At 71.4% G+C, this 56717-nt stretch carries 53 protein-coding genes and 5 tRNA genes (2 of these 58 cut by a window edge); 28 read left to right on the forward strand and 30 right to left on the reverse strand.

The features are described 5' to 3' along the window. The 4 genes from ADK66_RS09375 to ADK66_RS09390 all read left to right on the forward strand — a co-directional run. Positions 1–144, forward strand: partial view of an 8-amino-7-oxononanoate synthase gene (locus ADK66_RS09375; protein WP_053653665.1) — the final stretch only. 993 nt of this gene lie to the left of the window's left edge; the window shows 144 of its 1137 coding nt (coding positions 994–1137); the start codon falls outside the window, past its left edge; it ends in the stop codon at positions 142–144. Between the two features lie 179 nt (positions 145–323). Next, complete coding sequence (gene bioD / locus ADK66_RS09380; RefSeq protein WP_053653539.1) at positions 324–1028, forward strand: dethiobiotin synthase; 705 nt, start codon at positions 324–326, stop codon at positions 1026–1028. Between the two features lie 54 nt (positions 1029–1082). Further along, complete coding sequence (locus tag ADK66_RS09385) at positions 1083–2723, forward strand: sensor histidine kinase (protein ID WP_231639975.1); 1641 nt, start codon at positions 1083–1085, stop codon at positions 2721–2723. Positions 2724–2746: 23 nt separating this feature from the next. Continuing rightward, a complete protein-coding gene (locus tag ADK66_RS09390; protein ID WP_197281472.1) occupies positions 2747–3400 on the forward strand; it encodes a response regulator transcription factor in 654 nt (217 codons plus the stop codon). A 32-nt stretch (positions 3401–3432) separates the two neighbouring features. On the opposite strand, the gene ADK66_RS09395 is transcribed toward ADK66_RS09390, so the two are convergent. The 5 genes from ADK66_RS09395 to ADK66_RS09415 all read right to left on the reverse strand — a co-directional run bounded on the left by ADK66_RS09395 (position 3433) and on the right by ADK66_RS09415 (position 8006). Further along, on the reverse strand, positions 3433–4260 hold the full coding sequence (locus ADK66_RS09395; RefSeq protein ID WP_053653541.1) for an ABC transporter permease subunit: 828 nt from the start codon (positions 4258–4260) through the stop codon (positions 3433–3435). Then, positions 4257–5189: an ATP-binding cassette domain-containing protein gene (locus ADK66_RS09400; protein WP_053653542.1), complete on the reverse strand. Its 933-nt coding sequence runs from the start codon at positions 5187–5189 to the stop codon at positions 4257–4259. The genes ADK66_RS09395 and ADK66_RS09400 overlap by 4 nt, the downstream gene beginning before the upstream one ends. A gap of 89 nt (positions 5190–5278) precedes the next feature. Further along, entirely contained in the window at positions 5279–6115 is an 837-nt protein-coding gene (locus ADK66_RS09405) for a polysaccharide deacetylase family protein (protein ID WP_082377345.1), read from the reverse strand. Between the two features lie 22 nt (positions 6116–6137). Beyond that, positions 6138–7328: a cytochrome P450 gene (locus ADK66_RS09410; protein ID WP_053653543.1), complete on the reverse strand. Its 1191-nt coding sequence runs from the start codon at positions 7326–7328 to the stop codon at positions 6138–6140. A gap of 9 nt (positions 7329–7337) precedes the next feature. Continuing rightward, positions 7338–8006, reverse strand: coding sequence for a methyltransferase (locus tag ADK66_RS09415; protein WP_053653544.1), 669 nt, complete (start codon positions 8004–8006; stop codon positions 7338–7340). A 150-nt stretch (positions 8007–8156) separates the two neighbouring features. Between ADK66_RS09415 and ADK66_RS09420 the strand changes: the two genes are divergently transcribed. Further along, entirely contained in the window at positions 8157–9035 is an 879-nt protein-coding gene (locus tag ADK66_RS09420) for a hypothetical protein (protein ID WP_231639976.1), read from the forward strand. 80 nt (positions 9036–9115) lie between these two features. Here the strand turns inward: ADK66_RS09420 and ADK66_RS09425 are convergent, their stop codons facing one another. The 3 genes from ADK66_RS09425 to ADK66_RS09435 all read right to left on the reverse strand — a co-directional run bounded on the left by ADK66_RS09425 (position 9116) and on the right by ADK66_RS09435 (position 13518). Further along, positions 9116–12046 carry a M36 family metallopeptidase gene (locus ADK66_RS09425; protein WP_082377346.1) on the reverse strand — a complete coding sequence of 977 codons (2931 nt, stop codon included), beginning with the start codon at positions 12044–12046 and terminating at the stop codon, positions 9116–9118. 216 nt (positions 12047–12262) lie between these two features. Further along, positions 12263–12844, reverse strand: a complete 582-nt coding sequence (locus ADK66_RS09430) for a TIGR03086 family metal-binding protein (protein WP_053653546.1) — start codon at positions 12842–12844, stop codon at positions 12263–12265. A 71-nt stretch (positions 12845–12915) separates the two neighbouring features. After that, positions 12916–13518 carry a TetR/AcrR family transcriptional regulator gene (locus ADK66_RS09435; protein ID WP_053653547.1) on the reverse strand — a complete coding sequence of 201 codons (603 nt, stop codon included), beginning with the start codon at positions 13516–13518 and terminating at the stop codon, positions 12916–12918. A 388-nt stretch (positions 13519–13906) separates the two neighbouring features. Here ADK66_RS09435 and ADK66_RS09440 point away from each other — a divergent pair. The 3 genes from ADK66_RS09440 to ADK66_RS09450 all read left to right on the forward strand — a co-directional run bounded on the left by ADK66_RS09440 (position 13907) and on the right by ADK66_RS09450 (position 14169). After that, positions 13907–13979: transfer RNA gene (locus tag ADK66_RS09440), tRNA-Gly, on the forward strand. A gap of 34 nt (positions 13980–14013) precedes the next feature. Further along, positions 14014–14084 (forward strand) — tRNA-Cys (locus tag ADK66_RS09445). A gap of 13 nt (positions 14085–14097) precedes the next feature. Next, a tRNA-Val gene (locus ADK66_RS09450) sits at positions 14098–14169 on the forward strand. A gap of 79 nt (positions 14170–14248) precedes the next feature. Here ADK66_RS09450 and ADK66_RS31830 read toward each other — a convergent pair. From ADK66_RS31830 to ADK66_RS09465, 3 genes are all read right to left on the reverse strand, one after another. Further along, on the reverse strand, positions 14249–14521 hold the full coding sequence (locus tag ADK66_RS31830; RefSeq protein ID WP_053653548.1) for a GNAT family N-acetyltransferase: 273 nt from the start codon (positions 14519–14521) through the stop codon (positions 14249–14251). Further along, entirely contained in the window at positions 14518–14982 is a 465-nt protein-coding gene (locus tag ADK66_RS31835) for a hypothetical protein (protein WP_197281468.1), read from the reverse strand. Before ADK66_RS31835 ends, ADK66_RS31830 begins: the two co-directional genes overlap by 4 nt. Before the next feature lie 136 nt (positions 14983–15118). Beyond that, positions 15119–15361, reverse strand: a complete 243-nt coding sequence (locus ADK66_RS09465) for a DUF6458 family protein (RefSeq protein ID WP_053653674.1) — start codon at positions 15359–15361, stop codon at positions 15119–15121. 149 nt (positions 15362–15510) lie between these two features. Between ADK66_RS09465 and ADK66_RS09470 the strand changes: the two genes are divergently transcribed. The 4 genes from ADK66_RS09470 to ADK66_RS09485 all read left to right on the forward strand — a co-directional run bounded on the left by ADK66_RS09470 (position 15511) and on the right by ADK66_RS09485 (position 18028). Next, a tRNA-Gly gene (locus ADK66_RS09470) sits at positions 15511–15583 on the forward strand. 48 nt (positions 15584–15631) lie between these two features. Further along, positions 15632–15706, forward strand: a tRNA-Val gene (locus ADK66_RS09475). 341 nt (positions 15707–16047) lie between these two features. Beyond that, positions 16048–16896: an alpha/beta hydrolase gene (locus ADK66_RS09480; protein ID WP_053653550.1), complete on the forward strand. Its 849-nt coding sequence runs from the start codon at positions 16048–16050 to the stop codon at positions 16894–16896. A 142-nt stretch (positions 16897–17038) separates the two neighbouring features. Then, positions 17039–18028, forward strand: coding sequence for an NAD-dependent epimerase/dehydratase family protein (locus ADK66_RS09485; protein WP_053653551.1), 990 nt, complete (start codon positions 17039–17041; stop codon positions 18026–18028). Between the two features lie 24 nt (positions 18029–18052). On the opposite strand, the gene ADK66_RS09490 is transcribed toward ADK66_RS09485, so the two are convergent. After that, positions 18053–19027, reverse strand: coding sequence for a nitroreductase (locus tag ADK66_RS09490; RefSeq protein ID WP_053653552.1), 975 nt, complete (start codon positions 19025–19027; stop codon positions 18053–18055). 223 nt (positions 19028–19250) lie between these two features. Here ADK66_RS09490 and ADK66_RS09495 point away from each other — a divergent pair, with 223 nt between their 5' ends. After that, on the forward strand, positions 19251–19889 hold the full coding sequence (locus ADK66_RS09495) for a response regulator transcription factor (protein WP_053653553.1): 639 nt from the start codon (positions 19251–19253) through the stop codon (positions 19887–19889). A gap of 42 nt (positions 19890–19931) precedes the next feature. Here the strand turns inward: ADK66_RS09495 and ADK66_RS09500 are convergent, their stop codons facing one another. Further along, positions 19932–21605: a GAF domain-containing sensor histidine kinase gene (locus tag ADK66_RS09500; protein WP_053653676.1), complete on the reverse strand. Its 1674-nt coding sequence runs from the start codon at positions 21603–21605 to the stop codon at positions 19932–19934. Positions 21606–21704: 99 nt separating this feature from the next. Beyond that, positions 21705–22700: a nitroreductase gene (locus tag ADK66_RS09505; protein WP_167945270.1), complete on the reverse strand. Its 996-nt coding sequence runs from the start codon at positions 22698–22700 to the stop codon at positions 21705–21707. 218 nt (positions 22701–22918) lie between these two features. Between ADK66_RS09505 and ADK66_RS09510 the strand changes: the two genes are divergently transcribed. Beyond that, on the forward strand, positions 22919–25264 hold the full coding sequence (locus ADK66_RS09510) for a heavy metal translocating P-type ATPase (protein WP_053653678.1): 2346 nt from the start codon (positions 22919–22921) through the stop codon (positions 25262–25264). A gap of 20 nt (positions 25265–25284) precedes the next feature. Here ADK66_RS09510 and ADK66_RS09515 read toward each other — a convergent pair whose 3' ends face one another. The 3 genes from ADK66_RS09515 to ADK66_RS09525 all read right to left on the reverse strand — a co-directional run bounded on the left by ADK66_RS09515 (position 25285) and on the right by ADK66_RS09525 (position 29459). Continuing rightward, positions 25285–26130 (reverse strand): universal stress protein, encoded by an 846-nt coding sequence (locus ADK66_RS09515; RefSeq protein WP_053653555.1) that lies wholly within the window; start codon positions 26128–26130, stop codon positions 25285–25287. Between the two features lie 10 nt (positions 26131–26140). Then, positions 26141–28534 carry a phosphoketolase gene (locus tag ADK66_RS09520; RefSeq protein ID WP_053653556.1) on the reverse strand — a complete coding sequence of 798 codons (2394 nt, stop codon included), beginning with the start codon at positions 28532–28534 and terminating at the stop codon, positions 26141–26143. Between the two features lie 64 nt (positions 28535–28598). Further along, on the reverse strand, positions 28599–29459 hold the full coding sequence (locus ADK66_RS09525; RefSeq protein WP_053653557.1) for a universal stress protein: 861 nt from the start codon (positions 29457–29459) through the stop codon (positions 28599–28601). 157 nt (positions 29460–29616) lie between these two features. On the opposite strand from ADK66_RS09525, the gene ADK66_RS09530 reads away from it, so the two are divergent. The 7 genes from ADK66_RS09530 (at position 29617) to ADK66_RS09560 (ending at position 35979) form a co-directional block, all read left to right on the forward strand. After that, complete coding sequence (locus ADK66_RS09530; RefSeq protein ID WP_053653558.1) at positions 29617–29853, forward strand: HTH domain-containing protein; 237 nt, start codon at positions 29617–29619, stop codon at positions 29851–29853. Further along, positions 29853–30431, forward strand: coding sequence for a Clp protease N-terminal domain-containing protein (locus ADK66_RS32670; RefSeq protein WP_053653559.1), 579 nt, complete (start codon positions 29853–29855; stop codon positions 30429–30431). Before ADK66_RS09530 ends, ADK66_RS32670 begins: the two co-directional genes overlap by 1 nt. 95 nt (positions 30432–30526) lie before the next feature. Then, positions 30527–31531, forward strand: coding sequence for a diacylglycerol kinase family protein (locus tag ADK66_RS09540; RefSeq protein WP_053653680.1), 1005 nt, complete (start codon positions 30527–30529; stop codon positions 31529–31531). Further along, entirely contained in the window at positions 31524–32522 is a 999-nt protein-coding gene (locus tag ADK66_RS09545) for a YihY/virulence factor BrkB family protein (protein ID WP_053653560.1), read from the forward strand. Before ADK66_RS09540 ends, ADK66_RS09545 begins: the two co-directional genes overlap by 8 nt. Positions 32523–32603: 81 nt before the next feature. Then, entirely contained in the window at positions 32604–34094 is a 1491-nt protein-coding gene (locus ADK66_RS09550) for a phosphatase PAP2 family protein (protein ID WP_053653561.1), read from the forward strand. Positions 34095–34101: 7 nt separating this feature from the next. After that, on the forward strand, positions 34102–34917 hold the full coding sequence (locus tag ADK66_RS09555; RefSeq protein WP_053653562.1) for an endonuclease/exonuclease/phosphatase family protein: 816 nt from the start codon (positions 34102–34104) through the stop codon (positions 34915–34917). Positions 34918–35058: 141 nt separating this feature from the next. Then, entirely contained in the window at positions 35059–35979 is a 921-nt protein-coding gene (locus ADK66_RS09560; RefSeq protein WP_053653563.1) for a hypothetical protein, read from the forward strand. Between the two features lie 143 nt (positions 35980–36122). Here the strand turns inward: ADK66_RS09560 and ADK66_RS09565 are convergent, their stop codons facing one another. Next, the gene (locus tag ADK66_RS09565) at positions 36123–36962 is read right to left on the reverse strand and encodes an alpha/beta fold hydrolase (RefSeq protein WP_053653564.1); all 840 of its coding nucleotides are present in this window, start codon (positions 36960–36962) and stop codon (positions 36123–36125) included. Further along, complete coding sequence (locus ADK66_RS09570; protein WP_053653565.1) at positions 36959–37921, reverse strand: TIGR03557 family F420-dependent LLM class oxidoreductase; 963 nt, start codon at positions 37919–37921, stop codon at positions 36959–36961. Before ADK66_RS09570 ends, ADK66_RS09565 begins: the two co-directional genes overlap by 4 nt. A gap of 373 nt (positions 37922–38294) precedes the next feature. Here ADK66_RS09570 and ADK66_RS09575 point away from each other — a divergent pair, with 373 nt between their 5' ends. Next, positions 38295–39671: a cellulase family glycosylhydrolase gene (locus tag ADK66_RS09575; protein ID WP_053653566.1), complete on the forward strand. Its 1377-nt coding sequence runs from the start codon at positions 38295–38297 to the stop codon at positions 39669–39671. A gap of 234 nt (positions 39672–39905) precedes the next feature. Here the strand turns inward: ADK66_RS09575 and ADK66_RS09580 are convergent, their stop codons facing one another. Further along, positions 39906–40781, reverse strand: coding sequence for an endonuclease/exonuclease/phosphatase family protein (locus tag ADK66_RS09580; protein ID WP_197281469.1), 876 nt, complete (start codon positions 40779–40781; stop codon positions 39906–39908). A 223-nt stretch (positions 40782–41004) separates the two neighbouring features. Here ADK66_RS09580 and ADK66_RS09585 point away from each other — a divergent pair, with 223 nt between their 5' ends. Next, complete coding sequence (locus tag ADK66_RS09585) at positions 41005–42036, forward strand: glycoside hydrolase family 43 protein (protein ID WP_197281470.1); 1032 nt, start codon at positions 41005–41007, stop codon at positions 42034–42036. Between the two features lie 163 nt (positions 42037–42199). Here ADK66_RS09585 and ADK66_RS09590 read toward each other — a convergent pair whose 3' ends face one another. The 4 genes from ADK66_RS09590 to ADK66_RS09605 are packed head-to-tail and all read right to left on the reverse strand — an operon-like array spanning position 42200 to position 44738. Continuing rightward, positions 42200–42706, reverse strand: a complete 507-nt coding sequence (locus ADK66_RS09590; RefSeq protein WP_053653569.1) for a M23 family metallopeptidase — start codon at positions 42704–42706, stop codon at positions 42200–42202. Between the two features lie 15 nt (positions 42707–42721). Next, a complete protein-coding gene (locus ADK66_RS09595) occupies positions 42722–43042 on the reverse strand; it encodes a multidrug efflux SMR transporter (protein WP_053653570.1) in 321 nt (106 codons plus the stop codon). Positions 43043–43049: 7 nt separating this feature from the next. Beyond that, a complete protein-coding gene (locus ADK66_RS09600) occupies positions 43050–44333 on the reverse strand; it encodes an RNA polymerase sigma factor (RefSeq protein WP_053653571.1) in 1284 nt (427 codons plus the stop codon). A 3-nt stretch (positions 44334–44336) separates the two neighbouring features. After that, complete coding sequence (locus ADK66_RS09605; protein ID WP_053653572.1) at positions 44337–44738, reverse strand: YciI family protein; 402 nt, start codon at positions 44736–44738, stop codon at positions 44337–44339. Between the two features lie 275 nt (positions 44739–45013). Here ADK66_RS09605 and ADK66_RS09610 point away from each other — a divergent pair, with 275 nt between their 5' ends. Beyond that, positions 45014–45838 (forward strand): hypothetical protein, encoded by an 825-nt coding sequence (locus ADK66_RS09610; protein WP_157552355.1) that lies wholly within the window; start codon positions 45014–45016, stop codon positions 45836–45838. Between the two features lie 131 nt (positions 45839–45969). Here ADK66_RS09610 and ADK66_RS09615 read toward each other — a convergent pair whose 3' ends face one another. The 4 genes from ADK66_RS09615 to ADK66_RS09630 are packed head-to-tail and all read right to left on the reverse strand — an operon-like array spanning position 45970 to position 51327. Next, positions 45970–48108, reverse strand: coding sequence for an alpha-galactosidase (locus ADK66_RS09615; RefSeq protein WP_053653577.1), 2139 nt, complete (start codon positions 48106–48108; stop codon positions 45970–45972). Further along, positions 48105–49025, reverse strand: a complete 921-nt coding sequence (locus tag ADK66_RS09620) for a carbohydrate ABC transporter permease (protein WP_231639978.1) — start codon at positions 49023–49025, stop codon at positions 48105–48107. The genes ADK66_RS09615 and ADK66_RS09620 overlap by 4 nt, the downstream gene beginning before the upstream one ends. Next, positions 49022–49978 (reverse strand): carbohydrate ABC transporter permease, encoded by a 957-nt coding sequence (locus ADK66_RS09625; protein WP_053653579.1) that lies wholly within the window; start codon positions 49976–49978, stop codon positions 49022–49024. The genes ADK66_RS09620 and ADK66_RS09625 overlap by 4 nt, the downstream gene beginning before the upstream one ends. A gap of 20 nt (positions 49979–49998) precedes the next feature. Then, positions 49999–51327 carry an ABC transporter substrate-binding protein gene (locus ADK66_RS09630; RefSeq protein WP_053653582.1) on the reverse strand — a complete coding sequence of 443 codons (1329 nt, stop codon included), beginning with the start codon at positions 51325–51327 and terminating at the stop codon, positions 49999–50001. Positions 51328–51607: 280 nt separating this feature from the next. On the opposite strand from ADK66_RS09630, the gene ADK66_RS09635 reads away from it, so the two are divergent. The 3 genes from ADK66_RS09635 (at position 51608) to ADK66_RS09645 (ending at position 55623) form a co-directional block, all read left to right on the forward strand. Beyond that, positions 51608–53608: a beta-galactosidase gene (locus tag ADK66_RS09635; protein WP_053653584.1), complete on the forward strand. Its 2001-nt coding sequence runs from the start codon at positions 51608–51610 to the stop codon at positions 53606–53608. Positions 53609–53644: 36 nt separating this feature from the next. Continuing rightward, entirely contained in the window at positions 53645–54421 is a 777-nt protein-coding gene (locus ADK66_RS09640) for a DeoR/GlpR family DNA-binding transcription regulator (RefSeq protein ID WP_053653586.1), read from the forward strand. Positions 54422–54618: 197 nt separating this feature from the next. Further along, complete coding sequence (locus ADK66_RS09645; RefSeq protein ID WP_053653588.1) at positions 54619–55623, forward strand: sporulation protein; 1005 nt, start codon at positions 54619–54621, stop codon at positions 55621–55623. A 74-nt stretch (positions 55624–55697) separates the two neighbouring features. Here the strand turns inward: ADK66_RS09645 and ADK66_RS09650 are convergent, their stop codons facing one another. Beyond that, complete coding sequence (locus tag ADK66_RS09650) at positions 55698–56030, reverse strand: hypothetical protein (RefSeq protein WP_369814772.1); 333 nt, start codon at positions 56028–56030, stop codon at positions 55698–55700. A 217-nt stretch (positions 56031–56247) separates the two neighbouring features. Next, positions 56248–56406 (reverse strand): glycerophosphodiester phosphodiesterase family protein, encoded by a 159-nt coding sequence (locus ADK66_RS32250; protein ID WP_231639979.1) that lies wholly within the window; start codon positions 56404–56406, stop codon positions 56248–56250. 107 nt (positions 56407–56513) lie between these two features. Here ADK66_RS32250 and ADK66_RS09655 point away from each other — a divergent pair, with 107 nt between their 5' ends. Further along, positions 56514–56717, forward strand: partial view of a hypothetical protein gene (locus ADK66_RS09655; protein ID WP_053653592.1) — the start only. Its footprint extends 204 nt past the window's final position; only the first 204 of its 408 coding nucleotides appear in the window; it begins with the start codon at positions 56514–56516; its stop codon lies beyond the right edge, outside the window.

The raw sequence follows: 56717 nt of genomic DNA on the forward strand, positions 1-56717 counted from the left end.
CGCGACCGGGGTGTCGCGGTGGGCTGCTTCCGGCCGCCGTCCACTCCGGACAACCGTTCCCGGCTGCGCATCACCGTCAGCGCAGGGGTGCCGCGCGCGGATTTCGAGCGGGCGCTGGAAGCCATAGTGGACTGTGTCCCGTGAGCGCGAGGAGTGAGCCGGGTTTGCGAGCCCCGCAGTCGCGAGCCGAGGTTGTGCAGTGAGCGCGAGGAGTGAGCCGGGTTTGCGAGCCCCGCAGTTGCAGTGAGCGCGAGGAGTGAGCCGGGTTTGCGAGCCCCGCAGTCGCGAGCAGAGGCGACACAGTGAGCGCGTGGGAGGGGCCGGTGCTTGTCACAGGCACCGACACCGAGGTGGGCAAGACCGTGGTGACCGCGGCGATCACGGCTGCCGCGCAGGCCGCCGGGTTGCGGGTGGCTGTGGTCAAGCCGGGCCAGACGGGTACGGCCGGCGGGGAGCCGGGTGACGTGGACGTGGTCAACCGGTTGGCGGCTCCGCTCACCGGTCGCACTCTTGCCAGTTTTCCGGATCCGCTGGCTCCGTTGGCTGCCGCCCGGGTGGCGGATCTGCCGCCGTTGGAGTTGTACACGGCCGTGGACGCCGTCCGGGAAGAGGCGGACAAGCACGATCTGGTGCTTGTCGAGGGGGCCGGTGGTCTGCTGGTGCCGATGGGGCTGCGCCCGTCGGGGGAGCCGTGGACGATGGCGGATCTGGCGGTGTCGTTGGGTGCGCCGGCGGTGGTGGTCGCCCGTGCCGGGTTGGGCACGCTCAACCACACGGCGTTGACTCTTGAGGCGCTGGACCGGCGGGCGGTGCCGGCAGGCGTGGTGATCGGTGCCTGGCCGTCGTCTCCGGAGTTGGTGCACTGGTCGAACCTCACCGACCTGGTGCCGAACATGCTCGGTGCCGTGCCCGATGGCGCTGGCGCGATGGACCCTGGGGTGTTTCGTCGTTCCGCGCCGGGCTGGCTCACTCCGGCGCTGCACGGGGTGTTGGACGACTGGCGGGTGTGGGCCGAGGAGAGCAGCTGAACACCTGACTTTCGTCGGTGTCCGCCCAGGTCGGGCGTGGGTAGCGTGACGGCGGTGAGGCTTTCCGACTCTTCGGTGCCAGGTTCGCGGGACCGGCGGCGGCGACTGCTGCTGGACGCGTTGCTGTGGGCGGTCATCGCCGCCCCGGTCGCCTACGCCGGGATCACCCCGCCCCATCCGCGGTACGCGCTGCCGCTGCTCGTCGGGAAGATGCTGTTGCTCGGCGCGGCGGTGGTGGCGAGCCGGAGCAAGCCGTTGGTCGCCCTGGTGCTCGTGGTGCTCGGGTCGCTCGTCGACGGCAACTTCGTGTTCGCCATCCCGATCTTCAGTTACCTCGCTGGGCGGCGCAGCGCTTCGGCGGGCCCGGCTGTCGTGGTCTTCGTGCTGATCGCTGCTGCTGGTACGGCGCTCAACCTGGGCCTGCTCGGCACGGGTGCGGCCACCTGGTTCCTGCTGGCCTCGGTGCTGCTCTTCGCTGCGGTGTTTCCCTGGTTGGTCGGTCGGTACCGGCGTCAGCAGCGGGAGTTGGCCGAGGCCGGTCGCCGTCACGTCGACGCGGTGGCCCGCGAGCAGCGTGGTGCCGCCGAGCGGATCCGGCTGCGGGAGAGGGCCCGGATCGCCGGGGAGATGCATGACTCCCTCGGTCACGACCTCAGCCTGATCGCGGTGCGCGCCGCAGCTCTGGAGGTCGCCGCTGACCTCGACGAGCGGCACCGGGTCGCGGCGGGGGAGTTGCGGGCCAGTGTCTCCGCCGCGACCGAGCGGCTGCACGAGATCATCGGAGTGCTCCGCGAGGAGGGTGGGGCGTCGGTGCGTCCGAGCGGGGAAAGCGTCTCCGAGCTTGTCGAAGGTGCCCGGGAGGCTGGCATGGCGGTACGGCTGGATGCCGCCCCGGTGGGCGCGGAGTTGCCGGCGATGACCTGTCACGCGGCGCACCGGGTCGTCCGGGAGGCCCTGACCAACGCCGCCCGGTACGCGCCGGGTGCCCCGGTCGACGTACGCCTGGGTCGGGACGGTGACCGGGTGGAGGTGACTGTGGTCAACTGTGTTCCGCCAGCCGGGCCGTTGCCGGCTCCGTCGTCGCGGGGCAGCGGGTTGCTGGCGCTCGCCGAGCGGGTTCGCCTGGCCGGTGGGACCTTCGACGCCGGCCCGCAGGCCGACGGCGGATTCGCCGTACGGGCGGTGCTGCCGGCCATCGCGACGCCGGCAGAGTCGCTGCCGGCAGGGCCGTCGTCACTGGAGGCGCTACCGACGGTCGCGTCGCCACCGGAGGCGCTGGCCGCCCTGTCGCCGGTGGAGGCGGCCGGGACGGCGTCCTGGTCCGGTGACCGGCCGGGTGCCGTGGAGGGGCCGGTCGACGCGGAGCGGCGGCTGCACGACGCCCGTCGACGAGTTCGACGCAGTCTGCTCGCGGCGGTCGGGGCGCCGGCAGGTTTCGCCCTGGTGCTCTCCCTCGTCTACTACCCGGTGGCGACCGCCGGAACGGTGTTGGACCAGGCGACCTTCGACGAGCTGCGTGTCGGTACGGCCCGGTCGGAGCTGGCGGGGCTGCCCCGGCGACAGCTGGAACGTCCGTCCGCTGTCGACCGGGCCGACTGCGAGTACTACACCGACGGCAACTTCCCTCTCGCCGAGCCGACGTGGCGGCTCTGCTTCACCGACGGCCGGCTGGTCAGCAAGGAGCGGATCGCGTAGTGAACACCGACACGGCACTGACGCTGCCGATCCGGGTTGTCCTCGCCGACGACGAGGCGATGATCCGGGCCGGTGTCCGGGCGATTCTCGCCGCCGATCAGGGCATCGAGGTGGTCGCCGAGGCCGGTGACGGGCGGGCGGCGGTGGAGCTCGTCCGGGCGCACCGACCCCATGTGGCGTTGCTGGACATCCGGATGCCCCGGTTGGACGGGTTGACCGCCGCCGCCGAGATCCGCCGGGTCGCACCGGACACTTCGACGATCATGCTGACCACCTTCGGTGAGGACGACCATGTGGCCCGCGCGCTCGGGCACGGCGCGAGCGGGTTCCTGCTCAAGGCCGGCGACCCGCGGGAACTGATCGCCGGGGTGCACGCGGTCGCCGACGGCGGTGCGTACCTGTCGCCCCGGGTTGCCCGCCGGGTGATCGAGCTGGGCGCCGGCCGGCTGGCCCGCCGACCCGCCGCGCGGGACCGTACGGCCGGGCTTACCGAGCGGGAACGGGAGGTGCTGGCGCTGGTGGGGGCGGGGCTGTCCAACGCCGAGATCGCCCGCCGGCTGCACCTTGTGGAGGGCACCGTGAAGAGCTATCTGACAAGCATCTTCACCCGGTTGGACGTGCGTAACCGGGTGCAGGCGGCGATCGTGGCGTACGAGGCGGGGCTTGTCGACGGGTGAGCGGGGGCCGGGTCGGGGCCCCCGCTCACCGGTCAGGCGTCGCGGCGGCGCAGCGCGGCCCGGCCCAGCAGGAGCGCCGCGCCGGCCCACCCGGCGAGCAGCAGCAGACCGACCGCGCCCGGGTAGGGCTCGGTGTCGCCGGCCATGAAGTGCCCGCCGGCCACGCCGGGGAAGACGTCGGCGATCCGGTTCAGCACAGCGATGTCCGGCTCCATCAGCGACAGCGGCACGATCATCAGGATGGCGAACAGCACGGTGATCGTGAGGACCGCGCTGCGCAGTGCCGCGCCGAGACCCAGCGCGAGCACGCCGACAAGCGCCAGGTAGGTCGCCACCGCCACGATGTCGCCGATCGTGCCGGCGGCCGGGGCGCTGCCCCACCCGCCAAGCGTCGGTCGCGCGACCAGGGCGCCGACGCCGCCGAGCAGCAGCCCGAGAGCGAAGGTGACCGCTCCGGCGACCACGGCCTTGGCCAGCAGTACGCGACCTCGTGCCGGGGTGCACTGCAACGTGGTCCGGATGGTGCCGCTTGTGAACTCGGCGGTGATCGCCAGCAGGCCCAGCGCCAGCACCGCGTACTGGGTCAGCTCGACGGAGTCGATCACCACGCTGCCGACGGTGACGATTCCGCGGTCGTCGAGCGGGTCGTCGTTTGTGTTGTCGTTGGCCGCGTAGATGGCCAGTTGGAGTGCGCTCGCGGCCATCACCACCAGCCCGGCCAGCATCGTCCACCAGGTGCTCGGTACCGAGAACAGCTTGGTCCACTCGGCGGCCACCGCGCCGCGGAACGCGGCCGCGGCGCCCTGGGACGCGGTCGGCTCGGCGGCGGGGCGGACACCCGCGACCGTGTTCGTGCTCATCGTGCGCCACCTCCGGTTCGGCCGCCGGCGTACTCGACGCTGTCGGCGGTGAGGTCCATGAACGCCTGCTCCAGCGATGCGCCGTGCGGGCTCAGTTCGTGCAGCCGGATCCCCAGCTCGTACGCGAGGTCTCCGACCCGGTCGGCGGTCGTGCCGGTCACTGTCAGCTCGTCGTGATCGGCGGCCTCGACTGTCGCCCCGGCTGCGGTGAGGCGCGCGGCGAGAGCGGCCAGCCCGTCGGCGTGCGGGCTGCGGACCCGGACGGCGACAGTGCTGCCGGCGACCACGTCGCCGATCGGCGCGTCGGCGAGCAGTCGTCCCCGGCCGATCACCACGAGCTGGTCGGCGGTCAGCTGCATCTCGCTCATGAGATGACTGGAGACGAAGACAGTGCGCCCCTCGTCGGCCAGGGAGCGCATCAGCTGCCGGACCCAGCGCACCCCGTCCGGGTCGAGCCCGTTCACCGGCTCGTCGAACATCAGCACCGGGGGGTCGCCGAGCAGCGCGCCAGCGATGCCGAGCCGCTGGCCCATGCCGAGGGAGAGGGTCCGTCCGGCCTTACCGGCGGCGCGTCCGTCCAGCCCGACGGTGTCCAGCACCTCGTCCACGCGGCGGGCGGGGATGCCGTTGCTGCGGGCCATGGCCAACAGGTGTGCGCGGCCGGGCCGGGCCGGGTGGACGGCCCGGGCGTCGAGCAGCGCGCCGACCTCGTGCAACGGCCGGCGCAGATTCCGGTACGCGCGCCCGCCGACGAGCGCCTGCCCGGCGGTGGGTCGGTCCAGCCCGAGGACCATCCGCATGGTGGTGGACTTGCCGGCGCCGTTGGGGCCGAGGAAGCCGGTGACGCGGCCGGGCGCGATGTCGACTGTCAACGCGTCGACGGCTGTGGTCTCCCCGAACCGTTTCGTCAACCCACGTAATGTGATCATGCGCTGACGCTAGGCGTTCGGCCGGCTGCTCCACCGCGCCCGAACGGCACTACAGCACCCTGACTTTGGTCAGGTCGGCGACGGCCCGATCACTTGATGTAGTCGGTGAGCAGCGCGGGTGTGAGCCCGGCCCGGTGGATCGCCTTCAACGCCGCGAGCAGGTCGTCCATGAGCGCCGGCCGGAAGTGCATGAGCAGCACGTCGCCGGGCTGGACGACCTTCTCCGGCGTCTGGTAGCGCACCTTTCCCTCGTGAACCGTCTCGGACCAGTGCAGGACGGCCTTCGCGCCGCAGTCGTGCGCGGCCCGCAACGTGGTGGCGTCGTGGTTGCCGAACGGAGCACGGAACAGTGTGGGTCGCTTGCCGAACAGCGACTCCAGCTTGTCGGCAGCGCCACAGATCTCCTGCCGCTGGTAGGCGTACGACCGGCCGGCCAGCGAGGTGTGCGAGATGGTGTGGTTCTCGATGATCCCGCCCACCGCCTCGATCTGCCGGAAGTAGTCGGTGTGCTCCTGTGCCGCTGGTGAGTTCAGGAACATCGTGACCGGGATCCGCGCCTCCCAGATGAAGTCGATCACCGCGGGTGGCCGGGCCAGTCCACCGTCGTCGATGGTGATGAAGGCGACCTTCTGGTCGATGGGCAGGCGGTGCCAGTTCGGTGCCGGACCGTTCGGGGGGAGCTGCACCGGCTGCGGTGGTGGAGCCTCGGGAAAGATCGGCACCTGGGACACGTACCAGTTCAGGGTTCCGGGGGCGGGCGTCGCGGACGGTGAGGCCGACGGCGTGGGGATCGGAGCGGCCGACGTCGGCGTGCCGGCGGGGATCCGCCGGGCGTGCAACGCCGGGCCGACTGTGCAGGCACTCAGGGCCAGCAGGGCCAGAAGTGTTACGGCGGCGAGGATCCGGCGAGCAGGGGTCGCTGACACGCCCGGAAACCTACCGAGTTGATCAGGAGCCGGTGAGCCCGGTGCTGCCCGGAGCGCGCCGGACCACGAAGGCGTCGGGCATCCGGAAGGTCAGATTGTCTGGACACCACGGTGGGCGGACCACCGTCACCCCGTCGAGCAGTGGCGCGGCCTCCGCCACCACGACGGCCGCCTCCATCCGGGCCAGCACGTCCCCGACGCAGCGGTGCGCGCCGGCGCCGAACGCCAGGTGCCGGCGCGATCCGCGCTGACCGGGGCGGAACTCGTCGGGTGACTCGACGACCGCCGGGTCCCGGCCGGCGCGGGCCAACCACAGCACCAGGCTCGTGCCCGCCGGCACCGGCTGCCCGCCCAGCAGCCCGTCGGCGGTGGCCACCCGACGCCAGGTCACGATCGGCGGCTCCAGCCGCAGCCCTTCCTCCACCACGTCGGCCACCGCCACCTCGCCGCTACGCAGCCCGGCCCGCACGGCGGGTTCGCCGGCCAGCCGGTGCAGCAGCAGGGTGAGGAACTGCGACGTGGTCTCCTGGCCCGCGACCAGCAGGAAGAAGAGCGCGCCGACCACCACGTCCGGCGGGTGCCCGGCCGTACGCAGTTCCGCGGCCAATCCGCCGCCGGTGGTCGCGAAGTCGCGCAGCACACTGTGGAACCGGCCCACCTCGGCGGCGAGCGCCAACTGACGGTCGGCGTCCAGCGGCGCCCAGAACAGCTCCAGCGCGGCGCGGGCGAACTCCTTGACCGCGCCGACCGGCGTGTCGGGCAACTCGACAAGCCGGGCCAGCACCAGCAACGGCAGGTCGGCGGCGAGATCCGCGTACAGGTCGACGGGCTGCCCGCCGTCCAGCGCGGCGGTCAGCCGGGCGACCCGGTCGCGGACCAGCGCGGTGAGCCACTGACGCTGCGCCGCGACCCGGGTGGGGTGCAACGCGGCGGCGACGATCGCCCGGATCTGCGGATGACTGGCACCGGAGTTGTTGGCGAGCGTCGGCGGCAGCCGGAACCGGTGCCCGGCGAGCACCCGCAGCGCTGTCACAGGCATTGGGGTCACCGCGTCCAGCGCGTTGTCCGGCCGGTAGGTCGCCGGGTCGGCAAGCACCTGACGGACCAGCGCGTGCCGGGTCACCACCAGATGGCGTACGCCGACGTGGTCGACCACCGAGGCGACGTCCGGCCAGGGTGACTCGACCGCCGACGCCCAGCTGCGGAACAGCACGCCGACACGCTAGCTGGCGGCCCCCGGCAGGCCGGCCCGCAGCTGCCAGACGGTGGTGCGCTTCACCCGCACGCTCTCCAGTGCCTCCGTCACCGGCACGTCGAAGCTCGCCAGCTCGTCGAAACGGTCCCGGGGCAGGAACGCCCGCCCGGGGTCACCGACGAGCGCCGGGGCACCGGCTCGGGCGGCGCGCAGCAGGAACCGCAGCACCCGCCGGGCCATCGCCTCGCTGTAGAAGACGTCCCCGGCGAGCACCACCTCGGCGTCACCGGCGTCGCCGTCGAGGATGTCGCCGAACTCGGCGTCGACGCGTACCCCGTTGGCCTTGGCGTTGAGCGCGACCGCCGCCACCGCCAACTCGTCGACCTCGACGGCCCGCACGGACGCCGCGCCGGCCCGGGCGGCGGCGATGGCCACCAGGCCGGAGCCGGAGGCGAGGTCGAGCACACGGCGGCCGGCCACCAGCTCCGGATGGTCGGTCACGTGACGGGCGAGCGCCTGACCGCCGGCCCAGGCGAAGGCCCAGAACGGTGGCGGCCGGTCGGTGGAGAACTCACCCTCGGTCAGCTCCCACAGGCCGATCGGTTCGTCCGCCTGGTGCAGCCGCACCTCGGGAACGAACGCCACAGGGGCGAGCCGGGCGTGCAGCCGGACGAAGGTCGTGGAGAGTTCGGACACGCTGGCGATTGTCCCAGCGGCCGACCGCCGGGCGTGTCGCGGGGCCGGGTGACCGGTTCACCACGTTCGGTGATAACACGCACTGTCTCTGCCGCCCGGTGCGAACACACCCGTCTGTTCGGGTCGACCGCGCGCTCCTAGCGTTGCGTGGTGGAGACGACCGAACGGAGGGCGGCAGTGGTGACGGTGTGGCGAAAGGCGCTACAGGTCGGGGTGGTGCTGGCCTGTCTGAGCGGGGTGGAGCTGGCCATGGCCGCTCCGGCGCAGGCGGCGTTCGCCACCGAGTTGAGTGGGCTGCCGGCCCAGTTCACCGCCGGCGACCAGGTACGGACGCTCTCCGCAGTGGTCTCGCGGACCGACCGGCGCGGCGGCTGCGTCAAGGTCCGCTGGTCGATGGTGCTGAGAGTGCAGGGCATCCGGCTCGATCAGGTGAAGATGGACCGGGTGGAGGAGACCGGCGAATTCCCGCTGGAGATCCGTACCGACGGGGACGTCGCCCGGCTCACCGACCGGCAACTCGACCCGGGCACGCTCTGCCCGGGCCGTACCGTCACCGCCCGTTACCGGGTGGCCTTCGCCGAGGACGTCACCCGGGGCCGGGTCACCCTCGCCGCCGAGGCGTACGACGTGAACCTGCGCCTGTTGGCCCGGCAGACGGCCACCCGTTCCGTGGTGGGGGTGGCACCCAGCCCGTCGGCGCGTCCCACCGAGACGCCGCCGGAGCCCACCGATCCCGCGAGCGAACCCGCCGACGCCAGCACCCCTGACGACGAGCCCGTCGTGGAGCAACCGGTCGACGCCGCCCCACCGGCCGCCGGCGCGGGCCGACCTGTCGCGCAGACCGGCGGGTTCGGCGTGGTGCAGGCAGCGTTCCTGCTCGGTGCCCTGCTGCTCTCGCTCGGGTTGGGCCTGCTGCTGCGGCTGCGCCACCTCACCAGGGCCGCACCCGCCGGAGCCGGCGAGCAGCCGGCGGACCGACTCTGGGAGCGGCCGAATCCGCCCGACCGGTGGCGACCGTTACGCCGCTGACCTGCGGATCTTCGGCGGCGGCTCCCCGCCACTGAACCGAGGGCGTCGGGGCCGGCGGAGGTCCGCCGGCCCCGACGGTGTCACTTCGAGAACGCCTGGAACTCGGCGATCCGGACCTGGCCGCGGGCCGGGCTGGCGGTCGCGCAGTCCGTCGTCGTGGCCGGGTCGTCGTCCTGCTCACCCGCGTAGTGCGGGCCGCCGGTGCACTGGCTGGCCAGTACCTCCAGCCGCAGGTGCGTGGCGAGCGTGGTGGGCACGGCGAACGTCCGGAGGTTGATGTCCCGGCTGTACGCCCGGTACGCCCCACCCGGGAACGCGTCGTCAGCGCTCGTGTAGATCCGCTGCCAGCGCGCCGGATCCGCGCAGTCGGTGGTCTTCGCGTTGCACGCCGACACCGCGAACGACCGCAGCGCGCTCAGCGCGTTCTGACTCCCGGTGTCGGCGTCCCCGGCGATCGCGGGGCGCAACATCGCGCTGACGTTGACGCGCTTGACCGCCTGCGGGGCGTCCCCGGGCAGCGCCACTGTGACCTGCTTGCCGGCCACCCCGTCCAGGGAGGCCCAGTTCGTCGCCTCGGTGTCGTCGGCGATCCGGTCCAGGTTGACCCCGTCGCCGCTGATCGTGGCGCCGGACGCGGTGGACGCGAGGTTGCGGCTCATCCGCAGGTCGACGTACCCCTGCTTGCCGGCAGTGGCGACCACGCTGAGCCGCTGGTGACCGAAGCCGGGCGCGACGGCGACCAGGTCGTACGTGCCGGCCACCATCTCCACGGTGTCCGGGATGGGCGTGGCCGGGTCGGTGTCGGCGATCGGCACGGCCCGCGCCTCGTACGCCCCGACGTACACCCGGATGGGCGCGTCGGCGCTGTCGCCGCGCGGACGCAGGGTGAGTGTGGCGTTGCCGCCGCTCGGAGAGGCGAAGCTCGGCGTCGGATCGGTGTCGGCGGCGCCGTTGGTCGCGGCGTCCCGGCCCATTCCGGAGCGGGCGAACTCGGCCCAGATCAGGTCCTGGTTCGCCCCGCCGAAGCGGAGCAGGTCGGCGGTGAGCATGTTGTCCCGCATGTCGAGCATGCTGACCTGGCTGGCGGCCTGGAGCAGGAACGAGTCGAAGACCAGCTGCGACCAGCGCCGGTTGCCCGGGCACTTGTCGGCGGCGACCTTCCCCAGCGCGCACTCCAACTGTCGCTGCGGCGTGCCGAGGCCGTACCGCTTGACGAGCGCGGACCGGACCCGGAAGTTCGTGGCGCCCCAGATCTCCCCGTCGGCGTGCACGGCCGGGCCGCCGGTGTTGTAGCCGATGTCGGAGTAGTTGAGCGGGCTGCGGCTCAGGTCGTAGTTGCGGATGCCGCTGACCAGGTTGCCGGTGACGTACCCGCCGGTGACGAACGGCGACTCGCCGGGGGCGCGCAGCCCGTGCTGGAAGAGGTACTCGGCGGCGAGCAGGTCACCCCACGACTCGCCCATGGCCCCGCCCTGGTGACCGCTGATCCCGCTGTCCGGGCCGGCGATCATCCGGTTGGTGATCGCGTGGGTGTACTCGTGGCCGATCACCGTCATGTCGTAGTCGCCGTCGACGCACGGCGGGTACGGGCCGCCGGCCTGCGGCTGCCACAGATACATGTTCGTGGTCGGCGGCAGCCCGTCGCGCGGGGTGCCCTGGTTGGCGTTGTTGCGGTTGCCGGTCAGCGCGCCCTGCTGCGCGCGGCCCTGCTCGGCGTCACCGCCCAGGCCAGCGGGCGTGAGGTTGACCGCCTGGAGGTTCCACGCCGACTCGGTGAAGCCCAACTGGTACGACCAGTCGTGCATCCGGTTGTGCATGGCGAAGAGATTGGCGATGGACGCGTCCGCGTCGTTGCGCTGGGCGGAGGTGAACACCTCCGGGTTGCACTTCGCCTGGTGCCACTGGTCGGTGAACGGGTACTCGTAGCGGCGGTCCGGGCTGGTGGGTGCCGGGACGACAGGGGTGCCCGCACCCCAGGAGAGCACTGTGTTCGCCGAGTTGCCGCGCGAGGTGAAGGTGGGCGTGCCGGTGGCCGCGTCGACGTCCCACGGCTGACCGGTGGCGGGGTCGCGGAACGCCGACTGGCAGCCGGGCGCCGGGTCGCCGCACCAGCGCACCCGCGGGTCCTGCCCGGGACCGAGGTCGCGGGGCGGGGTGGCCGGGAAGACCGCCCAACTCGGGTTGTCCGAGTCGTAGTCGACGAGATCCTCGCGGACCAGCACCTGGCCGGTGATGCCGTCCACATAGCTGGTGAACGCCGCCGGGTGGTCGGCGTCCGCGCCGATAAGCGTCACCTCGTAGGCGGCTCGCGGCCCCTCAAGCGGGGTGGGCACTGCCACCTCGCGCACCGTGTGACTGGCCACCGCGTCGGCTGTCAGCTTGGCGTCGGCGAGCGCGGCGGCGTACGCCTGGTCTGCGCTGCGGGTGGCCGGCGCGGGGGCGCTCGTGTCGCGGGCCAGCGACGAACTGACCGAGAGCACCGATCCGGCGCTGACCGCGAGGGTGACAAGGCCGTCCGGCCCGGCCGGCAGGTCGCCGAAGCGCTGCCGGAGGGTCACCACGGCACCGGTGCCGATCGGCCGGACCAGTACCCGCTCCAGGTCGGCGACCGTGGCGGCGTCCATTCCGAACAGGTCGCGGTTGGCGGCCAGGTACGCGCGGGCGGCGGCCTCCGGGTCGGAGGGCAGCCCGGTGGCGAGGGGGGTGCGGCCGGGGCCGAGTGCCTGCGGGGTGCCGAGCTTGTTCCACCGCACGTCGGGGTCGGCGGCACGGGCCAGGCCGCGTTGGCGGGCGTCGGGTGCCGCCGTACCGGCGCGGTTGTCGACGTCGGCGCTCTGGTGGCCCTCGGCGAACGGCCCGGACGAACGCTGGGCGGATGGCGCCGCGCTGGTGGGGGCCGCGGTGCTCGCGCCGGTGGGCAGCAGCGCGGCGACGGTCGCCGTCGTCGCCAGGACGGCGATGAGCCGGCGTCGACGCCGGCTCATCGAGGGTGACCACTGGGATCGTGGCACGGGACCTCCTCGTGGGAGTGGAATGGCCGGCGGGCCGCCGACCGGCGTTGCGCGGTGACGCATGCGCATCTGTGGATATCAGCCGGTGAAGGGCGCGGCAAGGCCCGGCCGCCGACGCGCCGACGATTAGCGCGGGACAGGGCTCCACACGAGGGTGTTTTCGACGCGCTCGACCGCCGACGTGCTCAACAGGCTGCGTTCAGCGGGCTGCCGTGCTCAGTCGGCCGGCACCCAGTCCGGGTCGCGGCCGAAGGCGGCCAGCAGGCGGTCCTGCTCGTCGGCGTCGGCGGAGAGCCGCACCGCGTCGTGAACCAGGTTGTTGCTCCGATAGGTGTCGGCCTGGCCGGCGAACCACCTGGCGCACACGTTGACCGCGTCGGGTTCCAGGCGAGGCTCGGCGCCGATGGCCACCGCCAGGTCCCAGCCGTGCACCAGGTGCTCGGCGAGGAGTTGCTGGATGTATTCGGCGGCTGGGGTCGCACCGCTGGAGAGGTGCACGGTGCGGTCGATCGTGCCGGGGTGGGTGGCGGCGATCTCGGCCTGTGCGGTCGCCTCCCGCGCTGCCGTGGCCGGGTCGGTGCCGAGCAGGTCGCCGTCGAACCGGTCGCCGACCTCGTCGATGGTGCGGCCGGCGAGCAGCGGGACGCTCCACCGGTCCTCACTGACCACGTGGTTGACGAGAGTGCGGACGTCCCAGCCGGAGCAGGGTGTCGGGTCGGACCACTGGCCGGGCTCGACCTGGTCCACCCGGTCGACGAACTCGGCCAGGCTCCGGCGGTACGCCTCCAGCAGATCCATGGTGCCGATTGTTCCGGTCGGCGGGGCGCTCCGAGCCGTTTTGGCTGGCCCGGGTGGAGGAGTGGGCGTGTTCAGTCCAGCACGACCGGGTCCAGACCCAGCTCCCGGGCGGCGACCAGCCGGACCCACTCACCGAACTGCCGCCGGGAGATCACCCGCTCGTGCACGGCGAGCTGCACCGCCAGGCCGTCCATGACGGCGCTGATCCGCCAGGCGGCCCCGTCCGGGTCGGCGCACTCGAAGGTGCCGTCGGCCACCCCGGCTGCGATCACCGCGGCGAGGTCCTGCCGCCAGCGCAGGTCGAGTCGGCGGGAGACCTTCTCCATCTCCGGGGTACGCAGCGACTCGGACCAGCCGTCGATCCACATCGACCAGGAGGTCGCCCGCCCGGCCGGGGTGTAGAGCTTCAGGATGCGGCGGAGCTTGGTCAGCGGCGGGGCCGACGAGCGGGTCACCGCGTCCAGCCGGGCCAGATCCTGCTCGACCGCGTACGCGAATGCCTGCGCGAGCAGCCGTTCCTTGGTGGCGAAGTGGTAGAAAACCAGCGCCTGGCTCACGCCAGCGGCCTGCGCCACGTCGGCTGTCCGGGTGTTGGCCAGACCGCGCTCGACGATCACGTCGCACGCGGTGCGCAGCAGGGCATCCAGGCGGATCTCGGCCGCACGTCTCGTCACGACCGTTACCGTAGCCCATCCATCCGAACACGAACAGTGACCATCGCCGTCCCATTCGCCCAGTAACAGTCGGAAGCCGGACACTTACTGAGCGTGTCTTTTGTCGTTGTTCCGGAGGTGTTCGTCGAGGCCCCGGCGCTCATCGATGCCGTCGGGCCCGTTGCTGAGCCGCACCTCAGCGATCGCGGCCCGGCCGGCACCGGAAGGTGCGGAGGGTGACGATCGAGGACCTACCAGACCAGCCGCCTAGGAAGCCTGCCGGTAATGACCGGTTCGAGTACGTCATCGCCCGCAGGCCTGCAGGACGCGCCGAACCGACCCCGAGTTGGCAGTCGTTCGACGGCTCGGCTAAAGTTCTCATCCGTCACCCGGGAACGTCCGGGGACGTGCGGACGTAGCGCAGCTGGTAGCGCATCACCTTGCCAAGGTGAGGGTCGCGGGTTCGAATCCCGTCGTCCGCTCGGAGATGCCGCCACGCATGACGGGGGCAACCTCGGTGGGGTGGCCGAGAGGCGAGGCAACGGCCTGCAAAGCCGTGTACGCGGGTTCAAATCCCGTCCCCACCTCGGTAACAAGCACGGGCGATTGGCGCAGTGGGAGCGCGCTTCCTTGACACGGAAGAGGTCACTGGTTCAAACCCAGTATCGCCCACAGGATGGATAGGCAGTCAGAAAGCCCGTTACCGGAATTCCGGTAACGGGCTTTCTGCTGCACGGGACCTTGCACCGGGTCAGAACGTCAGCAGCCGGAACTCGCCCACCTGTCGGAAGCCGAGGCGGCGGTAGACCGGCTCGCCCATGGGTGACGAGGTGAGGCCGGCGGTGTGGGCACCCCTCTCGCGGGCGACGTCGAGAGCCGCCCGGGTCATGGCCGCGCCGATGCCCCGCCGTCGCTGCTCCGGCTGCGTACCCACGAAATAGAGCGTGACCACGCCGCGGCTCAGCCAGGCGACGGCAGTTGCGACGATCCGGTCGTCGTCGAGGCGACCGGCCAGTCTGATCACCGTGCCGTCGCCGGCGAAAGCCTTCTCCGCTCGATGGTCGCCGGCACGTCCTGCGGCGCGATTCCGGACACCCGGGCGTAGGCCGAGACGAACGCCGTCAGGTCGGTGGTCTCGGTAATGCGCAGCCCGGCCGGCGGCGCGGCATCGGTCGCCTCCGCGATCGGCGCGGTCATGATCGGCATTCGGGTGATCTCGGTGGCACCGAGGGAGATCAGGGCGTCGGCGGTGCCGGCGTCGCTGTCCGGGCCTACCCACCAGATCCGGGGTACGCCGTGCAGGCGCTGCCGGGCCTCGTCGAGCGCGTCCCGCGGGGTGCGCCCCGCGACGCGCAGCACCCCGTTGAGGGGCGCGTGCGGAACGTCGCTGCGGTAGGTCGGGAGGTCGTCGCCGCCGACCACGCCGATGTTCCATCCGAGCAGGTACGCCCGATGCGCTGCCAGCATCGTGTTGAGAGCTTCCACGACTCGCGATCGTAGCGCGCGCCGCTCGACGCGTTCACCTGCGCAAACCCGCCGCCGGGGAGGCCTGCGCGGAGCCCTGGTCACGCGCGAACGGGTCGGCCGTCTCGATCGAGGCGGCCGACCCGGAAGGGGATCCTCACAGCGGAGGGGCGACGTCCCGCCGCTCCTCGACCCGCCGGTATTCCACCGGCTGCTCCTCGGTGGTGACCACCTGACGGCGACGACCCCAGATCAGCGTGGTCATGATGAGGCCGAGCACGCCGGCGCCCATCAGGATCCAACCGACCACGTCGAGGTCGAGGCCGCCGACGCTGGCGTCGAGCGCGAAGGTGAGGATCGCGCCGAGCGCGATCAGGAAGATGCTGGTGCCGATACCCACGACAGCCTCCTTAAGGGGGTGTGGTGCGCTGTCGAGGTTCATCAGTACCCCGAGGTAGGGCAGAGCAATCGCCAATGCTTGAGGGGGCCGCGCCGGGCGATCTTGGCATCGGGTAGAGTTCGAGTGTCACCGGCGCTTGTCGGGGACGTGCGGACGTAGCGCAGCTGGTAGCGCATCACCTTGCCAAGGTGAGGGTCGCGGGTTCGAATCCCGTCGTCCGCTCGCGATTCGCCCCTCAGGGCCTGGCTCCTTGAGGCAGGCGGTCACCACGGGCGATTGGCGCAGTGGGAGCGCGCTTCCTTGACACGGAAGAGGTCACTGGTTCAAACCCAGTATCGCCCACCATATTCTTGCTGATCAAAGGGCTGGGCCTTCGGGTTCGGCCCTTGTTCGTCGGCGACACCCGCATCCGTTCGGCGTGGCCGGGATGCCATCGGTCGAATGACCTAACCTCGCCCCCTCGACGGCCCCGGCAGGTCGATCTAGCTGTCACGTCGACACCGCCCACTGTGGTGGGGGGCGCACCACCCAGGCCGATACGACGGTCACCAGCGGCGTGATCCGCAGAGATGGATGACTGATTCCCGGTCGGCTGCGCGCTGCGAAGGTCGATCCACCGCCGCAACGGTGGGGCTACCGGGCCGAACCGTACTCGCGTATTCGGTCCTTCCTGGAGGGTGTTTCCGATGATCAGTTTTCGGATGTCCAAGCTTCTGCCGGCCGCTGGGCGGAAGGCGGTCGTGGCAGCGGCCACCGCCGGTGTCGTAGCTGTCGCGTTGGTCGCCAGTTCGGCCAGCGGGGCCGGGCAGCGTCCGACGGTGAAGAAGCCGACCATCGTGCTGGTGCACGGTGCGTTCGCCGACGCCTCCAGCTGGAACGGCGTCGTCAAGCACCTCAAGCGGGACGGCTATCCGGTGATCGCCCCCGCCAACCCTCTGCGCAACCTGCAGAGCGACGCGGAGTACGTGCGCTCGGTGGTCGACAGCGTGTCTGGGCCGGTGGTGGTGGTCGGCCACTCGTACGGTGGTTCGGTGCTCAGCGAGGCGGTCGCGGGCGACCGGGACGTCAAGGCCCTGGTCTTCGTTGCCAGCTTCATGCTGAAGCCCGGCGAGAGCACGACAGACCTGTCCGGGAAGTTCCCCGGTAACGTGTTGGCGGTTTCGCTGGACGAGGTGCCCTTCCCGATGCCCGGCGGCGGCTCCGGCACCGACCTCTACGTCCAGCAGCGGAAGTTCGGCGCGGTCTTCGCCCCCGACGTTCCGCGGGACATCGCGGACGTGATGGCGGCCACCCAGAGGCCGGTCACGGCGGCGGCGCTGAACGGTCAGGCCACGAAGGCCGCCTGGACCAGCATTCCGTCGTGGAACATGATCGCCACCGACGACCTGGCTATCCCGGTGAAGGCCCAGCGCTACATGGCCGAGCGGGCGGGTGCGCACACCGTGGAGATCAAGGCTTCGCACGCCGTCACTGTCTCCCGTCCGCAGGCCGTGGCGAGCCTGATCGACAGGGCGGCGCGCTCGACGAGCCGTTGACCCTGAGAGTCGACAGTCCACACGCCGTCCGGCTGGGTGACCCCCAGCCGGGCGGCGCTGCCGCAGCGGCTGCACACCCGAGTGTTCTGCCACGGGCAGATCCGCTACCGGTTTGCCGCCCCTTGCCGCAAAGGTGGGGCGTATGAGGCTGCTGATGCTTGGCGGTACGGGTTTCGTGGGCGGGGCGACGGTCGCCGAGGCGGTCGGTCGCGGCTGGTCGGTGACGGTGTTCAACAGAGGCGTGCACGGCAGGGTTCCTCCCGGCGTACACCGGTTGCGGGGTGACCGGACCGCGCCGGACGGCCTCGCGGCGCTGGCGGACGGCGAGTGGGATCTGGTGGTCGACACCTGGGACGGCGCCCCGCGCGGGGTGCGGGACGCGGCCTGCGCGCTGGCCGGCAGGGTCGGGCAGTACACCTACATCTCCAGCGGATCGGTGTACGTCGCGTCCCCGCCCGCACAGGTAGGCGAGGGGGCACCCACAGTGGAGGCCTCGGCCGACGCCACCGACGGCGACTACGCGCAGTGCAAGGCGGGTGGGGAGTTGGCCGCAACGGAGGTCTACGGCGAGCGGGCCCTGCTGGTCCGCGCAGGTCTCATCCTCGGCCCGGGGGAGGACATCGGCAGGTTGCCGTGGTGGCTGCAACGGGTGGCCCGCGGCGGCGACGTGCTGGCACCCGGCCCGGCGGACCTGCCCGTGCAGTACATCGACGTGCGGGACCTGGCCGGTTGGACGCTCGACCGGGCAGCCGAAGGGGTTGGCGGCGCGTTCAACGTCATCAGTCGTAGCGGGCACACCACGATTGGCGAACTGCTGGCGTCGATCGTCGCGGTGACCGGCTCCGACGCCCGACTGCGCTGGACCGACCCGGAGTCGATCCTCGCCGCCGGGGTGGTCCCCTGGAACGACCTGCCGATCTGGATTCCGCCAGGTCACGAGTTCCGGTGGTTGCAGGAGCGCGGCGTGGAGAAGGCGTACGCGGCGGGGCTGACCTGCCGCCCGGTGGCCGACACGGTCGCCGACACCTGGCGGTGGTTACGTGCCGTCGGGTCGGTGCCGCCCCGCGCCGGACGTCCGGCCCGGGTGGCGGTGGGGCTGGACGCGGAGCGGGAGGCGGCGTTGCTCGCCTGACCGGGTGGGCCGGCGGCGCCGGTCTCAGGCCTGCACGACCGGCAGGTCCAGCACCTCGTCGACGCTCCGACGCGGAGTGGGTCGACCCGGCTGGCCGTAGCCGATCCGCAGCACCATCTGCGGCGTGCCGAACCGCCCCAGCGACAGCCGCAACTGCTCCCGCGCGGTGGGCACCTCGATCGGCTGGGACAGCATCGACACGCTGAGCCCGGCGTCGGTGGCGGTGAGCAGCAGCCGCTGCATGGCCTGGCCGGCGATCACCTGGTCCACAGCGGTGTTGCCGACCGAGCCGAGCACCCCCACCAGGGGTTCCGGCTCGAAGTCCCGCCCCGGTGCCCGGTCCCGGCTACCGAAACCGCGCGTCGGCAGCACGTCCTGCGGCTCGCCCTGCGGGCCGCCGGCTCGGACGGGCACGCCGTCCGGCGCGGGCTCCCGGCGCAGCCACGCCTCGCGTTCGGCAAGGTAGGCGGGGTCGCGTTCCAGCACCCGGTGCGCGCTGCGGGCGACCTCACCGAAGGCGGTCACCGCGCTCACCCCGATCACCAGCTCCAACCAGCACTGCTCGGCGCGGGCCGCCTCGCCGAGGCGCCACCGGACGTCGGCAGGCACCGGGTCCGGCCAGAACGGCAACCGGTTGCTGAAGCGGCGGGGGATGGCCGCGTGCAGGCTCTGCTCGGCGGGGGTGGGGCGGCGCGGCATGTCCGGCACCAGCCGGGCCAGCAGGTCCGGTTCGGCGGGGTCGGGGCGCAGCCGCACCTGGGCCGGCGTACCGGCGACGGCGAGCGCCATCCGCAGGTTGAACAGCGCTGCGCCGCAGGCGATCCGGACACCCCACCCGCTCGGGTCGGTAGCCGGCAGTCGGCGGGTCGGGTCGGCGAGCACCTCGATGCCGCCGTCGCGCAGCCGCAGCCGCCACGGCTGGGTGTTGTGCAACGACGGTGCCCGAACCGCGTCCACGGCGGCGGCCCGTAGCTGGTCCGCTGTGTAGCCGACGTCCATGGCGATGCTCCCTTCCCGGTGGGCCGACGGCGGGAAAACGCCGCGACCGCTGACACCCCTACGGTCCGCCCGTGGGGTGCCCGCTGAGCAGGGCCTTACGTCCCGATCCGGTGGGCCCGACCGACCCTGCCGGAGCCCCTTCGGACGCGCCGCACGGACGTGTTACGGCGGGTCGGGACCTTCGGCCCGTGCAGCCGGCCCTCGGCGCCTGTAGAAACGAGGGATGATCCGCGTGTTCCTCCTCGACGACCATGAGGTCGTCCGCCGTGGCCTGGCCGACCTGCTCCAGAGCAGCGGCGACATCGAGGTTGTCGGCGAGTCCGGCTCCGCGCAGGAGGCGGCCCGCCGCATTCCGGCGTTGCGGCCCGACGTGGCGATCCTCGACGCCCGCCTGCCCGACGGCAACGGCATCGACGTGTGCCGGGACGTCCGTGCCGTCGACTCGTCAATCAAGGGCCTCATCCTCACCTCGTACGAGGACGACGAGGCGCTGTTCGCGGCGATCATGGCGGGCGCGGCCGGATACGTGCTCAAGCAGATCCGCGGCACCGATCTTGTCGACGCCGTACGCCGGGTGGCGGCCGGGCAGTCGCTGCTCGACCCGGCGATCACGACCCGGGTCCTGGAGCGCATCCGCAACGGCGTCGAGGAGCCACGCGAGTTGAAGTCGCTCACCGAGCAGGAGCGGCGGATCCTGGAGTACGTGGCGCAAGGGCTGACCAACCGGGAGATCGCCGGAAAGATGTTCCTGGCCGAGAAGACTGTGAAAAACTACGTGTCCAGCGTATTGGCGAAGCTCGGCCTGGAGCGCCGCACCCAGGCGGCGGTGCTGGCCACCCGCCTGCTCGGCAAGACGCCCTGACCCGTCCGGTGCCGCTCAGCCGACCAGCACACCCCGTGCCGGTCAGTCGCGCAGCGGCACCGACCAGCACACCTCGGTGCCGTGCGGGTCGACCGGGCGGATGGTGAAGGTGCCGGCGAGGCGGTCGGCCCGTTCCCGCAGGTTGACGAGCCCGCCCCGGGCGGCGGCGGGGTCGCAGCCCACCCCGTTGTCGGTGACGGTGACGGAGACCTGGCCGTCGGCGACGCGGACGGCGACTGCCACCTGGGTGGCCTGCGCGTGGCGGACCGCGTTCGACAGTGCCTCGCGCAGCACGGCGATGAGGTCCGGGCGGATGGCGTCCGGGACGGCGCTGTCCACAGGTCCGGTCAGATCCAGGCGCGGTCGGTGGCCCAGTGACTCGGCGGCGGCCTCGACCGCCTCCCGGATCTCGGTGCGCAGCGCGGCGGACATCGGTGTACGCAGCTCGAAGATGGTCCGGCGGATGTCGCGGATGGTGGCGTCGAGATCGTCGACGGCCGCGTTGATCCGGTTGGCCACCTCCGGGCGGCCCATCGGCGCGGCGCTCTGCAATTGCAGGCCTGTGGCGAAGAGCCGCTGGATCACCACGTCGTGCAGGTCCCGGGCGATCCGCTCGCGGTCCTCCAGGACCACCAGCAGCTCCCGCTCCTCCTGACCGCGCGCCCGTTCCATTGCCAGTGCGGCCTGCCCGGCGAAGCTGCCCAGCAGTGCCACGTCCTCCTTGCTGGTGCCGCCGCCGCGTTCCGCCGGGTGGGCCACGATCAGCACGCCGTGCAGCGTCTCGGCGGTGGCCAGCGGCGAGATCGTCGCCGGGCCGGTGTGCAGCAGCGCCGGCCACGGCGCAGCGTGCGCCAGGTCGTCGACCTCGGCGTGTCGGCCCTCGGCCACCGCCGTGCCGAAGCTGGTGTCGGCGGCCGGCAGGACCGTGCCGACAAGCGCCCTGGCCTGCTCGTCGGCGCCGTCGACCACCTCCACTGTGAACTGGTTGGTGTCGGCGTCGTGCAGCAGCACCAGCGCCAGCTCCGCCTCGGCGACCTCCCGGGCCCGCCGGGCGACAAGCGTCAACGCGTCGGTGCGGCGGACCTCACCGAGCAGCACGGTGGTGATCTCGGCGGTGGCGGCCAGCCAGCGTTCCCGCCGGTGCGCCAGGGCGTACAGGCGGGCGTTCTCGATGGCCACGCCCGCGGCGGCGGCGAGCGCGACGACGATTTCCTCGTCGTCGTCGGTGAACTGCGCGCCGCCGTTCTTCTCGGCCAGGTAGAGGTTGCCGAACACCTGCTCCCGGATGAGCACCGGCACGCCCAGGAAGGTGTGCATGGGCGGGTGGTTGGCCGGGAAGCCGTAGGACAACGGGTGCTTGGTGATGTCCGGCATCCGCAACGGCCGGGGATCGTCGATGAGCAGACCGAGCACACCGCGCCCGTGCGGCAGGTCACCGATCTGCTCGTGCTGCTCCGGCGTGATGCCGTGCACGATGAAGTCGTGCAACATCCGGTCCGGACCCACCACGCCCAGCGCGCCGTACCGGGCGCCGACAAGCTCGCAGGCCGCCTGCACGATCCGTTGCAGGGTGCTGCGCAGGTCCAGGTTGGTGCCGATGCCGACCACCGCGTCCAGCAGCGCCCGCAGCCGTTCCCGGCTGGTCATCACCTCGCCGACGCGGTCCAGCATCTCCTGGAGCAGCTCGTCGAGGCGTACCCGCGACAGCGGGCTCAGCCCGAGCGACGGCGTCACCGGGACTTCCGGGCGATGCGGCGGATCGGTGCTGGTCACCCGACGATGATACGGCCGGAGGCGTCGCCGCTGTCGCGTGCCTCAGCCCAGCTCGTCGCGCACCGCTGAGGTGTCGACCACCTGGTCGGCGGGCAACCGCGGTGTGTGCGGCGGGCCGGCCACCGCCGGGTCCGCGATTCCCAACCGCAGCACGATGTACGGGTAACCGATCCCCGCGAGCATCTGACGCAGGGTCTGCCGGGTGGCCGGAACCTCCACCACCGCGCTGAGCGGCACGACCGACACGCCCAGCCGGGTGGCCGTCAGCCAGGCGGCGGAGAGCGCCTCACCGGCACGCAGCCAGCTGTCCGGCTCGTCCTCGTCGCCGTGCAGCAGCGCGTACGCCGCCGCCCGGTCGTGGCCGGGACCGACGGGCAGGCTGCCGGGGCGGCCGAAGTCGCGGCCCGGCACCGTGGTCTGCGGCGGCTGGTCGGGAAGTACGTCCGGCGGCAGGCCGGTGCCGCTTCCGGCCTGGCTGGTCCAGTACGCCAGCTCGGCGCGCAGCTCCTGGTCCTCGGCCTCGACCGTGTCGGCGCGCCCGGCGGTGGCCGCCAACTCCAGCACCTGGTCCTGGTTGAGGATCTGCAACCGGCATCCCTCGGCGGTGACCGCGCGGGTGATCTCCCCGATCGCGGCCGTCGGCACCGGCTCGTCGCTCACCGGTCGCCGGTCGGTGTGCCGCACCGACATGCACTGCACCATCCGCATGGCGTCGGGGTCGGCGCTGGTGCGGGTCAGGCCGGTGAGCCGGGCCAGCAGTTCGGGGTCGCCCGGGTCGGGCATCCGCTGCACCACAGCGCGCCAGCCCTCCGCGGCGAGTGCCAACCGTGCGTGTTGCAGGGCGGCGCCGCAGCTGATCGCGAGCAGCCGGCCCTCCGGGTCGGTGGCCGAGAGTCGCCGGTCCGCGACAGTACGCAGCTCCAGCGCCTCGGGCAGCACCCGCCAGCGCCACGGCTGAGTGTTGTGCACCGAGGGCGCGTGCCCAGCGGTCGCGGCGGCCTCCGCGAGTGCGGTGGTCAGCTGACGTTCCTGACTCATTCTCACGACCTTTCGTCTCCTACCATCGTGCCTCACCACCCGGTACCCGCGTGGCTCGCCGCCCCATCCTGTGACATGCGGAGGCGTCCCGCACGGGCCGCAGGTCCCGATCCTGTCGGGTCGTCAGGCGGTCCCGCCGGCACCCGGATGGTCCGCGTCGGGCTTGCGAAAAGTCCGGTGCACGGCCCGTGACGGTCCTGGCCTGCGACGATGCGAAGGTGAGCGCGGAGTCGACCGGATGCGTGCCGGAACAACCGGCACGACGCCGCATCCGCCGCTGGTGGGCGTGGGCGCCGCTGGTAGGGCTCACCGTCGCGGTGCTCGTGGGTGCCCTGTTGCGGCTCGCCGGCCGGGTCGGCGCGGCAGACCTGATCTGGGCGGCCGTCACGGTGGCCGCGCTGCTGCCCGCGCTCTGGTCGATGCTGCGCTCGCTGTGGCACCGGCACTTCGGCGTGGACGTGATCGCCGTCCTGGCCCTGGCCGGGGCTCTCGGGGTCGGCGAGTACCTGGCCGGTGCGGTGATCGCGGTGATGGTGGCGACCGGACGGTCGTTGGAGGCGTACGCGCAGCGCCGGGCCACCCGGGACCTGCGGGCACTGCTGGAACGCGCTCCGCGTACCGCGCGTCGCCGGGGGCCGGGCGGGGCTATCGAGGTGGTGCCGCTGGACCAGGTGGCGGTGCAGGACCGGTTGCTTGTCGGCCCAGGTGACGTGGTGCCCGTCGACGGGACCGTCGACGAACCGGTCACGCTCGACGAGTCGGTGGTGACCGGGGAGGCGCGGCTGGTCCAGCGGGCCGCCGGCGAACAGGTCGCAAGCGGTGTGGTCAACGCCGGCGCCGGGTTCGGCATGCGGGCCACGAAGAGCGCCGCCCAGAGCACGTACGCCGGGATCGTCCGGCTGGCCGAGGAGGCGACAGCCCGCAAGGCGCCGACGGTCCGGCTTGCCGACCGCTACGCCGCCGCGTTCGTGCCGTTCACGCTGGTGTTGGCCGGGTTGGCGTGGCTGCTCTCCGGCGACGTGGTCCGGGCGGTGGCGGTGCTTGTGGTGGCCACCCCCTGCCCGCTGCTGCTGGCCACCCCGATCGCGATCGTGTCCGGGCTGTCCCGGGTGGCCCGGCGCGGGGTGCTGGTCCGCGACGGTGGCGCGCTGGAACTGCTCGGCCGGGCACAGACCTTGCTCGTGGACAAGACCGGCACGCTGACGGCGGGGCGTCCGCGCGCCGCCGAGACGGTGGCCGCGCCGGGCGGCGACCGGGACGAGGTGCTGCGGCTGGCCGCCTCCGTCGAGCAGCTCTCCCCGCACGTGCTGGCCGCCGCGTTGGTGCGGCAGGCCCGCGAGCGGGGGCTGCCGTTGACCGAGCCGACCGAGGTGACCGAGGAGCCGGGCGTGGGGGTCAGCGGCCGGGTGGACGGGCGGCTGATCCGGGTCGGGCAGTTCACCGGCGAGCTGCCCGACTGGGCGGACCGGACGCGGGCCCGTACCGAGCTGACCGGCTGGTCCACGGTGTGGGTCAGCGACGACGACGGCCCGCTCGGCGCGATCCTGTTGGAGGACCCGGTACGCCCCGACGCCCGCCGGACCGTACGCCGGCTGCGCGCGGCGGGACTGCGGCGCATCGTGATGGTGACCGGCGACCGGCCGGCCACCGCCGCCCAGGTCGCCGCGGAGGTCGGCGTGGACGACATGCTCGCCCGCTGTACGCCGCAGGAGAAGGTGGCCCGCGTCCGCGCCGAGGCCGAACGGGCAGTCACCGTGATGGTCGGTGACGGGGTGAACGACGCGCCGGCGCTCGCCCAGGCGCACGTGGGCGTGGCGATGGGTGCGACAGGCGCGAGCGCCTCGGCGGACGTGGCCGACGCGGTGCTCACGGTGGACCGGCTGGACCGGCTCGCCGATGCGGTGGAGATCGCCCGGTACGCCCGCCGGATCGCCGTGCAGAGCGCCACCGTCGGGATGGGGCTGGCGGTGCTGGCGATGATCGCGGCGGCCATCGGCCGGCTGCCCCCGGTGGCGGGCGCGTTCCTCCAGGAGGGCATCGACGTGCTTGTCATCCTCAACGCGTTGCGGGCGCTCGGCGGCGGCCTGCGGCACCGGGACGTCCCACAGCCGACCCGGGAACTGCTCGCCCGCTTCGCCGCCGAACACAAGGGGGTCCGCGACGTGCTGGCCGGCCTGCGCGACACCGCCGACCTTGTCGCCACCGACCCGGCCTCGCCGAGGTGTCTGCCGGCGGTACGGGAGACGCACCGCCGGCTCACCGACGAGGTGCTGCCGCACGAGGCGGCCGAGGAGCGGCAGCTCTATCCGGCGTTGGCGGGTCCCCTGGGCAGCGGTACGGCGACCGCCACGATGAGCCGTGCGCATGTGGAGATCCGCCGCCAGGTCGACCTGCTGGGGGCGCAGCTCGCCCAGACCGCGGACGGTCGGCTGCGCCCGGACCAGGTGCCCGACCTGCTGGCCACCCTCTACGGGTTGGACGCGCTGTTGCGGCTGCACCTGGCCCAGGAAGAGGAGGAGTTCTTCTCGCTCGACCCGTCCGACCCGCAGCCCGAGCCCCGCTGAGCCGCCGGGCCGGGTGGGGATCAGCGTTCCCGGACCACGGCGACGGGGCACCCGGAGTGCTGGATGAGCTGTTGGCTGACCGAGCCGAGCAGCATCCCGGCCAGCCCGCCCCGACCCCGGCTGCCCACCACCACAAGCCGTGCGGTGCGGCTCGCCTCGATCATCATCGCCGCCGGGCTGCCCGGTACGAGGTCGACGGTGACGGCCAGCTCGGGAAACGTCTGCCGCCACGGCTCCACTGCCTGCTCCACGGCGGCCTGCTCGCCCGACACGCCGGCAGCCGCGCTCGGCCCTTCGGTCCAGGCGTGCAGCACCCGCAGCGGCACCCGCCGCTGCGCTGCCCGTTCGGCAGCGAAGCCGAGCGCCACGAGCGACTGCTCCGAGCCGTCCACGCCGACCGCTACCGGCCCGTCCGTTCCGCCGGCGGTCCCGTCGCGGACCACCACGACGGGGCACCGCGCGTGCGCGGCGACCGCCACCGCCGTCGACCCGGCCAGCAGCCCACCGAACCCGCCGTGGCCACGGCTGCCGAGCACCAGCAGTCCGGCGTCGGCCGAGCGTTCCTGCAACACCAGCGCGGGCGGGCCGTCGTACACCTCGCCGGTGACTGTCAACCCGGGATGCTGTGCCGTGGCGTCCGCCGCGGCCTTGCGGACCAGGTCGTCGACCTGTCGCCGGGCGGTGTCGTCCGGCCAGATACCGGGTGCCACGCCCGGACCGACCCAACTGGCCACTGTCAACCACTCGAAGACGTACGCCAGCCGCACCGGCTGGCCGCTGTGCTCGGCCTCCTCAAGCGCCCAGTTCACTGCCACCGAGGCGTCGGTGGAGCCGTCGTAGCCGACCAGGATCTCGGCGTCACGCACGTCGTCCTCCTCAACGATTCGTCGGGTCGGTTTCGCGGACCCAGCGCCACTCCGCCACCTGCGGATCGTCCTCGCCGTGCTCGCGGGTGTAGTCCCGGGCCGCGTGCCGGGCGTCGACCATCCGCTGGCGCAGGTGCGCGGCACGGGCGGCCAGCCCCGGCACCCGGTCGATGACGTCGATGACCAGGTGGAACCGGTCCAGGTCGTTGAGCATCACCATGTCGAACGGTGTGGTGGTGGTGCCCTCCTCCTTGTAACCGCGCACGTGCAGATTCTCGTGGTTGGTACGCCGGTAGGTGAGCCGGTGGATCAGCCACGGATAGCCGTGGTACGCGAAGATGACCGGCCGGTCCGCTGTGAAGATGGTGTCGAACTCGTTGTCCGGCAGGCCGTGCGGGTGCGCGGTGTCCGGTTGCAGGCGCATGAGGTCGACGACGTTCACCAGCCGTACCTTCAGCTCCGGCAGGTGCTTTCGCAGCAACTCGGCGGCGGCAAGCGTCTCCAGCGTGGGGACGTCGCCGCAGCAGGCGAGCACGACGTCCGGCTCGGTGCCGCTGTCGCTGCTGGCCCACTCCCAGATGCCCAGGCCACGGCGGGTGTGCTGGACGGCCTCGTCCACTGTGAGCCAGTTCGGTGCCTGCTGTTTGCCGGCCACCACCACGTTTATGTAGTGCCTGCTGCGCAGGCAGTGGTCCATCGTGGCGAGCAGTGTGTTGGCGTCCGGTGGCAGGTACACCCGCACCACCTCGGCCTTCTTGTTGACGACGTGGTCGATGAAGCCCGGGTCCTGGTGGGAGAAGCCGTTGTGGTCCTGCCGCCACACATGGCTGGAGAGCAGGTAGTTGAGCGAGGCGATCGGCTGCCGCCACGGGATCGCCCTTGTCACCTTCAGCCACTTGGCGTGCTGGTTGACCATCGAGTCGACGATGTGGATGAACGCCTCGTAGCTGGTGAACACGCCGTGCCGGCCGGTCAGCAGGTAACCCTCCAGCCAGCCCTGGCACAGATGCTCGGAGAGCACCTCCATGACCCGGCCGTCGGGCGAGAGGTGGTCGTCGCCGGGCACCGTGCCGGCCATCCACACACGGTCGGTCACCTCGAAGGCGGCGCCCAGCCGGTTGGAGGCCACCTCGTCCGGGCCGAACAGCCGGAACGTCTGCGGGTTGGCGGCGATGACGTCGCGGATCCACGGGCCGAGCACGCCGGCCGCACCGGCCATCGGCGTGCCCGGTTCCGGGACGTCCACGCCGTACGTCCGGAAGTCGGGCAGGTCGAGGTCGCGCAGCACCAGGCCGCCGTTGGTGACCGGGTTGGCGCTCATCCGCCTGTCGCCGCGCGGCGGCAGCGTCCGCAGCTCCTCCACCGGGGCGCCGGTGGCGTCGAACAGTTCCTCGGGCCGGTAGCTGCGTAGCCACTGCTCCAGCTCGGCGAGGTGCTGCGGGTTGTCGCGGACCTTCGACAGCGGCACCTGGTGGGCGCGGTAGGTGCCCTCGACCTGGGTGCCGTCGACCTCCGCCGGGCCGGTCCAGCCCTTCGGCGTACGCAGAATGATCATCGGCCAGCGGGGGCGTTCGACGGCGCCGCCCGAGCGGGCCTGACGCTGGATCGCGGCTATCGCGTCCAGCGCCTCGTCAAGCGTGGCCGCCAACATCTGGTGCACCAGGGCCGGCTCGTCGCCTGCCACCACGTACGGCTCGTAGCCCGAGCCCCGCATGAGGTCGAGCAGGTCCTCCTCGGGGATCCGGGACAGCACTGTCGGGTTGGCGATCTTGTAGCCGTTGAGGTGCAGGATGGGCAGCACCGCGCCGTCGCGCGCCGGGTTGAGGAAAACGTTGGACAGCCAGCTGCCGGCCAGCGGCCCGGTCTCCGCCTCGCCGTCACCGACCACGCAGGCCACCACGAGGTCCGGATTGTCGAACGCGGCGCCGTAGGCGTGGCTCACTGCGTACCCCAGCTCGCCGCCCTCGTGGATCGAACCCGGCACGTCCGCCGCGACATGGCTCGGGATGCCGCCGGGGAAGGAGAACTGCCGGAACAGCTGGGCCATCCCCGCCTCGTCGTACGCCACGTCGTGGTAGCGCTCGGACCAGGTGCCCTCCAGCCACGTGTTGGCCACGATCGCCGGGCCGCCGTGCCCGGGGCCGGTGATCAGCATGGCGTTGAGGTCACGTGCCACGATCACCCGGTTGAGGTGCGCGTAGATCAGGTTGAGCCCGGGGCTGGTGCCCCAGTGGCCGAGCAGCCGTGGCTTGATGTCCTCGGGGGTCAGCGGCTCGCGCAGCAGCGGGTTGCCCAGCAGGTAGATCTGCCCCACCGTGAGGTAGTTCGCGGCACGCCAGTAGGCGTCCAGCCGACGGAGTTCGTCGTCGGTGAGAGGGCGCTGCGCGTCGAGAACGGTGTCCATGATGCTGCCTCTCGGGTAGGGGCGGGCCTCCGGCTTTCAGCCTCGTCGCTGTCGATGCCTTACGTCAGGGCCGTCGGTCCCGGTTCGGGCGGGTACCCGGCCCGGCGAGCGGCACCTCGGCCAGGCCGCGTACGACGACCACGGGGGCGGGGGAGTGGTAGAGCAGGGACTGGGCCACGGCGCCCAGAATGGCTCGTCCGGGTTCGTCGCCACGGGCGGCGACAAGCACCACCTGCGCCGACCGGGACGTGTCGACAAGGACCTTCCCTGGGTCACCGCGCACGACGCGGCACTCGGTGGACACCTCCGGGTGGTGGTGGGCGTGGCGGTCCATGGCCTCGCCGAGTTGCTCGGCGACCGCGTCGGTGTCCTCGTCGGTCTCCGCCACCCGCATCGCCAGCAGGGGGGTGTCGCGTCTCGCGGCGCAGGCCAGCGCCCAGCGCAGGGCAAGGTGGGAGCTGGGTGAACCGTCCACGCCGACCAGCACCGGGCCCTGTGGCGGAGGTTCGCGGCGAACCACGAGCAGCGGGCAGCCGGCTCGCGCGGCCAACTGCACGGCAGATGTCTCGGCGGGAACGCCCTGGCCGCTGCCTGCCATCCCGCTGTCGCCGACCGCGAGCAGGAAGGCCGTCTCGGACCGGCGGATGAGGGTGGGCAGCATGGCGCCCTCGACGATCTCGGCGTTCACTGTCAGATCGGGCTCGATCCGGTGGGCGAGCTGGGCGGCCTGGGTGATCAGCTCCTCGGCCTGCTGTCGGGGTGCGGCGACGGTGTCCGCCGAGAAGGCCGCCTGCCAGTTGAAGACGTGCAGCAGGTGCAGTGCTCGGCCGTGCCCGGCGGCCTCCCGCGTGGCCTGCTCGACGACCGCGAGGTCGTGCTCCGAGCCGAGGCCGACGAGCACCTCCGCGTCGGCGGGTGCCGCCATCCGATATCACCTCCCGGGCGTCGCGCCCGGTACGACCGCGCTGTCCCTCACCGAGGGTAGTCGGGTGGCAGGGGGTGGCGGGGCGGATCGCCGTCGTTGTCCGGCGCGTCGTCAACTGAGGTTGACAACGGTGGTGGTGTCAACGTATGTTGACGGCATGAGTCAGGCGACAGAACTCGCGGCGGCGGCCGGCAGCACCGACCCACGGGTCGGCCTGCGTGCCGTCCGCGCGCTGCGCCGGCTGCTCGAGCGGCTCGAGGTGGTCCAGGTGGACAACGCCCGTCGACAGGGCTGGTCCTGGCAGGAGATCGCCGACGCGCTCGAGGTCAGCCGGCAGGCGGTGCACAAGAAGCACGCCGGGCGGCCGGCGGTCAACAAATCCTGGGAGGCGTGATGTTCGAACGGTTCACCGACCGGGCTCGCAGCGTGGTGCGGCGGGCGCTGGAGGAGGCACGGGACGAGGGCCAGCGGCCGGTCGGCACCGAGCACCTGTTGCTCGCACTGCTCGCCGACGACGCCGGTCTGGCCAGCCGGGTGCTCGCCGACGCGGGCGTACGCGCCGACGACCTCCGCGCCCGGATCAGGCAGCACACCGCTACGGGGGGCGCCGGCCTCGGCGACGCGGACGCCGCCGCCCTGCGGGAGATCGGCATCGACCTGGCGGCGATCGTCGCCCGGATCGAGCAGTCCTTCGGCCCGGACGCGCTGCGCGAGGCAGTACCGGCGCCCCGTCGTCGCTGGGGGCGCAAGCGGTACCTCGGCGGGCCGTTCTCGTCCCGGTCCAAGAAGGCGCTGGAGTTGTCACTACGTGAGGCGCTGCGGCTGCGTCACCGGCACATCGGCACCGAGCACATCCTGCTCGGGGTGCTCCGCGAGGGCGGTGGGCTGGGCGCCCTCGTGCTCACCGAGTCCGGGGTGGGCCTCGACGACCTGCGCGCCCGGGTGGAGACCGCGCTGCGGACGGCAGCCTGACCAGGTCCGGCGGCGTTTGAAACCTGTCTGTGGCACTCCCGACGCCGCCGGCTCGCCGGGTCGCTGAAGCCGCCACAGTGCTGCACACTGGCGCCGTGGATGCTGGACAGGACAGGCGGCCCTCGGGCGGCGACGGCGGGCTGCGCTCCGCCGTGGTGGTCAACCCGGTGAAGGTCGACGATCTCGACGAGCTGCGCCGCACTGTGAACGACGCCCTGGCCACCGCAGGCTGGCCCGAACCACAGTGGTTCGAGACCACCGTCGACGACCCGGGCCGGGGGCAGACCGAGCAGGCAGTCAAGGCCGGCGTCGATCTCGTCTTCGCCTGCGGCGGCGACGGCACAGTGATGTCCTGCGTCAGCGGGCTGGTCGGCACCGATGTGGCCCTCGCGGTGCTGCCGCAGGGCACCGGCAACCTGCTCGCCGCCAACCTCGGCCTCTCCACCGACCTCGCCGCCGGGATCGAGGTGGCCATCGAGCGGGGTCGGCGGCTGCTCGACGTCGGCGCCGTCGAGGACAACTACTTCACAGTGATGGCCGGCATGGGCTTCGACGCCCAGATGCTCGCCGCCACCAACGAGACCACAAAGGCCCGCATCGGCTGGCCCGCGTACGTGGTGGGCGCCGCCCGGCACCTGCGCGACCGGCCGATGCGGGTGCAGATCCGCATCGACGACCGACCGCCGGTACGCCGCCGCGCCCGCTCGGTCCTCATCGCCAACGTGGGCCGCCTACAGGGCGGCGTACACCTGCTCACCGAGGCCGAGCCCGACGACGGCTGGCTCGACGTCGCCGTCCTCACCCCGCGCAACCTGCGGCACTGGCTCGCGCTCGGCTGGGCGGTGATCCGCCGCAGTGGGCAGGTGCCACGGATGGAGGTGTTCCGCGGCCGGAAAATCGAGGTCACCAGCAACCGGGCGCAGCCCCGGGAACTGGACGGCGACCTCATCGCGCCGGGGCGGCAGCTGCGGGCCGAGGTCCGACCCCAGGCGCTGTGGCTCTGCGTTCCGCAACCCGAGGACAGCCCCGACCTGGCCGTGGACGCGCAGGGCGCCGGGGAGCGGGGCGAGCAGCTGATCGAAGAAGCGCGCCGTGAGTAGCACCCGGATCGTGCCGGAGACCCGGCTGATGGCCGACGCCGAACTGTCGGCCGACGATGCCTGGCACACGCTGCGCCGCGAGGGCGGCTGGCACCTGCTGCGCGACGCCTTCGTACGGTTCCGCTACGGCGACGGGTTCAGTCACGCCCGGGCCTTCGCGTTGCAGCTCTGTCTCGCCGTCGTGCCGTTCATGATCGCCCTCACCGGCCTGATCAGCGAGCTGGGCGGCGAGGCCAGCCGGGTCGTCGCCGACACCGTTCTGGCGCTCAGCCCCGGGCAGAGCGATCAGGTGGTCGCCGAACTGCTCGGCGAGGGCGAACGCGTCGAGGACGCCGGGGAGTTGGCCCTCACCCTCGGTCTGCTCACCGGGCTGGTCACGTTGACCACCACGATGGCCCAGATCGAACGGGGCGCCAACCGCATCTACGGCGTGGAACGGGACCGCCCGGCGCTGCGCAAGTACGTCCGCGCCTCCGTCCTGGCCGTCACCGCCGGCCTGCCCGCGCTTGCGGGTTTCCTCATCCTGGTCGCCGGTGGCGCCGTCGGCGACTCGGTACGGAAGCACTACGAGTGGGGTGCGGTCGCCAACGGCATCTGGGACGTGGTCCGCTTCCCGCTGAGCCTCGGGCTGACCGTGCTCGCCGTGGCCGTGCTGTTCCGGCATGCGCCGCGTCGACGGCAGCCCGGCCTGTCCTGGCTGTTCTTCGGCGCCGGCATCGCCACCGCCCTCTGGTGGCTGGCCAGCCTGCTGCTCGCCGCGTACGTGCGGTTCAGCGACGACTTCGGCCAGACCTACGGCGCGCTGACCGGCATGATGGCGCTGCTGCTCTGGGCCAACCTCACAGGCATGGCGCTCTTCGGTGGGCTGTCCTTCGCCGCCCAACTGGAGGCGCTGCGGATCGGCGTGCAGGAGCCCGCCCAACCCGACCTGTGGGAGCCCGAGGCGGACCGCTCCGAGCTCCTCGACACAGGCGACATGTCCGCCCTCTGACCAGCCCTCCGACCCGCCCCACGTGTACGCGCGACGCGGATCGGGTAAAGCGCCTCGCCAGGTAGACAAGGGAGGTGCGGGGTGACCGCGGTCAAAGAGGTGGCGCGGCGTCCGATCGGTCATTTCGCCGAACGGAGCATCGCGGGTCTGGTCGCCGTCACAGGCGCCGGGGTGGCCTTCGGGCTGCTGCTGTTGCTCGTACGGGCGCGGTGGAGCCCGTTGCAGGACGCCGACCACGCGGTGGCCGAGTGGTTCAACTCGCTCGTGGCGCCGCACCATCCGCTCGTCACAGTGCTCCAGGCGGTGACCGACCTGGGCGGCCGGCCGATCCTCATCTGGCTCGTCACGATCGCCGTGGTCGGGCTGCTGATCCGGCGCCAGCCCCGGCTGGCCGTCTACCTGATCATCACGGGTGTCGGTGGTCTGATCCTCGACCCGTCGCTCAAGGCGCTCGTCGGCCGGCTCCGCCCCGTGGTGGACGTGCCGATCGCCAGCGCCCCCGGCAACAGCTTCCCGAGTGGGCACGCGCTCGGCTCGTTCGTCGCGTACGGCGCGCTGCTGCTGGTGTTCCTGCCGGCGATGGCGCCCCGCTGGCGTAAGCCGGCGATCGTCGGCGTCGGCGTGCTGGTGGCGCTTATCGGGCTGACCCGGATCGCGCTGGGAGTGCACTTCGTCTCCGACGTGTTCGCCGGCTGGCTGCTGGCCGCCGCCTGGCTCGGCGTGACCGCGTACGCCTTCCGGCTGTGGCGGCGTGAGCGTGGCCGGCCGGTGCCGTCGCTGGCCGAAGGGCTGGAGCCGGAGGCAGGGCACGACATCGCCCCCGCCCCGGCCGAGGAGCACGTGCTGGCCCACCCCCGCTCGGCGGTCGCCGAACTGCTCGTCGGCTGGGTGCTCGTGTTCGGCGCGCTGTACGCCTTCGGCATGTACGTCAGCTACCACGCCAAGGGCACCTTCTTCGACACCCTCGACACGGAGGTGCCGCGCTGGTTCGCCGAGCGGCACACCGATGTGTTGACCGACGTGAGCTGGTGGTGGAGCAAGTTCGGCGACACCCACGCGATCCTGCTGATCTCGCTGGTGTTCTGCCCGCTGGTGCTCGCGGTGTGGCGCCGCTGGCGTCCGGTGCTGTTCGTGGCGCTGGCGATGATCGGCGAGCTGACTCTCTTCCTCGCCTCGGCCCGGGCTGTCGACAGGCCGCGCCCGCCGGTGGAGAACCTGGACGGGCCGATGCCCACCTCGTCGTTCCCGTCCGGGCACATCGCGGCCACGATCTGCGTGTGGCTCGCGATCACCGTCATCGTGTTTCCGCGTACCGACCGCTGGTGGCGTTGGATCTTCGTGGCGCTGGCCGTGATCGTGCCGGTCGGGGTGGCCACCTCGCGGATGTACCGGGGAATGCACCACCCGACCGACTTCATGGGCGCGATCCTGCTCTCCGCGCTCTGGATCGGACTTCTCTACTTCGTCATCCGCCCGAACGCCGACCTGAAGGAAGGCAACCAGCCGACCATCGAGTCGGAGGACGTGGACACCCTCGACGACGAGCTGGCGCGCGCCGGCCGGCCTGACTGAGCGTCCCGTGCTGCGGGTGCTGACCTGGAACATCCGCACCGGCGGTCGGGACCGTGGCGGTCCCGACCGCTTGGACCAGGTGGTCGAGGTCGTCGCCGGGCTGGCACCGGACGTGCTGGCGTTGCAGGAGTTGCGCGGCTTCGACCGGGGCGGACTCATGGCGCAGGTGGCGGGCCGGCTGGGCATGACGGCCCACCTGGCCCGATCCTGCTTCGGTCAGCCCGTGGCGGTGCTGGTCCGGCCGCCGCTGCACGTCCTGGACGCGGGCACGCTGCGCCGGCCGTTCCACCACGCCGCAGCCCGCGTCGTGGTGGCCACCTCGGCCGGCCCGCTGACGGTGCTCGGCACCCACCTCTACCCGTACTCCGGGGGGCGCCGGCGGATGGAGGTCGACTGGCTGGTGGCGGCGGCGCGACGCGCTCCGGGGTCGCTGACGCTCGTCGCCGGTGACCTCAACTCGCTCGACCCGACCGTCGACCACACCGCACGCCTGGCCGGGCTGCCCGACCTCTACCGGAGACGGCACCTGCGGCGTGGCGGCGGTGCCGTGGACACTCGCGCCGTCGCCCGGTTGCTGGCCGCCGGGCTTGTCGACCTGTGGCCCGCCTCTGCCGACGGCGCGCCGGAGGCCGACGGTCTGACAGTGCCCACCCGCTTCGGCGGGGCAGAGTTCGCCGGGATGCGACTGGACTACCTGTTCGGCACCCCGGAGGTGGCCGCTCGGGTGCGTGAGTGCCGGGTGGTTCGCGGCGGGGTGGCCGACACCGCCTCCGACCACTATCCGCTGCTGGCCGAGCTGGCACTGGACCCGGCACCCCACTGACCGGCGGCGCGACCCGGATTTCCGCTGTGGCATCGACCGGTTACCGTGCCCACCGTGAACGACCGCCACGGCGATCCGCCATTCGGCCACAGGAGAGACTCCTATGTGACCGGTCCGGCAGGACTCCCGCCCGATCCTTTCGTGGCGGAGCCGGCCGCCGTCGAGCTTTCGCCTGTCGCGGCCGTCGCGCGCGGTGTGGCGCTGATCGTGGTGCTTCCGGTACGCCTGCTCTGGGAGCTGATCGCGGCCTCCGGCCGGCTCCTGCAACGCCACGTTCTCGACCCGACAGGTCGCTTCCTGCACCGCTGGCTGCTGGCGCCGCTGGCCTGGGCGCTGCGTACCCTGCTCTGGCTGCCGCTGGTCTGGGCGGGGCGCACGCTGGTCTGGCTGCCGCTGGTCTGGCTGGGGCGGGGCCTCGCGTGGAGTGCCCGCGTGCTGGTCTGGGTGCCCCTCGTGGCGCTCGGCGGCCTGCTGGTGGCGGTGGCGCTTGCGGCCGCGCGGGGGATGCGCTGGCTGGTGTGGGAGCCGCTGGTGTGGCTGGGGCGCGTGGTGATCCGCCCGCCGCTGGTCTGGTCGGGCCGCGCGGTGCGCTGGCTCGTCGACCGGGGCGTGGTCCGGCCGCTGCGGTGGCTGGGCGCGGTGCTCGCTCCCCTGGGCCGGCAGCTGTGGCAGGGGTTCGGGGTGCTCGTCGGTGCGGTGGCCGCCGCGCTGACCTGGCTGGGCCGGTGGTGTTGGTGGGCCATCCGGGGCGTCGGCCTGCTGATCGTCGCCGCGGTGCTCGGCGCGTGGCGGACAGCCGGATGGCTGCTACGGCAGCTCCACCGGCTGCTGCTGCGTCCGCTCGGGCGTGCGCTGCGCTGGGTGTGGCGGCACACAGTCGTCCCGCTGCTGCAAGGTGTGCGGTGGGTCTGGTCGGTGACCGTCGTGCCGGTGGCGCGTGGCGTGCGGGCGCTCTGGCGGGCCACTGTGACGCCGGTGGCCCGGTGGATCCGCCGATCGGTCCTCGATCCGGCCCGGCTTGCCACCCGCGAGGTGTTCAGCGCCCTGGGTCTGCGCCGCTGACCAACCGCTCAGAGCACCACGTTGAGCAGCACCGTGAGCACCACCGAGGCGAGGATCGAGAAGAGGACCATCAGCAGGCAGCCGAGGCCACCGCCGAGGGGCCGGATTTCCGTGTTGCCGAAGCGCATGGGTTCACCTTGTCGTCAGAGTGGGGGTTGCGTCGTCAGAGCGGGGGCGAGCAGGTGGCGGATCGCGTCGGCGACCGCCGTCGGGGCGGTGGTGGCCACGTTGTGCGCGGCACCAGGGACGACCACCAGGTCGGCGCCGGCCAGCCGGGCCGCCTGAGCCCGCCACCCCGCCGGTACCACCGGATCCCGGGCACCGGCGACGACGAGGGTCGGCGCGGTGATCCGTACCAGGTCGGCCTCGACGGCGTTGCGGGCCGAGTGCGACAGCGACGCGAAGACCCGCCAGGGCCGGGCGTTCCACACGTCGCGTACCAGGATCGGCGCCTGTAGCGGCGCCTCGCGCGAGGTGTCCACAAGCCACCTGCCGAACAGCGCCCGGCGGGACCGTGCCGCCGGGTCACTTGTCGGCGAGGCGAGCACCAGCGCGCGTACGGACCCGGGGTCGCTCGCGGCGAGCGCGGCGGCCACCTCAGCGCCGAAGGAGTGCCCGAGCAGGCAGACCGCCGGCAGCCGGTACGCGGCCAGCCAGGAGGCTAGGTGCTCGGCGTGCCGCCGTACGTCGTAGGCGCGCCGGGGGCGTTCGGTGAGCCCGAATCCGGGCAGGTCCGGCACGTACACCGGATGGGTGGCGGCAAGCGCGACAGCCAGCGGGGTGAGGTAGCGGTGCGAGACCGCCAGCCCGTGCACAAGCACCACTGGCGGTGCGCCGGTGCCCGGGTCGCAGCCGCGCCTTGTGTGCGTGCGTAACCCGTCGACGAGCCGCCATTCGCTTGTCAGCCCGGCGGCCGGCCGGGGCGCGGCGAGCGCCAGCCGGAGTTCCGCCCGACCGAATCGACCGGTGGGGGTCGTTCTCACAGCGCCCGCAGGCGGGGCAGCAACTGCTCCTGCGCCCAGTCCAGGAACATCGGCTGGGTCTCGCCGCCGACCTGGATGATCGCCACGTGGGTGAAGCCCGCGTCGACGAACTTGCGGAACGCCTCGACGTGCGCGTCGACGTCCGGGCCGCAGGAGACGCCCTCGGCGACGTCCTCCTCCCTGACGAACTGGGTGGCGGCGGCGAAGGACTCCGGCCCCGGCAGGTCGGCGTTGACCTTCCAACCCAGCCCGAACCAGCGGAACTGGTCGTGCACGATCTTGCGGCACTCCGCCTCGTCCGGGCCGTAGCAGATGGCCACCTGCCCGTAGCGGGGCTGGCCCGCGCCACCGGCGTCGTCGTACATCTCGATGAGGTGCCGGTCGGGCTCGGTGGAGACCAGGCCGTTGCCGTATTCGGCGGCCAGGGTGGCGGACTGCCTGCCGGAGGCGGCGATCGCCATCGGCACGGGCCGCTCGGGGCGGTCCCAGACGTAGGCGTCGGGTACGTCGAAGTGGTTGCCGGAGAAGGTGAGCGTCTCGCCGTTGAGCAGCGGCCGGATGATCTGCAACGCCTCCTCGAACATCTCGTGCCGCTGCTGCACGTGCGGCCAGCCGCCCACGACATGCTCGTTGAGGTTCTCGCCGGCGCCCAGACCGAGGGTGAACCGCCCGTCCGAGAGCGCCCCGATGGTGCTTGCCTTCTGCGCGACCACTGCCGGGTGGTAGCGGCGGATCGGGCAGGTCACGAACGACATCAGCTCCGCGCGGGAGGTGGCGTGGGCGACCGCGCCGAGCACCGACCAGGCGTACGGGGAGTGGCCCTGTTCGTCCAGCCAGGGGTAGTAGTGGTCGGAGATCACCAGCTGGTCGAAGCCGGCGGCCTCGGCGCGTACCGCGTGGTCGACCAGTTGCTTCGGACCGGCCTGCTCGCACATCAGGGTGTAGCCGACGCTCACCATCCTGGTATCTCCTTCCCACCGCCCGGATCGTCCGGGGATACCCAGGGCAGCAGAGCTCAACCCTCCCGTCCGGTTCGTAAGACGCGATGTGCGATCGATGGCGGGTCCACCCACCAGTCAATTAACCGGTTAAGTGCTGTGGCCCGGAGCGCCTGGGCGCTGGACTGCGCGCAGCGCAGCGACCCGCGTCAGCGTGGGCGTCACCGCTGTCCGCGCCTCTGGCCGGTGCACTGAACCGATTGCGGCAAACGATCCATCGCCCTACGCTGATGTCTGCGCCGACGCGAGCCGGGCGCGGCTGCCGGGCTGCAGCTGCCAACCCCTGTCACGTCCCACCCCTGTCGGGCACCGGGGGTCCTCCCTGAGGAATGCCATGAAAACTCGACTCTCCGCCGCCGGTGCGGCACTGCTCGCGCTGCTCGTCGCCGTGCTGGCGTTCGGGCAGCCGGCGCACGCCGCCACCGGCTTCACCGTCTCGGGCGGCAAGCTCTACGACGCCAACGGCACCGAATTCATCATGCGCGGGGTCAACCACGCGCACACCTGGTACCCGCAGCAGACCAGGGCGTTCGCCGACGTCAAGGCGCTCGGCGCGAACACCGTGCGGGTGGTGCTCTCCAGCGGCGACAGGTGGACCCGCAACACCAACGCCGACGTCGCAAACGTCATCTCCACGTGCAAGGGCAATCGGCTGATCTGCGTGCTGGAGGTGCACGACACCACCGGGTACGGCGAGCAGAGCGGGGCCATCACCCTCGACCGTGCCGTCGACTACTGGATCAGCCTCGCCGACGTCCTCGCCGGCCAGGAGAAGTTCGTCATCGTCAACATCGGCAACGAGCCGTACGGCAACCAGAACTACGCCTCCTGGGCCACCGACAACGCCAACGCGATCAAGCGGCTCCGCGCTACCGGGCTGGCCCACACCATCATGGTGGACGCCCCGAACTGGGGGCAGGACTGGTCGTTCACCATGCGCGACAACGCCGCCTCGGTGTTCGCCGCCGACCCGGCCCGCAACACCGTGTTCTCCATCCACATGTACGGCGTCTTCGACACCGCCGCGGAGATCACCGACTATCTGGGCCGGTTCCGAGCGGCAGGGCTGCCGATCGTGGTGGGCGAGTTCGGCTTCAACCACTCCGACGGTGACCCCGACGAGGACACCATCCTCTCCTACAGCCAGGCCAACGGGATCGGCTGGCTGGGCTGGTCGTGGAGCGGCAACGGTGGCGGCGTGGAGTACCTCGACATGGCCACCTCCTTCAACCCGGCGAGCCTCACCACCTGGGGCGAGCGGATCTTCAACGGCGCCAACGGCATCCGGCAGACCTCCCGGCAGGCGAGCATCTACGACAGCCTGCCGCCGCCGACGACCCCGCCGCCCACCACTCCGCCGCCGACGACGCCTCCGCCCACGACCCCGCCGCCCACGACGCCTCCGCCCGCCGGTGGCTGCACCGCGGCGTACGCGATCACCAACCAGTGGCAGGGCGGCTTCCAGGGTGAGGTACAGGTGACCGCCGGCACCGCCGCGATCACCGGCTGGACCGTGCGGTGGACCTTCGCCAACGGCCAGAGCGTCACCCAGTCCTGGAACGCCACTGTGACAAGCAGCGGCACCACAGTGACCGCCCGCAACGTGGACTACAACGGCCGGTTGGCGGCCGGGGCCAGCGCCAGCTTCGGCTTCATCGGCGGCTGGACCGGCACCAACGCCAAGCCGGAGGTGACCTGCACGGCGAGCTGACCGACGGCCGGTGGCCGGGTCTCGCATCGGGCCCGGCCACCCGGCCGCCCCGCGGTCAGTGCTCGCCGGTCAGGTTCACGACGACCACGCCGGCGATGATCAACGCGATGCGCATCGGCGCGACCGGCCGGCCCGGGGCGGCGGTCACGCCCGCGCGACCCGGCGAGCCGGAGCCGCCCCCGAACTGGGAGGGCGACCCCGACGCGACGGGCGCCGCGGCTCGGTTCCCGGTGACTACGGGGCGAGGGCGAAATCGGCCACCACACCGTTGTGATCGGAGTTGGTTCCGCCGACGATGGCATAGTCGATCATCCACATCACGCGCAGTTCCTCGACACGCTTCCAGAAGTAGATGTAGTCGATGTGTCGGTTGCCGTGCGTGCCGTTGCCCTTCTCGCCGTAGAGGTTGTAGCAGGAACGCAAATTGGGCACCTCGTTGGCCTCGAAGACCCGCCACGGGAACTTCGCGTACCCGTATGCCCGGTCGGCGCTGAAGTCGACGTTCAGGTCGCCGCTGACGATGACCTGGCCGGTGTCCTTCTTGTCGGCCGCCAGGTTCTTCAGTGCCCGGAATTGCTGCTCGGCACAGTCGGTGCGGGGCAGGTTCTCGGGCCGCCCGTTGCTCTCGATGCCGGCGTTGGCGTGCGCGTTGATGTGGTAGACGTTGCGCCCGGTCTGCTTGTGCCGATACTTGACCCAGTTGTTGTACCGGGCGGGCGGCACGTCACCCGGCCCGTTCGTGTCGCACACGAAGTTCGATCCCTTGTCGACCACGTCGAACATGCTCTTCCTGGCCAGCAGCGCCTCGTTCGCCGCCTGGACCGGCTCGGGCGCGTACAGCCACCAGCCGTTGTCGGCGGCCCAGTCCTGCAGGTACGCCTTGCGGTTGCCGACCTCGTTGAGACCGACCAGGTCCGCCCGAGAGGTGATCAGTTGCAGGTCCTGGGCGAACTGCGCCTGGGTGAGTGCGTTGAGGATGTTGAGCGTCGCCGCCCTGAAGGTCGAGTTCGCCGCGGCGGCCGGAGCGCCGGGCAGCAAGCTCACCAGCAACACGGCCGCGCCGACGACGGCGCCTGCGCCTCGCGCTGACCAGCGTCTTCCACCTTGCATGGGCACTCCCTCCACGATGCCGGCAGTCGACATGGCTGCTACACGGCGGTGAAGGATATTATCCGAACAGAGGAATTGACGGAAGGTTTCCTACGGTCATTCGAAGAAATTTTCGTATAGTCGATACTAAATGAAGAATCTTGACAGGCGCGGGGCACGCGGGCACGCTCGGCGCTGCCCTTCCGATTCGCCATCCCCTCACCTGTCACGCCAAGGAGATCCCGTGCGTCCGCGAACTTTCTGGCGACCCGTGCTGGCCGCCGCCGTGACGGCGCTCGCCGTCGTCGGCTCCGCCCCCGCGCCCGCCGCAGCAGCCACCCCACGACCGGTGTACGCGCTGTCCGACAAAAGCCTCGCCGACCCCGGAGTGGTGCGGCACAACGACGACTTCTTCGCCTTCACCACCGGCGACGGGGCTCCGGTCTACCGAGGTGGCACGGCCTCGGGGCCGTGGACCGAAATCGGCCCGGCCCTCGGCTCGGTGCCGGACTGGGCCGAGAACGGCAATGTGTGGGCGCCCGACGCGGTGCAGACCTCCGCCGGATGGGTGCTCTACTACTCGTTGCCCGCCAAGGGCATGAACGACAGGCAGCGGTGCATCGGTGCCGCCATCTCCTCCGATGTCAGCGGCCCGTACACACCGGTGGGTGCCGCGCCCCTGATCTGCCCGGGAGGCGCGCACAACGCCGACGACGCGGTGCCGGGGCGGCCGGTCGCCGGCGCTGGCGTCATCGATCCGTCACCGTTCGTCGACGCCGACGGCCGACGCTTCGTGCTCTACAAGACGCAGCAGACACCGTCCTCGATCCGGATGCTCCGGGTCAACGACGGCGGCACCCGCTGGGTCGGCAACGCCAGCGGGGAGCTGACCCGCAGCGGCGGCATCATCGAGAATCCGGTGCTGCGGCAGCGCGGCGCCACGTTCGTGCTGTTCGCCTCCCGGTACGCCTTCAACAACTGCAGCTACGCCACCGTCTATCTCACCTCCACCGACCGGTGGGACTTCCACGGCAAGGCGGAGCGCCCGCTGCTCACCACCGCCGGTACCGGGATCTGCGGCCCGGGAGGCGCGGACCTGGTCCCGGCCCTGGTGGAAGACGAACAGCGGATCTTCCTGCACGGGTGGGTCTGCGACGGCAACGCCCCGTGCCGACCGAAGGCCGACGGTTCGCTGCCCTCCGACCCCCGCCGTGCGCTCTACGCCGCGATCTTCCGCTGGGACGGCGCGACACCCCGCGTCGGCGCGTTCCTCTGATCTGACGCCGGCCCGGGCCCGGCGCCGTGACGGCGGCGACGGGCCCGGACGCGGCGGCTCCGGGCTCCGGGCCGGGTCGACGCAGGGCTCGCCGCGCGGCCTGCCGAGCCGGCAGCGCCCGGGTGCGTCGTCGACCCGGACGGCGACCCGGGGACGTCGCGGTTCAGCAGTTGTTGGTGCTCTTCTGGTTGGCCTTGCGGCCGTCGGACCAGGTGACGCCCTGGACGACCGCGACCACGACGCTTCCGTTGTGGATCTGCTCGTAGTGCAGGTGTGGGCTCAGGTTGTACTTCGCCGAGGTGGCCCCGACCCGGCCGATGACGGTGCCGCGCTTCACGGTGGCCCCCTTGGCCACGGCACGCGAGTCCAGATGGGCGTACCGGGTGCGCCAGCCGCCGCCGTGTCCGATGACGATGGTGTTCCCGTAGCCGGAGGTCGTCGAGTAGTACGACTCCAGCACGGTGCCCGCGGCGCTGGCGACCGTCCGGCGACGGAGGTCGTCAGGGGCGCCGCTGGCGCTGTAGTGATTCCAGTCGATCGCGTGGGCGGGGCTGTGCCCGTTCCAGTTGTTGCCCTGCCAGGTCTGGCCGCACAGGAACGGCATCCGGAAGCCGGGCCGGGCCGCCTGCGCGGGCTGTGGCAGCAGAGGAACAGCAGAGGGCCCGGCCACCCGGCCGACCCGCGGTCAGTGCTCGCCGGTCAGGTTTACGATGACCACCCCGGCGATGATCAACGCGATGCCGGTGAGTTTGACCAACCCGATCGACTCGCCCAGGAACACCGCGCCGATCGCCACGATGGCCGCGGTGCCCAGACCCGACCAGAGGGCGTACGCGACACCGACCGGTATCTCCTTGACGGCCTGCGCCAACAGGAGAAACGCAAGCAGGTAGCCACCGACGCAGGCCACTGTGGGCCAGAGCCGGCTGAACCCGGCGGTGGACTTGAGCAGGCTGGTCGCCACCACCTCGGCGGCGATGGCAATCCCCAGCAGCACGTACGCCATGCGTCCCCTAGCTCTCGATGGTCTTCGCGACTGATCCATCCCCGGTCTCGACGGCGAGTCGGGCGGCCCTCATGGTGAGGTAGCGCTGCTCTGGCAGGCTGTTCGTGCGCGCGGCGGCGGCCCGGTAGTCGGCTATCGCCCGGTTCCGGTCGCCGGCCATCTCGTGCAGGTGCGCGCGGGCGGCGGGCAGGCGGTGGCGCCCGGCCAGCCGGGGGTCGTCGGCCAGAGCGTCGAGAGCGGCGAGACCCACCGCCGGGCCGTACACCATGGCTGCCGCCACGGCCCGGTTGAGGGCGACCACCGGGCTGGCGGCGAGCCGTTCCAACACCTCGTAGAGCGCCAGGATCTGCGGCCAGTCGGTCGCGTCGGTGCTCGGCGCCTCGTCGTGCAGCGCGGCGATGGCGGCCTGCACCTGGTACGGGCCGAGCGGCCCGCGCGGCAGGGCCCCGGTAACCAGCGTGACGCCCTCGGCGATCGCCGCCGCGTCCCAGCGGCTGCGATCCTGGTCGGTGAGCGAGATCAGTTCCCCGGAGGGTCCGGTACGCGCCGCGCTGCGCGCCTCGGTGAGCAGCATCAGCGCCAGCAGTCCGGCGGATTCACTGTCGGCGGGCAGCTGGGCGTGCAGGACGCGGGTCAACCGGATGGCTTCTCCGGCCAGGTCGACCCGGCGCAGGTCCGGGCCGGCGGTGCTGGTGTGCCCCTCGGTGAAGATCAGGTAGAGCACCTGCCGCACCGCTGCCAGCCGCTCGGCTCGCTCGGCGGGCTCGGGCATCCGGAACGGCAACCCGGAGGAGCGGATGCGCTGCTTGGCCCGGCTGATTCGCTGAGCCATGGTGGCCTCGGGCACGAGAAGGGCGCGGGCGATCTCGGCGGTGCTCAGCCCGCCGACCGCGCGCAGGGTCAGCGCGACGGCCGACGCCGGGGCGAGCGCCGGATGGCAGCAGAGGAACAGCAGCACCAGGGTGTCGTCGCGTTCGGCGGTCAACTCCTCGTCCGCGGCTGGTGCGTGCTGCCGATCGTCCGGGTCCCGGCGGGCCACCAGGTCCTCCCGGCGGCGTCGGGCCTGCTCGCCGCGGACCAACTCGATCATTCGGCGGTAGCCGACCTGGATCAGCCAGCCACGCGGGTTGGCCGGCAGCCCGTCGACCGGCCACTGGGTCGCGGCGGCCACCATCGCCTCCTGCATCGCGTCCTCTGCGGCGGCGAAGTCACCGAACCGGCGGGTGAGCACGCCGAGGACCTGCGGCGCCAACTCGCGCAGCAGGTCCTCGATGCGGGGATCGGTGCTCAGCCCTCACACCTCCTCAGGCGGCGCGGACATCACCGGGTGCACCTCGATCGGCATGTTCAGCGGCCGGCCGCCGGGGCCGGGTGCGGTGGAGATGTACGCGGCCAGCTCCACGGCCCGCTGCGGGCTGTCGCAGTCGACGATCCAGAACCCGGCGAGGAACTCCTTCGTCTCGGCGAACGGCCCCTCGGTGACCAGCGGGGTCCCGTCGTCGCCAGCACGGACGATCCGGACCTGCTGGGGGCCGCCGAGGCCCTGCCCGTCGACCCACTCACCGGAGGCGGTGAGCTTGCCGTTGACCTCGCCCATGAACGCGATGTGGGCTTGGATCTCCGCCGGGCTCCAGGTGTCGATGCTGGGGAAGTCGGCCCCGGCGACGCTGAACTGCATCAACAGCATGTACTTCATCGTTTGCTCCTCACGCCTGCGCACCGGTCGTCGGTGCTTTCACCCTGAGGTAGAAGCAGGCGACGTCGTTCTCGACACCCCGGCGGAAAATTCACGGAATCAGTCGACGGCGTCGACCTCCAGCACGAGACTCTGCTCGGCCGGGTCGCCCGCTCCGCCGGGTCGCCCGCTCCGCCGGGTCGCCTGCGGCCCGCGCCAGCCGCCTGCCGAGCACCGACGCGCCACGCCCGCTCTAGGGAATCTTTATGTCTGGGGGGCGGTCTAGTCTGACCGCCATGAGTTTCGGTCTTGTTCTGCTACCCGATCCCATCGGACCGTCCTCATTGGAGGCATCGGGTGGCGAACGGGAGAACACGGGCGAGCCGTCGGACCCGCAGGCGTGGGACGCCATCGTCGCCGGCGTACGGGACATCCTCGGTGAGGTGGTCCTGGGCCAGGACGGCCCGACCCGCACGCTGATCCACCAGCCGAGCGGCATCATCGTGCGCCACCGGTCCGGCGAGGCGGCCGTCGATCTGCCGTGCTGGCCGGACCACGAGACGGACGCCACGTGGCTCGTCGAAGCCGTGTACCGGATCGGACACGTCGTGGAGGATGCGACGGGCCTCGTCGCCTACGCCCCGCAACTGGGCGTGCCGCTGACCGAAGCCGAGTCCAGAGTCGACGACGCCCTCGACGCGCTTACCGAAAGCGACTTGACGTGCGTATGGCCACGCGACGGTTTCGCGGTCTACTTCACCGGGACCGCCACCCTCGCCGACGCCGCGCAGTGCCTGAAGCGCATGGTGGTGGCCGAGGAGAGCGACCGGTTGACCGTGCAGGGGCCCGAAAGTCCACCGATGGAGGTGACCTTCGCTGCGGGGCCAGGGATCTCCCACGAGGCAGCCTTCTTCGCCAAGAAATCCGGAACCCCCGAGATGGCCACCCACGATCGCCGGTTCCTGGTCACCTTCGACGATTTCGAGGAGGTGATCGATGAGATGAACACCCTGATCGACGTGTCCCTGCACCTCCAGGACATCACCAGAGGTTACGTGGTCCGCTCCTGGAACCGCGAGGTGTCGCCGCCGTTCGACGAGGACCCGACGGACGGCAGCTGACGGCCCGGCACTCGATCGAGCCCGCCCCCGCCCCCACCTCCGCGATCTTGCAGTTTGTGTCGCGGATATGAGGCTTTGGTGCCGAAAGTCGAGGCAGAAAGTGCAAGATCGACGAGGGCGGGGGCGGGGGTTCAGCTTGCGGCGGGGGTGACCTCTAGGACGAGGCTTTGTTCCGGGTGCAGCGCCGGTAGTTGTACTCCGATCCGGGCCAGCGCTGCCCCGCTGAGCGTGACACCTGCGTCCACCCAGGTGGGCGGGCGGAGGTCGATGGCGGCCGGGGCCGGGACGTCCGGCACGGGGCGGACCAGGTAACGGCGGGCCGGGTCCAGGCCGGGCAGCCGGACCGCGCCCGGGACCTGCGCCACCGAGGTGGCAAGCCGCGCCACCGCGTACACCGCTCGGGTCTTGTCGTGGGCGACCACGCCGTGCGCCCAGACGGCCGGGTCCGGGTGGTCGACCCGGACCACCCGGCCGGTGTGCAGCAGCGGGCGTAGCCGCTTGTGCAGCGCCACCCAGGCGGCCAGCTCGGCCTGGTCGGCCTCGCTGATCGACGTGATGTCCCACTCGATGCCGGAGTGGCCGAACAGCGCTGTGGCGGCCCGGAACCCGAGGTCGTGCACCCGGTGCGTGGTGTGTGAACGGTCCGGACCGATGTGCGTGCCGACCAGCTCCGGTGGCAGCAGCAGGCCGGTCCACCGCTGGATGCTGAGCCGTTCCAGGGCGTCGTTGCAGTCGCTGGCCCAGACCCGGTCGGTACGGGCCAGGATGGCCAGATCCACGCGGGCGCCACCTGACGAACAGCTCTCGATCTCCACGTCGGGGTGTCGGCTGCGCAGCTCGTCCAGGAGCCGGTAGACCGCCACTGTCTGCCCGTGCACCCCCGGACGGCCGTCGTGCCCCGCCTCGGTGAGATCCCGGTTGTGGTCCCACTTGAGGTAACCGATGCCGGGATGCGCGGTGAGCAGCGCGTCGAGGCGTTCCAGCAGATAGTCGTACGCCTCGGGGCGGCCCAGGTCGAGCACCTGCTGGTTTCGCCAGGCCGGCGGCAGCCGCCCCGGCACTGCCAGCAGCCAGTCGGCGTGCGCGCGGAACAGGTCGGAGTTCGGGTTGACCATCTCCGGTTCCACCCAGAGGCCGAACTGGAGCCCTCGACCTGTCACGTGGTCGATGAGCGGTTGCAGGCCGTCCGGCCACACGTCCTCGTCGACGTACCAGTCGCCGAGCCCGGCGGTGTCGTCGCGCCGTCCCCGGAACCAGCCGTCGTCGAGCACGAACCGCTCCACCCCGATCTGCGCGGCCCGGTCGGCGAGCGCACGCAGCCGGTCGAGGTCGTGGTCGAAGTAGACGGCCTCCCAGACGTTGAGGGTCACCGGGCGGGGGGAGCGCGGATGCCCGGGTCGTTCCCGTAGGTGGGTGTGCAGCACGTCGCTGAGACCGTCCAGCCCGGCGTCGGACCACACCGCGTAGAGCAGGGGAGTGGTGTAGGACTCGCCGGGGGCGAGCCGGATCTCGCCGGGGGCCAGCAGTTCACCGCCGCCGATCGTCGACACACCGGTGGGGTGACGCTCGGCGAATGCGACGTGGTCACCGCTCCACGCGGTGTGCACCGCCCACACCTCGCCGTCACCGAAGCCGAATCCGGCGGTGCCGGCGATCAGCAGCAGTGTGGCGTCGTGCCCGGTGCGCCCGTGCCGCCCCTCGCGAACCCAGCTGCCGTACTGCCACGGGTGCCGCTGAGGGGACCGCTCCCGGCACCACCGGCCGGTCAGGTCGAGCAGTTCGGTGGCGACCGCCGGCACCGGCAGCACCGGCGTCAGCTCCCGCAGCTCGTACGCGCCGTCGCCGTCGTTGCGCAGCACGTGCCGCACGGTCAGCAGGCCGTGCGGGTCCAGCGTGATCTCGATGGTCAGCGACAGGCCGGCGGCCGGGTCCGACGCCCGTACGGTCAGCCCCGCCGGACCCGCACCGGTGTCGTCCACGTCCAACCCGTCGAGGTGGAACGCTGTCGACCAGTCCCGTCCGTCGCGGTGCCCGGCCAGCCCCGGCCGGCCGCTCCAGCCGGCGCTCGGTTCGGGCAGCAGCGACAGCACCGGAGGCTCGTCGAAGCTGCTCGGCACCACCGGCGGTACTGTCGCGTCCACGAGGTGCCGCAGCTCGTCGTCGTCGAGGTCGCCGACGTCGCCACCCCAGTGCACGACCCGGGGCAGCCCCGGGCCGCGTGCGTCGAGCACCAGGCTGGTCCGCGCGCGGCGCAGCTGCAGGATCGTCATCCTTTGGAAGCTCCCAGGGTCAGGCCCCGGACGAAGTGTCGCTGGAGCATGAAGAAGATGACAAGGGTGGGGATCGCGACGAGCACGCTGCCCGCCGAGACCAGGTTGTTGTCGGTGAAGAACTGGCCGCGCAGGTTGTTGAGCGAGCTGGTGACGGGGAACTTGTCGCCGGTACGCATCAGCACTGTGGCCCAGAAGAACTCGTTGTAGATCCAGGTCACCTCCAGCGTGGCCAGCGCGGCCAGGGCCGGCCGGCACAGCGGCATGGTCACCTGCCAGTACTGCCGCCAGACACTCGCCCCGTCGACCATCGCCGCCTCATACAGGTCGCGGGGCAGCGCCTTCATGTAATTGCTGAGCACGAAGACGCAGAACCCGCACTGGAACGCCACGTTGATCAGGATCAGACCCCAGTAGCTGTCGTAGAGCAGTTCGGAGTCGCTCATGAACTCCGGCAGCGGCACCTCGGTGTAGAGGCGGAACAGCGGGATCAGCAGCGCCTGCTGCGGCAGCAGATTGGCGGCGGTGAACACGCCGAGCAGGATGAGATTGAGTTTCCAGCTGAACCGGGCGATGACGAACGCCACGCAGGAGGCGAGGAAGAGCGTCAGCAGCACCGCCGGCACGGTGATGTACACCGAGTTGAGGAAGTGCTGGCCGAACTCGGCCGTCCGCCAGGCGGTCACGTAGTTGTCGAAGGTCCAGCCTCCGAACGAGACGTAGCCGTTGGCGGCTGTGTACTCGTAGGAGCGCAGCGACGTCAGCACCGCCCAGGCGATCGGGAAGAGCCAGATCAGCGAGACGGCGATGAGGAAGCCGTGCAGCAGCAGCCGCAGTGGGGTGAGCCTGCGGCGGGGGGCCGGGGCGTCGGCGTCGGCCTCGCCTCCCGTACGCCGGGTCGCGGTCGCGGTGCTCATTGGCGGTTCTCCCTCATCACGGTCGCCAGGTAGATGGTGATGAAGACAAGTGAGACGACGAGCATGATGGTCGCCAGCGCCGAGCCGAAGCCGATCCGGCTCGCCTCACCCACGACGTTCTGGGTGACCAGCGCGGAGATCAACTCCAATCCGTTGCGGCCCTTGTTGACCACCCAGACCAGGTCGAACGCGCGCAGCGACTCGATCACCGTCACCACAAGCACGATGACGTTGATCGGACGCAGCACCGGGAACACCACCCGGAAGAACGTGCGGCTCTCCGAGGCGCCGTCGACTGCGGCGGCCTCCCGCAGCGACGGGTCGACGCCCTTCAACCCGGCCAGGTACAGCAGCATGATGTAGCCGACGTGCCGCCAGCCGGAGGCGATCATGACGGCCCAGATGTTGACGTTCGAGTCGCCGTACCAGTCGATGCTGCTGCCGAAGACGGCGTTGATCAGCCCCTGGTCGCGGGAGTAGAGCAGCTGCCAGACGAAGCCGATCAGGGCCAGCGAGAGCACCACGGGCAGGTAGAGCGCGGTCTGGTAGAACCGGCTGCCCTTCAGCTCCTTGTCGAGCAGGACGGCCAGGAACATGCCGAACGGGGTGGCCACCAGGAACAGCACCGCAAGCCAGAGCAGGTTGTTCTGGATCGCCGGCACGAACGGCGGGTAGATGTTCACCACGTCGCTGTAGTTACGCGCGCCGACGAACTCGATTTCGTTGAGAGGGCCGATGCCGTCCCAGTTGGTGCCGGAGAGCACCACTGTGGCCGCCGCCGGCAGCCAGACGAAGGCGGTGACGAGCAGCAGCGGGACGAGCACCATCAGCGTGATGACCACGCGGTCGGTGCGGGACAGGAGCCGTAGCCGCCTGCGACGACCACCAGTGGTGGGGGTCGCCGCAGGCGGCGGCACGGCGCGATCCGCTTGGATCAGGGGCAGGTCGGACATCTGTCCTCCCCTTTCCGCCGTCAGTCAGTGAAGATCGACTTCTTCTGGTTCTCGATGGACGAGGTGAGCCCGCCGATGTCCTTGGGGTTCTTGATGAACTGCTGGATCGCCGGGATGATCACCGTGGAGGCGAAGTCCGGCCGGGTGTCCCGGTCGAGGAACTGGGCGATCTCGGTGGCGGAGCCCACCAGCTCGGCGGCCTTCTTCTGCAACGCGGTGTAGCCGCTGACGTCCGCGCCGGTGTTGGCGACGAGCGTGGCCGGGTCGTTCTTGACGGTGATGTCCGCGGGGTCCTTGCTGCCGAGGTACTCCAGCAGCTTGCGGGCGTTGTCCTCGTTCTTGGGCTTGCGGGCCATCATGTAGCCGTCGATCGGGGCGTCCAGCGCCTTGGCGCCGATCGACGGGTCGATCTCCGGGAAGGTGAAGAAGTCGAGGTCGTCCTGCTCCTCGTTGCTGAACTGCTGACCGACGAAGAGGCCGAGCAGGTACATGCCGCTCTTCTTCTGCTGCAACGACTGCGCGGCCTCCTGCCAGGTGCGGCCGAGGCTGTCCGGCTGGTGCAGGGGGAGCAGGCCGGCCCAGGTGTCGAAGACCTTCTTGACCTTGTCGGAGGTCCAGGCTTCCTTGCCGGCCATCAGGTCGATGTGGAACTGGTAGCCGTTGATGCGCAGGTTGAGGATGTCGAAGGTGCCCATCGCCGGCCAGCCGTCCTTGTCGGCGAAGGCGATCGGGGTCAGGCCGTCGCCCTTCATCCGCGCGCCGAGTGCGGTGAACTGGTCAAGGGTCGTGGGCACCTCGTAGCCGTACTGCTTCCAGACCGACTTGCGGTAGAAGACAGCCCACGGGTAGTACGTCGCCGGAACGAAGTACTGCTTGCCGTCGTCCCCTGTGGACGCCTTCTTGAAGGCGTCGGAATAGCCGGAGAGCTTGCCCCACACGTCGCTGATGTCACCGGCCAGGCCCTTGGCGGCGAAGAAGCGCATCCGGTAGCCGGCGAACCAGGTGAACACGTCGTCCGGCTTGCCCTGAAGGTAGTTGTTGATGTTCTCCTGGAACGTGTTGTGGTCGACAGTGTTGACAGCGACCTGAACGCCGGACGAGGTCTTGAACCCGTCGGCGATCTTCGCGACGACGTCCTTGGGCTTCGGGTCGGACTGGTTCGAGCCGAGTGACACGTCCTTGCTGGACCCACCGGAGCCGGAGTCGTCGCCGCAGCCGGCGAGCAGGCCGGTGCCGAGCAGCGCGCCGGTGCCGGCCGCACCGGCCAGCAGCGAGCGTCGGTTGATGCCGGCGACGGAGGGCGGTACGAGCCGAGCGAGGTACTCGGCCTGGGATCGGGGACGGGACATCTGTGCCTCCTGCGGATGAAGAGGTGCTGCGCTCAAGGGCCGTCAGGTGGAGAACGGGCCGGCCTCGTGAAATACACATCGGGATCCACCGAGAATCCACATTGGCGAACACGAACGACCAGTGGGGCCTCAAGCTACCTCTCCGTCAGGCGCTGTCAAGGGGGCAGTTCACCTTCGATAACCCAGTTGTAATGCGGCCGTTACGTGGTAAACGTTGGAAAGGAAATCGATGTTGGAACCTGTTGACTTCCGTGGGTTCCCCGGTGCACCCTCACCTGTCATGCGGCGATGGCACGGTGACGGCATCTATTTCGGCGGCGACTACAACCCCGAGCAGTGGCCCGAAGAGACCTGGTCCGAGGACGTCGAGCTGATGCGGCGAGCCGGCGTCAACCTGGTCTCCGTCGGCATCTTCTCCTGGGCACTTCTGGAGCCCACCCCGGGGCGGTTCGAGTTCGGCTGGCTCGACCGGGTGCTGGGCCTCCTGCACGACGGCGGGATCCAGGTCGACCTGGCCACCGCCACCGCCAGCCCACCGCCCTGGCTGGCCCGCGCGCATCCGGAGACGCTGCCCCGCCGGGCCGACGGCACCATCCTCTGGCCGGGCGGACGGCAGGCGTACTGCCCCAGCTCGCCCGTGTTCCGCGAGCGGTCACTGGAGTTGGTGCGGGCCGTCGCCGAGCGGTACGCCGAGCATCCGGCGGTGGTGATGTGGCATGTGTCCAACGAGCTGGGCTGTCACAACGTGCACTGCTACTGCGACGTCACCGCCGAGGCGTTCCGCGGCTGGCTGCGTGAGCGCTACGGCGACCTGGATCGGCTCAACGACGCCTGGGGCACCGCGTTCTGGAGCCAGCGCTACGGCGACTGGGCCGGGATCAACCCGCCGCGCAGCGCACCGACGTTCGCCAACCCCACCCAGCAGCTCGACTTCCTGCGGTTCTCCTCCGACGAGCAACGCGCCCAGCTGCGCGCCGAACGCGCGCTGCTGAAGACCCTGGTCCGGCAGCCGGTCACCACGAATTTCATGCTCGGCATGACCAAGCACATGGACTACCACTCCTGGGCCGACGACGTGGATCTCGTGTCCAACGACCACTACCTGGCCGCCGCCGACCCGCAGGCGCACGTCGGGTTGGCGTTCGCCGCCGACCACACCCGCGGGGTGGCCGGCGGCGATCCGTGGCTGCTGATGGAGCACTCCACGAGCGCTGTCAACTGGCAGCCCCGCAACGTGGCCAAGCTGCCCGGGCAGATGCGCCGCAACAGCCTCGCGCACGTCGCCCGGGGCGCCGACGGGGTGCTCTTCTTCCAGTGGCGCGCGTCGCGGGCCGGCGCGGAGAAGTTCCACTCCGCGCTTGTGCCGCACGCCGGGCCGGGCACCAAGGTGTTCCGCGAGGCCTGCCAACTCGGTGCGGACCTCAAGGCCCTGGCCGAGGTACGCGGCAGCAGAGTGGACGCCGAGGTCGCCATCCTGTTCGACTTCGAGGCGTGGTGGGCAGTCGAGTTGGATTCGCACCCCAGCGTCGACGTCACCTACACCGACCGGCTGGCCGCCCTCTACGCCGCACTGTGGCGCGCCGGGGTGACCGCCGACATCGTCCACCCGTCGGCGGATTTCAGCGGCTACCGGCTTGTCCTGGCACCCGCCCTCTACCTGGTCCGCGACGCCGACGTCGAGGCGCTGCACCGGTACGTCGAGGCAGGAGGCACCGCCGCCGTCACCTACTTCAGCGGCATCGTCGACGACAACGACCACATCCGGCTGGGCGGCTACCCGGGCGCGTTCCGGGAACTGCTGGGCGTACGGACCGAGGAGTTCTTTCCGCTGCGCGAGGGCGAGCAGGTCCGGCTCGACGACGGCAGTACGGCCGACGTGTGGACCGAGTGGCTGCACGCCGACGGTGCCGAGGTGCTGGCGTCGTACACCGATGGGCCTCTGCCCGGCGTGCCGGCGCTGACCCGGCATCCGGTCGGCGCGGGCGCGGCCTGGTACGTCGGCACCCGGCTGGACGAGCCGGCCACCGACAGGCTTGTCGCCCGGCTGCTCGACGAGGCAGGCGTCCGTCCGGCGGTGCGGGTGCCGAGCGGGGTGGAGGTGGTACGCCGGCGCGACGGCGACCGCAGCTGGCTGTTCGCGATCAACCACACCGACAATGAGGTACGCGTCCCGGTGAGCGGCACCGAGCTGCTGACCGGGGCACTGTGTGCCGGTGAGCTGACGGTGCCGGCCGGCGAGGTGGCGGTCATCCGGGAAGATCGAGCCGACGACCCGGCCTGATCCGACCACACCCACGGCGCGAAGGAGGTTCCCCGGATGCTCGCCCAGCAGCGGCAGACCGCCATCCTCGATCTGATCCGTCAGCGCGGCGGTGTACGGGTGAGCCAACTGGTCAGCCGGTTCGGCGTGTCCGACATGACGATCCGGCGTGACCTCGAGGTGCTCGCCGAGCGTGGCCTTGTCGACAAGGTGCACGGCGGTGCGACGCTCGCCGGGCCGGGTTCGGCCGAGGAGCCCGGCTTCGCCGCGAAGTCGATCCGCCAGCAGGCCGAGAAGCGGGCCATCGCCGAGCGGGCGGCGAGGATGGTGGAGCCGGGAATGGCCATCGCGCTGTCCGCGGGCACCACCACCGCCGCGCTTGCCACGCTGATCTCCGACGTCCGCGGGCTGACGGTGGTGACGAACTCGATCCCGGTGGCCGACGCGCTCTACCAGAACCCGCGCGCCGACCAGACAGTGGTGTTGACCGGCGGCATCCGCACCCCGTCGGACGCGTTGACCGGGCCGGTGGCCGAAGCGGCGATAAGCGCGCTCAACGTGGACCTGCTCTTCCTGGGGGTGCACGGGCTCAGCCCGCGTACCGGCTTCACCACGCCGAATCTGCTGGAGGCCGGCGTCAACAGGTGCCTCATCGGCGCCGCCCGCCGCTTGGTGGTGCTCGCCGACCACACGAAGTGGGAGACCATCGGCATCGCCACGATCGCCCCGCTGGAGGCAGCCGACGTGCTGATAACCGACGTAGGGCTGCCGCCCGAAGCCCGCACGACGATAGCCGATCAGGTAGGCGAGCTGGTAATCGTCGAGCCTGCCTGATCCCTCCGTCGATCATGTAGTTGTGGTGGGCGCCTTGCCCCGGTTGGCGACTTTCGTCCGGCACCACAACTCCATGATCGACTGGCGTGGGACGCCGCGCGTGCTCACAGCCACCTCACAGCGCATCTGGATAAGGTGCGCATCGAGTAAACGTCCGGCTCCAATCTGGAGCGGTCGCCCGTCGCACAGGAGTTCCGATGGTCTTCAAGAAGATGTTGAGCGCGTTCGGCGTCGGCGGTCCCAGCGTGGACACCGTGCTGACCAACCCCAACACCCGCCCCGGTCTGACCCTCGACGGACACGTCAACCTCGTCGGCGGCGACGCTCCGGCGGCCATCGAGCAGGTCGTCATCGGTCTGGTGACACGGGTCGAGGTCGAAGGGCACGACGCGGAGTACTCGGGCACGCTGGAGTTCCACCGCATGGTCGTCAGCGGCCCGCTCCAGCTCGCGCCCAAGCAGCAGCTCTCCATCCCGTTCCAGCTGCCGGTGCCGTGGGAAACCCCGATCACCGACGTGTACGGCCAGCGTCTGCACGGCATGACGATGGGCCTGCGCACCGAGCTGGCCATCGCCCGCGCCGTCGACAAGAGCGACCTGGACCAGGTGGCGGTGCACCCGCTGCCGGTGCACGAGCGGATCCTGGAGGCGTTCCAGCGCCTCGGCTTCCAGTTCAAGCACGCCGACCTTGAGCGCGGCCACATCCGGGGTGTGCAGCAGACGCTGCCGTTCTACCAGGAGATCGAGTTCTTCGCCGCGCCGCAGTACGCCAGCACGATCAGGGAGGTCGAGCTGACCTTCGTGACCAGTCCGCACGGCGTCGAGGTGATCCTTGAGTGCGACAAGCGCGGCGGCTTCCTCAGCGCCGGGCACGACGCGTTCGGCCGCTACCAGGTGTCGCACGCCGACGCCGACAAGGTCGACTGGGCGCAGGTCGTCGACGGCTGGTTGCGCGAGACCACCTCCCGCTACGGCAGCCTGCGCGCCCAGGGCTACGGACCTCAGGGGTACGGGCCCCAGGGTTACGGGGCGGGCAAGAGCCACGGGCACGGCCACGGCCGGGGAGTCGGCATGGGCGGCATGGTGGCCGGTGCGGCGCTCGGCGTCGCCGGCGGCATGATCGCCGGCGAGATGATCGGTGACGCCTTCGAGGGCGACGCCGGTGAGGACTTCGGCGGGGACTTCGGCGGGTTCGAAGAGTAGGCGTCCAGATACGACAGTGGCCTCCGGGAGAATCTCCCGGAGGCCACTGCCTTTTTCACGTCTGTTGACCCACGTCAGCGCTTGTTGCGCTCCCGGCCGGACCGGCGCGCCGAGCCCGCCTTCGACAGGCCACGGCTGACCAGGTAACCACCGGTCAGGATGGTCAGGAACCACCACGCCTGGTTCGGGTTGTTGATGTTCAACCCGTTGGCGGTGGTGCCCTTCCAGAACGCCGAGATCACCACCAGCGCGACTGCGGCAGCGTAGACCCAGAATTCCGTCGTCAGGAACGCCTGCTTGGTTTCCGTACCTGGCGACGGCATCTGTTCCCGGTGCCCGTCGTGCATGGCCGGCATCTGCTGCGTCGGCGTGTTCCGCATCGACGCGGGGTTCTGCGGGTCGTTCATGGGCCGGTTCATCGGCCTGGTGGAAGCAGCCTGCGTGCTCATCTGGTCCTCCTCAGGATGCGATGAGTCGTACCTGCGTTCCCTCGCCCCGCTACCGCGTGTCGGCCACGGCACGGTTCGCGTTCACGGCGGGGACACCCCCCGACTACCCGAGGCCAGTGAGCAGGTAACCCGACCGCCGGCCGGAAATATCCCAGCCGGCGGTCGGGTCGGGGCCTCAGCGCAGGCCGTTGCGGATCGCGACGCTCACCAACAGATCCGGGTCGTCGGTGATGATGCCGTCCACTCCCAGGTCGATGACCCGCTGCGTGACCGTCGCGTCGTCGACGGTGTACGGGATCACCTTCAGGTCGTACCGCGCCTGGAGGGTGCGCACGTCCGGTCCGGTGAACCGGGGTGGACGACCTCCGGGCCACCGGCGCGGGTTTGCCGGGCCGGTGGCCGGGCACGCAGTCGGTTCCACAGCTTCTGTGAGGTGATGACGTGCGTGAGGACGACATGCGACAGGAAGCCGCCCGCCAGGCCGAGGACCGGATCGCCGGCGGCGTGTACGGCAAGGGCGCCATCGACGAGGTGACGTTGCCCCGTACCGACGTGGAGCGGGTGATCCAGGAGGTCGACCCGTACGACCCGGCGCACCAGCCGATCGACCCGACGGTGCTGCGCGACGGTGGCCCCACCCGGGGT

This window comes from Micromonospora sp. NRRL B-16802 (assembly GCF_001279555.1).
Taxonomy (GTDB): Bacteria; Actinomycetota; Actinomycetes; order Mycobacteriales; family Micromonosporaceae; genus Micromonospora; species Micromonospora profundi.

Excerpts from the sequence above, each read along its gene's own strand:
- ADK66_RS09625 (WP_053653579.1), bottom strand. The coding sequence starts at position 49,978 with ATGTCCGACCTGCCCCTGATCCAAGCGGATCGCGCCGTGCCGCCGCCT.
- ADK66_RS09595 (WP_053653570.1), bottom strand. The coding sequence starts at position 43,042 with ATGGCGTACGTGCTGCTGGGGATTGCCATCGCCGCCGAGGTGGTGGCG.
- ADK66_RS09490 (WP_053653552.1), bottom strand. The coding sequence starts at position 19,027 with ATGGACGTCGGCTACACAGCGGACCAGCTACGGGCCGCCGCCGTGGAC.
- ADK66_RS09395 (WP_053653541.1), bottom strand. The coding sequence starts at position 4,260 with ATGAGCACGAACACGGTCGCGGGTGTCCGCCCCGCCGCCGAGCCGACC.
- ADK66_RS09570 (WP_053653565.1), bottom strand. The coding sequence starts at position 37,921 with ATGGTGAGCGTCGGCTACACCCTGATGTGCGAGCAGGCCGGTCCGAAG.
- ADK66_RS32670 (WP_053653559.1), top strand. The coding sequence starts at position 29,853 with ATGTTCGAACGGTTCACCGACCGGGCTCGCAGCGTGGTGCGGCGGGCG.
- ADK66_RS09605 (WP_053653572.1), bottom strand. The coding sequence starts at position 44,738 with ATGAAGTACATGCTGTTGATGCAGTTCAGCGTCGCCGGGGCCGACTTC.
- ADK66_RS09400 (WP_053653542.1), bottom strand. The coding sequence starts at position 5,189 with ATGATCACATTACGTGGGTTGACGAAACGGTTCGGGGAGACCACAGCC.
- ADK66_RS09530 (WP_053653558.1), top strand. The coding sequence starts at position 29,617 with ATGAGTCAGGCGACAGAACTCGCGGCGGCGGCCGGCAGCACCGACCCA.
- ADK66_RS09580 (WP_197281469.1), bottom strand. The coding sequence starts at position 40,781 with ATGCAAGGTGGAAGACGCTGGTCAGCGCGAGGCGCAGGCGCCGTCGTC.
- ADK66_RS09635 (WP_053653584.1), top strand. The coding sequence starts at position 51,608 with ATGCGGCGATGGCACGGTGACGGCATCTATTTCGGCGGCGACTACAAC.
- ADK66_RS09505 (WP_167945270.1), bottom strand. The coding sequence starts at position 22,700 with ATGAGTCAGGAACGTCAGCTGACCACCGCACTCGCGGAGGCCGCCGCG.
- ADK66_RS09430 (WP_053653546.1), bottom strand. The coding sequence starts at position 12,844 with ATGGATCTGCTGGAGGCGTACCGCCGGAGCCTGGCCGAGTTCGTCGAC.
- ADK66_RS09480 (WP_053653550.1), top strand. The coding sequence starts at position 16,048 with ATGATCAGTTTTCGGATGTCCAAGCTTCTGCCGGCCGCTGGGCGGAAG.
- ADK66_RS09640 (WP_053653586.1), top strand. The coding sequence starts at position 53,645 with ATGCTCGCCCAGCAGCGGCAGACCGCCATCCTCGATCTGATCCGTCAG.
- ADK66_RS09615 (WP_053653577.1), bottom strand. The coding sequence starts at position 48,108 with ATGACGATCCTGCAGCTGCGCCGCGCGCGGACCAGCCTGGTGCTCGAC.
- ADK66_RS09620 (WP_231639978.1), bottom strand. The coding sequence starts at position 49,025 with ATGAGCACCGCGACCGCGACCCGGCGTACGGGAGGCGAGGCCGACGCC.
- ADK66_RS09645 (WP_053653588.1), top strand. The coding sequence starts at position 54,619 with ATGGTCTTCAAGAAGATGTTGAGCGCGTTCGGCGTCGGCGGTCCCAGC.
- ADK66_RS09610 (WP_157552355.1), top strand. The coding sequence starts at position 45,014 with ATGAGTTTCGGTCTTGTTCTGCTACCCGATCCCATCGGACCGTCCTCA.
- ADK66_RS09520 (WP_053653556.1), bottom strand. The coding sequence starts at position 28,534 with ATGGACACCGTTCTCGACGCGCAGCGCCCTCTCACCGACGACGAACTC.
- ADK66_RS09630 (WP_053653582.1), bottom strand. The coding sequence starts at position 51,327 with ATGTCCCGTCCCCGATCCCAGGCCGAGTACCTCGCTCGGCTCGTACCG.
- ADK66_RS09650 (WP_369814772.1), bottom strand. The coding sequence starts at position 56,030 with ATGAACGACCCGCAGAACCCCGCGTCGATGCGGAACACGCCGACGCAG.
- ADK66_RS09485 (WP_053653551.1), top strand. The coding sequence starts at position 17,039 with ATGAGGCTGCTGATGCTTGGCGGTACGGGTTTCGTGGGCGGGGCGACG.
- ADK66_RS09575 (WP_053653566.1), top strand. The coding sequence starts at position 38,295 with ATGAAAACTCGACTCTCCGCCGCCGGTGCGGCACTGCTCGCGCTGCTC.
- ADK66_RS09525 (WP_053653557.1), bottom strand. The coding sequence starts at position 29,459 with ATGGCGGCACCCGCCGACGCGGAGGTGCTCGTCGGCCTCGGCTCGGAG.
- ADK66_RS09495 (WP_053653553.1), top strand. The coding sequence starts at position 19,251 with ATGATCCGCGTGTTCCTCCTCGACGACCATGAGGTCGTCCGCCGTGGC.